Source organism: Geothrix limicola (assembly GCF_030268085.1).
Taxonomy (GTDB): domain Bacteria; phylum Acidobacteriota; class Holophagae; order Holophagales; family Holophagaceae; genus Geothrix; species Geothrix limicola.
Genome location: NZ_BSDE01000006.1, coordinates 224,349 through 265,152, shown reverse-complemented (window position 1 = coordinate 265,152; position 40,804 = coordinate 224,349). Strand labels below are relative to the sequence as shown.

Genomic DNA, 40,804 nt, shown 5'->3' with positions numbered 1-40,804 from the left:
GCGGAAATTTTCTCTTGCACTTTAGGATGAGGGTGATAGTCTGAATGTCTGCGCGGTTGAGGCTGCGAGGTGTCAGGAAGGGCTGAGAGGCCGTTCTGGGCCATGCTGAGGAGCATGGGGGCGTCTTTGAAAACCGGATAGAAGATAGGAAGCCTTTGAGGGTTCTGTTCTGCGTCTAAGGATGCGGGATGGGATTCAGAGAAATAACGACCAGAACATTTTTCCGAGGGGTTCGCCCCGAGGAGCAAGAGTTCAGAATGAAACTTGAGAGTTTGATCCTGGCTCAGAATGAACGCTGGCGGCGTGCCTAACACATGCAAGTCGGATGTGCCGCAAGGTGCATGGCAGACGGGTGAGTAACGCGTAGGGAATCTACCTTTTAGTGGGGAATAACGCTCCGAAAGGAGTGGTAATACCGCATGAGACCGCCTTCTGGGATGAGGGTGGTGAAACCTGGGGACCGCAAGGCCTGGGGCTAGAAGAGGATCCTGCGTCTGATTAGCTAGTTGGCGGGGTAATGGCCCACCAAGGCGACGATCAGTAGCCGGCCTGAGAGGGTGATCGGCCACACTGGAACTGAGACACGGTCCAGACTCCTACGGGAGGCAGCAGTGGGGAATTTTGCGCAATGGACGAAAGTCTGACGCAGCAACGCCGCGTGGGTGATGAAGGTCTTCGGACTGTAAAACCCTGTCGTCAGGGACGAAGGTTGAGGGGTTAATAACCCTTTAGCTTGACGGTACCTGGAGAGGAAGCCCCGGCTAACTCTGTGCCAGCAGCCGCGGTAATACAGAGGGGGCAAGCGTTATTCGGAATTATTGGGCGTAAAGGGCGCGTAGGCGGTTTTTTAAGTCAGATGTGTAATCCCCGAGCTTAACTTGGGAACTGCATCTGAGACTGGAAGGCTAGAGTACTGGAGAGGGTGGTGGAATTCCTCGTGTAGCGGTGAAATGCGTAGAGATGAGGAGGAACACCAGTGGCGAAGGCGGCCACCTGGACAGTAACTGACGCTGAGGCGCGAAAGTGTGGGTAGCAAACAGGATTAGATACCCTGGTAGTCCACGCTGTAAACGATGAACACTTGGTGTGGAGGGAGTTGACCCCTTCCGTGCCGGAGCTAACGCGTTAAGTGTTCCGCCTGGGGAGTACGGTCGCAAGGCTGAAACTCAAAGGAATTGACGGGGGCCCGCACAAGCGGTGGAGCATGTGGTTTAATTCGACGCAACGCGAAGAACCTTACCTGGGCTTGAACTGCAGTGGACCGGTATAGAGATATGCCTTTTCGCAAGAACTGCTGCAGAGGTGCTGCATGGCTGTCGTCAGCTCGTGTCGTGAGATGTTGGGTTAAGTCCCGCAACGAGCGCAACCCTTACCCGTAGTTGCCAGCGCGTCATGGCGGGAACTCTACGGGGACTGCCCGGGTTAACCGGGAGGAAGGTGGGGATGATGTCAAGTCCTCATGGCCCTTATGTCCAGGGCTACACACGTGCTACAATGGGCGATACAAACCGTTGCAAAGTCGCGAGATGGAGCTAATCGGAGAAAGTCGTCCTCAGTTCGGATTGTAGTCTGCAACTCGACTACATGAAGGTGGAATCGCTAGTAATCGTGTATCAGAATGATACGGTGAATACGTTCCCGGGCCTTGTACACACCGCCCGTCACATCACGAAAGCCGGGAGCACTTGAAGAGGCTGTGGTAACCCGCAAGGGGGCTAGGTCTCAATGGTGAACTTGGTGATTGGGGTGAAGTCGTAACAAGGTAGCTGTAGGAGAACCTGTGGCTGGATCACCTCCTTTCTAAGGAGAGTCACTTCTAGGAGTGACGAAAGGTCAACGCTTCCGATCGAATTTCTATCCGGTTTTTAAAGACGCTCGTGCAATCTTTGACGAGCGTGTTTGGGCGTCCGTAACTGGGCCCGTAGCTCAGCTGGGAGAGCGCCTGGTTTGCATCCAGGAGGTCGTCGGTTCGATCCCGGTCGGGTCCACCAGCGGTCGCTGGGGCACGAAATCGGGGCCTATAGCTCAGTCTGGTTAGAGCGCACGCCTGATAAGCGTGAGGTCGGTGGTTCGAATCCACCTAGGCCCACCATCATTCGCCGAGAGGCGATGGGATTGAGTTGAGTTGAGACCTTGCGAGGTTTGAATCCAGCTCAAGGCCGATTCAAGGATCGGCTGCCGAGAGGCAGAGTTGTTTGACATTTAAATAGAAGGAATAGAGAAGGGTGATCCACAGCGTTGAAGTGACGTTGTGGGCTTAAGGCGAGGCAAGTTTTAGCGAAAATACTCTCGTGGGTCTGAAGTCAATGTAATTCATTGATGGAAGGCCAAGTTACAAAGGGTTGACGGTGGATGCCTTGGCAGATGACAGCGATGAAGGACGTGGTAAGCTGCGAAAAGTCTCGGGGAGTTGCACGCGAACGGTGATCCGGGAATGTCCGAATGGGGAAACCCTCTTGGGTGAAAGCTCAAGAATCTCTTAGCTGAATTCATAGGCTTCGAGAAGCGAACGTGGGGAAGTGAACCATCTCAGTACCCACAGGAACAGAAAACAACAGTGATTCCGGTAGTAGCGGCGAGCGAAACCGGAAGAGCCCAAACCTCATACGTGTAAGCGGCAGGCGTTGCGTATGGGGGGTCGTGGGACCTACAGGTCAGGGCTGCCCCCTGGCACAGAGTTACAAAACCTCTAGTTAGCGGAACGGCATGGAAAGGCCGGCGATACAGGGTGATAGCCCCTTATGCGAAAGCTACGAGGACTCTGAGTGGTGTTCCCAAGTATGTCGGGGCACGAGAAACCTTGACAGAATTTGCCGCGACCATGCGGTAAGGCTAAATATGTTCATCTGACCGATAGTGAACCAGTACCGTGAGGGAAAGGCGAAAAGAACCCCGATGAGGGGAGTGAAATAGAACCTGAAACCGTCAATCTACAAGCAGTGGAACCCCTATGGTTTACCAGGGGAACCGCGTGCCTTTTGCATAATGAGCCGGCTAGTTATTTTCAGTGGCGAGGCGAAGCCGATGAGGCGGTGCCGTAGGGAAACCGAGTCTGAATAGGGCGACCAGTCGCTGGAAATAGACGCGAAACGGGATGATCTATCCTTGACCAGGATGAAGTCCGGGTGACACCGGATGGAGGTCCGAACCAGTGTGGGTTGAAAACCGCTTGGATGAGTTGAGGATAGGGGTGAAAGGCCAATCAAATTCCGTGATAGCTCGTTCTCCCCGAAATAGCTTTAGGGCTAGCGTCGGATGTTTCGTCGTGCAGGTAGAGACCTGAATGGACTAGGGGGCTTACCAGCTTACTGAATCCAACCAATCTTCGAATGGCACGCCGTGAAGTCCGGCAGTCAGACTGCGGGTGATAAGATCCGTAGTCGAGAGGGAAAGAACCCAGATCGCCAGCTAAGGTCCCAAAATACATGCTAAGTGGAAAAGGATGTGGATGTGCTTAGACAGCCAGGAGGTTAGCTTAGAAGCAGCTATCCTTTAAAGAAAGCGTAATAGCTCACTGGTCAAGCGGGTCTGTGCCGACAATTCAACGGGGCTAAAGCATGTTACCGAAGCTGCGAACGTAAGTGGTAGGGGAGCATTCCCTACGTCTGTGAAGGTTGACCGTAAGGACAGCTGGAGACATGGGAAGAGACTCTGTCGGCATAAGTAGCGTAAAGACGGGCGAGAACCCCGTCCGCCGTAAGACTAAGGTTTCCAACGCAAGGTCAATCCGCGTTGGGTTAGTCGGGCCCTAAGCTGAGGCCGAAAGGCGTAAGCGATGGAAAGCTGGTTAATATTCCAGCACCATGAATACCTCGTTTGTACGATGCAGGGACGCAGGAAGGTAGGGACGCAGAGCTATGGAATGTTCTGCGAAAGGATCCAAGGGTGGCGCTTAGGGAAGTCCGGGTGCCATGAGCTCAAGGTTTCTGACGAAAAGTCCTGATCCTACACTGCCGAGAAAAGCTGCTAAGGAGAGGTATTTGTGTCCGTACCGCAAACCGACACAGGTAGTCGAGGAGAGAATCCTCAGGCGTTTGAGAGAACTCTGCTGAAGGAACTCGGCAAATTAACCCCGTAACTTCGGGAGAAGGGGTACCACGGTAGGGTTCATAGCCCGATGTGGTGGCACATAAATGTTCCAGGCGACTGTTTAACAAAAACACAGGTCTCTGCAAACTCCAAAGAGGAGGTATAGGGGCTGACGCCTGCCCGGTGCCGGAAGGTCAAGAGGAGCGGTCAGCGCAAGCGAAGCTGCGAATTTAAGCCCCGGTGAACGGCGGCCGTAACTATAACGGTCCTAAGGTAGCGAAATTCCTTGTCGGGTAAGTTCCGACCTGCACGAATGGCGTAACGATCTGGAAACTGTCTCCAGCAGAGACTCAGCGAACTTGTAGCACCGGTGAAGATGCCGGTTACCCGCACTTAGACGGAAAGACCCCGTGCACCTTTACTACACCTTGACATTGAGGTTGGCGTTGGACTGTGCAGGATAGGTGGGAGGCTATGAAACTGGCTCGTTAGGGTCGGTGGAGCCATCGTTGAGATACCACCCTGTTTAACGCTGATCTCTAACTCGCACCCGTGATCCGGGTGGAAGACAATGTCAGGCGGGTAGTTTGACTGGGGCGGTCGCCTCCTAAAGCGTAACGGAGGCGTACGAAGGTTCCCTCAGGCTGTTTGGAAATCAGCCGCAGAGCGCAATAGTATAAGGGAGCTTGACTGCGAGTCAGACACGACGAGCAGGTGCGAAAGCAGGTTATAGTGATCCGGTGGTCCCGAATGGAAGGGCCATCGCTCAACGGATAAAAGGTACGCCGGGGATAACAGGCTGATCTTGCCCAAGAGTTCATATCGACGGCAAGGTTTGGCACCTCGATGTCGACTCATCACATCCTGGGGCTGAAGCAGGTCCCAAGGGTTCGGCTGTTCGCCGATCAATAGTGGTACGTGAGTTGGGTTCAGAACGTCGCGAGACAGTTCGGTCCCTATCTAGTGTGGGCGCAGGAGATTTGAGAGGACCTGTCCTTAGTACGAGAGGACCGGGATGGACTGACCTCTGGTGTTCCAGTTGTGCCTCCAGGTGCAATGCTGGGTAGCTATGTCGGGAAGTGAGAAGCGCTGAAAGCATCTAAGCGCGAAACACCCCTCAAGATGAGATCTCCCTATGAGACCCGTGGAAGACCACCACGTTGATAGGTCGCATGTGTAAGTCCGGTAACGGATTAAGCTGAGCGATACTAATCGGTCCACTGACTTGACCTTTCATCAATCAATTACATGAAGTGGACGTTTCGGTAGCGGCCTCCGATAGGAGGACGCGTCAAACACAGCGAATCAGATCGGCCAGAGGCCGAATCTGAGGCGCTAAGCGGCCGAAACTCCCGGACAATACCCACGAACGCGCCAAAAGGCGCCTCGCCTAAACCCTTCTCACTCTTTCTAAGCCTTCGTCGTGGCTTTTCCCCAAGTGTCACACCCGTTCCCATCCCGAACACGGCAGTTAAGACTTGGAGGGCCGATGATACTGCGCATCACATGCGTGGAAAAGTAGGTCGCTGCGACGTTAAATCCCCTCCGGGCCATCACAAATGATGGCCCGGAGTTGTTTTATTGATAAAATTCTTACTTTGTTCGAGGAATCCATGTCCATCGAGGTCCGACTTCCAGACGACTCCCTTCGGCAGCTGCCCGAGGGCGCCACTGGGGCCGACCTGGCCGGTGGCATCGGTGCCCGCCTGCTCGATGCGGCCTTGGCGATCAAGGTCGACGGTAAGCTGGCCGACCTCAAGGCCCCTCTGGCGGATGGCGCCAAGGTCGAGATCGTCACCAGCAAGAACCCGGAAAGCTTGGAACTGATCCGCCACTCCACCGCGCACCTGCTGGCGCATGCGGTCAAGCGGCTGTACCCGAACGCGCGGGTGGGCATCGGCCCGGTCATCGAAGACGGCTTCTACTACGACTTCTGGGTCGACAAGCCCTTCACGCCCGAAGATCTGCCCGTGATCGAAGCCGAAATGCGGAAGATCGTCGCGGAAGGCATCGAAGTCGTGCGCGAGGACTTGGACCGGGACGCGGCCGTGGCGCGCTTCCAGGCCATGGGGGAGCCCCTCAAGGTGGAGGTGGTTTCAGGAATCCCGGCGGGCGACATCATCAGCGGCTACGCCCAGGGCGATTTCTATGACCTTTGCCGCGGGCCCCACGTGCCGAGCACCGCGAAGCTCAAGGTGTTCAAGCTTCAGAGCATCGCCGGCGCCTACTGGAAGGGCGACGAAAAGAATCAGATGCTCAGCCGCATCTACGGCACGGCCTTCCATACCCAGAAGGAACTCGACGAGCACCTCAAGCGCATCGAAGAAGCGAAGGCCCGCGATCACCGCAAACTGGGCAAGGAACTGGGACTCTACTCGTTCCACCCCGAAGCGCCGGCCTCGCCTTTCTTCCATCCCAAGGGCACCCAGGTCTACAACGAGCTCGTCACCTACATCCGCGAGCTGTATTTCAAGTACGGCTACAGCGAAGTGATCACGCCCCAGATCATGGACGTGGAGCTCTGGAAGACCAGCGGCCACTACGACAATTACGCCGAGAACATGTACTTCACCACCGCCGAAGAGCGCGAGTACGCGGTGAAGCCTATGAACTGCCCCGGCCACTGCATCATGTTCGGCAGCCAGAAGCACAGCTACCGCGACCTGCCCATCCGCTACGCCGATTTCGGCCGCCTGCACCGTTTCGAGCGGAGCGGCGTGACGCACGGTCTGACGCGGGTCCGCACCTTCTGCCAGGATGACGCTCACATCTACTGCACGCCCGACCAGATCAAAACCGAGATGGCCGACTTCCTCGCCCTGCTGAAGGAGGTCTACGACACCTTCGGTTTTGAGGGGATGCGCGTGGCCCTGAGCACGCGGCCCGAGAAGCGTCTCGGTTCCGATGAGATCTGGGACGCGGCGGAGAACGCCCTGAGCGAGGCTTTAAACGAGGCTGGCATGCCCTTCACGCTGAACCCGGGCGAAGGGGCCTTCTACGGTCCGAAGATCGAATTCCAGATCCTGGATGCCCTCAAGCGCCCCTGGCAGCTGGGCACCCTTCAGGTGGATTATATGCTGCCCGAGCGCTTCGATCTGAACTACACCCGCCCCGATGGCGGCGAGGGGCGCCCCATCATGCTCCATCGCGCCATCCTGGGCAGCCTGGAGCGGTTCATGGGCATCCTCGTCGAGCACACCGCAGGCGCCTTCCCGGCCTGGCTGGCGCCCGTGCAGATGTCCGTGCTGCCCATCACCGATCGGGCCAATGCCTTCGCCACCGAGGTGGCCGCCCGCGCCAAGGCGCTCGGGCTGCGCGCCGAGCTGGATCAGCGGAACGAAAGCCTCAAGGCCAAGATTCGGGAGGCCCAGCTGGCGAAGGTGCCCTACATGCTGGTGATCGGAGATCGCGAGGCCGAAGCGGGCACCGTGTCCGTGCGTCACCGCCACCGGGGCGACCTGGGTGTCCAGCCCCTGGATGGATTCCTGGAGACCCTCGTTGCCGAAGTTCGTGGGCGCCAACGCTGATTTGGTTTTCCATGCTTGGCGAAGGTCATTTCAAGTGTTAGACTTTTTGTCCTTGTGTAACTAGGGGAGGAACCATTCGTCCGAACGAGACCCGCATCAACGACGGCATCCGGGCCCAAGAGGTCCGCGTCATCTCCGAAGATGGCGAACAGCTTGGCGTGATGCCTCCTCACCAGGCCATCCGGATCGCTGAAGAACGCGGACTCGACTTGGTGGAAGTGGCCGGAAACGCACAGCCGCCTGTCTGCCGAATCATGGACTACGGCAAGTACAAGTTCATGGAAGCGAAGCGGGAACACGCGGCCCGGGCGAAACAGAAAAACATCGTGGTCAAGGAAGTGAAGTTCCGCCCCAAGACCGATGACCACGACTTCGATTTCAAAGTGAAGCACATCCTGCGGTTCCTGGAGGAAGAAGACAAAGTCAAAGTGGTGGTCATGTTCCGCGGACGTGAAGTCGTCCATCGCGACATCGGCTACCGGATCATCGAGGAAGTCATCCAGCGCGTCGGCGACAAGGCTATCGTGGAAAAGGGTGCCGGCATTGATGGTCGCGACATGCACGCCATCCTCGCCCCGCGGATCATTGAAGTCCCCAAGGCACCGAAGAAGCCCAAGGCGCCCAAACCCGAAACTCCAGCCACAGAAGCTCAAATCTAGCGAGGAATCCATGAGCGGTTACAAGATCAAGACCCACAAGGGCGCCCAGAAGCGCTTCAAGAAGACCGCCGGCGGCAAGTTCAAGCGCGGCTGCTCGCACCAGCGCCACATCCTGACGAAGAAGACCGCCAAGCGGAAGCGTCAGCTGGACATGGGCGGCATGGTGGCGAAGGCCGATCAGAAGGCCGTCGCGGCGATGCTCCCCTACGCGTGAAGTTCCTCCGGGGGTCCCGCGCTTGCGCGCACACCCCCGGACCCCCACGCACCTCGCTGGCGTAGCCCGCTCGGTGCTTGGTTCTCCCCACTGGCGAATCTAGAATCGCCAGTTCAACCTGGTGGCCGACGCCACCCCCGATGAGGCCTTCAAACGCTCTTTCGAGCTGCCTCGAGGAAAGGAAGCAAGATGACTCGCGTAAAACGTGGTTTTAAGCGTGCCCAGCGCCGCAAGCGCATGATGAAGTTCGCCAAGGGCTTCTACGGCGCCAAGTCCCGTCTGTATCGTTCCGCCAAGGAAGCGGTCGAAAAGGCCCTCGGCTACGCCTACCGCGACCGCAAGGTCAAGAAGCGTGATTTCCGCCGCCTCTGGGTGGTGCGCATCAGCGCCGCCTGCTCGCAGAACGGCACCAGCTACTCCAAGTTCATGGGCGGCCTGAAGAAGGCCTCCGTGGATCTGGACCGCAAGATCCTCGCGGATCTCGCCGTGCGCAATCCCGAAGCGTTTACCAAGCTCGTGGCCGTGGCCAAGGGCTGATCGCGAACGCAGCACATCGCAGACACCCGAAAGGCCGCGTGAGCGGCCTTTCCTTGTTTAGAGACACTTGCCTGAGGGATTCATGGATCAACTGCTTCCCACGGAAATCATCGAGGCGGGCGGCGCCTTCCCGGAGGCCCTCGCGGCCTGCGGGGACCTGGATGCCCTGCTGCGTCTCAAGGGCGCCTACATCGGCCGCGAAGGCAGCCACGCCGCGCGGCTGATGGACCTGCTCAAGACGGCGCCGAAGGAGCAGAAGCGCGACCTGGGGGCCGCCATCAACGCTCTCAAGCAGCAGTGGGAGGAGGGCCTGAAGGCCCGCCAGGCCGAGCTGGAGACCGCGAAGAAGACCCGCGCCGCCCAGGCCTCGCAGTGGGATCCCACCCTGCCCCCGCCCGTTCCCGTGCGCGGTGCGCTCCATCCGCTGAACCGCCTCATGGACCGCCTGGTGGACGTCTTTCGCCCTCTGGGCTTCCACGTGGAGGAAGGCCCCGAAGTCGAAACCGAAGCCCACAATTTCGACGGCCTGAACATCCCCGAAGACCATCCGGCCAAGGCCAGCTCGGACACCTTCTACCTCGCCGCGCACCCGGAGCTGCTGCTCCGCACGCACACCAGTCCCGTGCAGGTGCGCACGCTGCTGCGCGTGGCGCCGGAGCTCGCGAAGCGTGGCGGCATCCGCTTCCTCGCCCCCGGCCGCGTCTACCGCAAGGATGAGATCGATCCCACCCACAGCCCCATGTTCCACCAGGTGGAGGGCATGCTCGTGGGCCACGGTATCGGCATGCAGCACCTCAAGGGCACGCTGGAATATGCGCTGCGCGCGCTCTTCGGCCCGCACACGGAGATCCGCCTGCGGCCTTCGTACTTCCCCTTCGTGGAACCCGGTTGCGAAGTCGACGTGAGCTGCCCCCTCTGCGCCGCCAAGGGCTGCCGCGTGTGCAAGGGATCCGGCTGGGTCGAGATCCTCGGCGCGGGCCTCATCCATCCGAACGTGCTGGCCTACGCCGGCATCGATCCGGCGGAATGGTCCGGCTGGGCCTTCGGCATGGGCGTCGAGCGCATGGCCATGATGCTGAGCCAGACCCCGGATCTGCGGCTGTTCTTCGAGAACGATCAGAGATTCCTGCAGGCCATGGGAGGGCTGGACTGATGCTCATCGAACGACAATCCCTCGCCCAGGAGATCCCGGCCGTCGCAGGTCAGGAGACGCGCCAGCTCTGCGAGATCCTCGCGGCCCTCGGCTTTCCCGTGGATGGCGTCTCCACCACCGAAGGCACGGACGTGCTGGACGTCGACATCACGGCCAACCGCGGCGACGCCATGTCCCACCGCGGCATGGCCCGGGAGGTGGCCGCCAAGCTGCAGCAGCCTCTGACGCCTCTTCCCGATGAAGGCGTGAACGAAGGCGCGGCACTGGTCGAGGTGCGCCTCGAATCGCCGGCCTGCCCGATCTACGCGACGGCCATCCTCGAGCTGGGAGGAGGCGAGACCCCCGAGGCGGCCCAGCACTTCCTGCGCTGCATGGAGGCCACGCCCAAGCGCCTCGCGGCCGTGGACGCGTCCAACGAGCTCCTGCTTCGGTACGGACACCCGACCCACGCCTTTGATGCGGACAAGATCCGGGGCGCGCTCCGCGTGCGCTGGGCCCAGGCCCAGGAGACGCTCGTGACCCTGGACGGCCTGACGCGCACGCTCACGTCGCAGGACCTGGTCATCGCGGATGAGTCGGGCCCCATCGCCCTGGCGGGCGTCATGGGCGGCGACTCGACCAAGGTGACGGCGGAGACGCGGCGTGTGCTGCTGGAAAGCGCCTGGTTCGACCCCAAGACCGTTCGCGCGATGGCGCGGCGGCACAGCCTGCACACGGATGCCTCGCACCGCTTCGGCCGCGGCGCCGACCCCGCCATGGCGCGGGTCGCCCGCGATCTCCTCGTGGCGCGTCTGCAGGCCTGGTGCGGCGCCAAGCTCCAAGGTGCCTGGACCGCCGGAGCTGTCCCCCAGGCTCAGTCGCCGATCCCCCTGAGCGAAGGATTACTGAATCGCATCGCCGGGGAAGCCCTCGGCCTGGACCTGGCGGAGGCCTCCCTGGTCCGCCTCGGTTGCCAGGTCGCGCGCGACGCGCAGGGCCTGCGGGCGGTCCCGCCCTCCTGGCGGCACGACCTGACCATTCCCGAGGATCTGGCCGAGGAAGTGCTCCGGCTTCGCGGTTATGAGCATATCCCCTCGACGCTGCCCCCGCTGGAAGGTCCGCCCGAACACCTGGCGCCGGCCTACCTGCAGAAGCAGCGTGTGGCCCGCCGCCTGGCCCAGCTGGGCTTCCACCAGACCGTGACCTATGGCTTTATCAGCCCCGAAGTGGATGCACCCTTCTCCGGCCCCGCCAACCCGGTTGAGGGCCGCACGCTGGCCAATCCGCTGGGCTACGAGTATTCCGTCCTGCGCGGTTCGCTGCTGCCCAGCCTTCAGGCGACGGCGGAGCAGAACCTCCGCCAGGGCGCCCGCCAGGTGCGGCTCTTCGAACTGGCCCCTGCCTACGTAAGTTCGCCTGCCGGCCCGGTGGAGCGGGCCACCCTGGCCGTGGTCTGGGGCGGCATCCTGGGTGGCGAGGACTACCTCAGCCCGGCCCGCGCCGTGCTCGAGGCCGATCTCACGGGCCTGGCCAAGGACCTGAACCTGCCCGCGCGACCCCCCGTGCACCGGCTGGGTGAAGGCCTCTTCGGCATCGAGGTGGCGGTGGCGGACTTGCCGCTGCCGCAGGACCGCATCATTCCCAGCTTCCGGGCCTTCAGCCGCTTCCCGTCCGTGGAGCGGGATCTGTCGTTGCTGGTGGATCTGGATCATTCGTATGAGGCCCTGCATGGGGCCATGGCGGCTGCCCTCCCCGGCGACTGCCTCCAGGACCTGCGCTGCGTGGACGTGTTCCGGCACAAGAACCTGCCCGAGGGACGCCAGGCCTGGCTGATGCGCATGCGCTTCCAGGCGGATCGCACCCTCGTGGGCGAGGAGGTCGACGGCTGGGTGGCCTCGGCCCTGGCTGCGGCGGAATCCCTCGGGGCCAAACTACGGGCCTAAGGCTACGAGCGCGGGGCTACGAGCCTGAACTCCGAGCACAGGGACTTCGGGCTTAAGATGGGCAGGTAGGGGAAATCATGGACCTTCTGAAACAACTCGAATCCAAGATGCAGGCCCTGGTCCAGCAGCGGAACCAGCTGAAGGAAGAGCTGGACGCTCTGAAGGCGGCTGGGGCCGTGGGCGATCAGGAGCTCCAGTCCCTGCGCGCCCGCCTCGAAGAGGCCGTGGCTGAAAAGACCGCCCTGGAAAAAGACCGCGAGGCGGTGAAGGAGCAGGTGGCTTCCATCCTGCGGGCCCTGGAGGCCCTGGGATGAGGCCTCCGGTTCCGCTGCCCGGCACCAAGCCGGTCACCGTGACGGTCCAGGGCCGGTCCCTGCAGATCCAGACCGACCGTCCCGAGACCCTGACGGCGGCGCTGCGGATTCTGGAGGAGACCTTTCAGGACATGGACTCCCAATGCCAGCTAAGATGGGGGAGCGTCCCGAAGGGCCTCGACACACCGTCCTGGTACCTGATGGGCGCCCTGAACCTGGCGCACCGTGTGGCGCGCCTGGAACAGGAAGCCAACCAGCACACCCATAACCTGGAACAGACCCTTTCGAAGCTTCTGAGCGATGTTCCGGACGAACCTTCCGCCCCCGTGCCGCTGCTTGACGAGGATGGAGACTAAATTTCCCTGCGAGGCCCGTGATTATGGCCAAGCGCTTGTTCCGTAAGTCGACTTGGGAGTCCTTCCCCCTGACCTGTGCGTTCCGCGCGACGGCGCGCCTTAGCCAGGGTTTCTGGATTCCCCCCTACCAGCTAGGGAACTCGGCACGCCTCCACGACTGAGCGGGGATTTTTTCAATCGGGTGCTGGTGGCTCTTTGGATCCTCTTCCCAGGAGTCGCCCGTGAATTTGATCAGTTGGATCTTCCTCATCCTCTTCTTCGCCGCCGCCGGCGTGGGTCTGCTCATGGCCCTGCGGGCCCAGAAGGCGACGGTGGAGGCCTCCCAGGCCCAGGCCAAGGCCGAGGCCGATATCAAGGCCGAGCGGGAGCGCCTGCTGGAGGAGGCCAAGCGCGAGGCCCAGCGGGTGGTGGAGCGCAGTGCCCATGACGCCGAATCCGTCCGCAAGGAGTCCGAACTCAAGGCCAAGGAACAGGCCCTCCAGGCCCGGCAGGAAGCCGAGAAGCTCCTGACCGAGCGCCAGAAGAACCTGGAGAAGCAGGAGCAGCGCCTCCAGACCAAGGAAGAGGGGCTCGACAAGAAGACTCAGCAAGTCGATCAGAAGGCCAAGGATCTGGAGACCCTGTCCGAAAAGCGCAAGGCGGAGCTGGAAAGGCTGGAGGCTCAGCAGGCCGAAGCGAAGCAGCTGGTCGAAGCCCAGGCCAAGCGCCTGGAGGAGATCGCTGGCCTCACCCGCGACGACGCCAAGAAGGAACTGATCTCCCAGCTGGAATACAGCGCCAAGATGGAAGCCGCCAAGACCGTGCGCCGCATCGAGGACGAGGCGCTCGAGGAGGCGAACAAGAAGGCCCGTTGGACCATCGGCGCCGCCATCCAGCGCGTGGCTTCGGACGTGGTGGCCGAACAGGCCGTCAGTTCGGTCCAGCTGCCCAGCGATGACCTCAAGGGCCGCATCATCGGCCGGGAGGGCCGCAACATCCGCGCCCTCGAAAAGGCCACGGGCTGCGACCTCATCGTAGACGACACGCCGGAGAGCATCGTCGTATCGAGCTTCGATCCGATCCGCCGCGAAGTGGCCCGCCAGGCCATTCTCAAGCTGCTGGCCGACGGTCGCATCCACCCCGCGCGCATCGAGGAGGTGGTGGAGAAGGTCAAGGTGGACATGGACCAGCACCTCAAGGAGATCGGCGAGGCCGCCTGCATCGAGCTGGGCTTCCCCGACGTGCACCCCAAGCTGCACAAGCTGGTGGGCCGCCTGAACTACCGCACCTCGTACGGCCAGAACGTGCTGGAGCACACGAAGGAAGTAGCCCGGATCGCCGAGTACATGGCCGGCGAGATGGGCGCGGATGCCCGCCTGGCGCGGCGCGCCGGCCTCTTCCACGACATCGGCAAGGCCATCGACCGCGAGGTGGAAGGCACCCACATCGAGATCGGCATGCAGCTCATGCAGCGCTACGGCGAGAAGGAAGAGGTCATCCACGCCATGAGCTGCCACCACGGCGACTTCGAGCCCCGCACCGTGGAGGCCATGCTCATCACCGCCGCCGACGCGCTCAGCGCCGCGCGCCCCGGTGCCCGCCGCGAAATGCTGGAGACCTACGTCAAGCGCCTCGAGCAGCTCGAGGGCATAGCCAACAGCTACAAGGGCGTGCAGAAGAGCTTCGCCATGCAGGCGGGCCGCGAGATCCGCATCCTCGTGGACGCCGGCTCGGTGAACGATGACCAGGCCTACTGGCTCGCCAAGGACGTCTCCCGCCGCATCGAGTCGGAAATGCAGTATCCCGGCCAGATCAAGGTCACGGTCATGCGTGAGCTCAGGGCCGTAGAAATTGCCCGCTGAGGTCGACCACGGCCCCCTGATACAGTCCTGAAGGCCCCTGCCGCTCGACCGGAATCCTTTGGACGCCTTTTCCTCTTCGCCCTCAGCGACCGGGCTTTTGAGCCAGGTCACGGTGGAGGCCATCATCGGCCTCCTGGAGCGGGCTTCGCTGGCCTTCTGCGTGATGGACGGGGAAGGCCGGCTGCTGCGGGCCGACGAGCGGTTCATGGATTGCCTCGGCCTGGGGCCGGAAGATCTGGAAGACTTCGCGATCGAGCGACTCCGCCACGACCTGCCGCCCTCCCAGGCCCGGGCCTGGTTTCGCGACGCCTTCGATCGGCCCGGTGAGGCCTCCGAGGCCGGGATCTGGCTGCACGAGGACGGCAGCGAACTCCCCATTCGCATGACCGTGGTGGGCCTGCGCACCGAGGTCGGCGATCGGCTGCTGATCTGGGGGCGCGATCACAGCGGCGAGAAGCTGGTGCTCGACCGCCTCATGGAAAGCGCGGGCCACCAGCGCCACCTGGCCGAAGGAATCTATGCTCTCAGCCTCACGCGGACGCGGGAGGAGGTCTTCCAGGTGTTGATGGGCCGGGCGGCGGCCATCCTGCCGGGTCCCCACTGGTTCCTGGGCCGCATCGAACCGGAGGAAGCGCAGCGCATGATGACGCTGTCGGACTGGAGCCCCTCCCTGCGGGAGCGGCTCGGGTCGAAGATCCAGGGGCTGGGCTTCCCCATCGCCGACACGGGCTTCGCACGCGAAGTCTGCGATCATCGCCGTCTCTGCTTCGTGGCCGATGCCGTCGCCTCGCCGGACATGGTGCAGCCCTCCGTCACGGCAACCTACGGGGTGCGCAGCCTGCTGGGCGCGCCCCTCGTCTTCGAGGGCCGCATCACGGGCGTGCTCTTCGGCGTGGGATTCCAGGACGAAACGCCCATCGCGCCCCGGGAATCCCAGTTCGCGAGCCTGCAGAACCTGACGCGCATCGCCGCCCTGGCGTTGGAGCGCATCCAGGCCGAGGCCCGCCTTGAGGCCTCGGCGGGGCTGGCCCGGAACCTGGCCGCCGCCGTGAAGGAGCTGGCCGGAGCCCCCGACGAGGATGCGCTGGTGGCCTGCCTCTTCCGCTGGGCCGCGAAACTCGCGCCCCTGCCCGAGTGGTGGTTCAACCGCTTCGATGTCGCCTCCCGCACGACGAGCACCACCCACTGGACGCCGGGACTGGAAGCCTACGGCACGGCCGAGGAGATCCGCCGCCCGATCTCGGTCCACGACAGCCCGATGGTCGAAGGCGTGCACCTGAAGCATCGCTGCATCCACATCCCCCGTTGCGAGGGGCATCCGGACCTGCCCGATCAGGAGCTCTGGCCCTTCCGCACCTTGGTCGGCCTGCCCCTGGTCCATGAAGGCCAGGTGGTCGGTAGCCTCAGCGGCGGTTCCTTCGGTGCCCAGGGGCACGTCCACGTCTCCGACGACCGCTTCGAAGCGCTGGAAAGCCTCGCCGAGGCCGCAGGGCTCGTGATGAACCGCGTCCATGCCCGCGCCGCGCTGGAAGCCGAGGAGGCCCGCTTCCGCCTGCTTTTCGAACAGTCGCCCGATCCCATCCTGCTGGTGTCGGAAGGCCGCATCGCGGATGTGAATGCCGCGGCGGTGGAGCTGTTCGGCCTGGAGCGCGGCGCGCTGCTCGCCGCGCCGATGTCGATCCTGACGCCGGAGCACCAGCCCGACGGCGAATTCAGCGTCAGCGGTTGCGCGCGACACATGGAGGCGGCCCTTTCGGGTGTGCACCAGCGCTTCGAGTGGACCTTCCTGTGTGCCGAGGCGAGGGAGGCCGTCTGCCAGGTGGACCTCACCCGGCTGGAGCACGGCGACCAGCCCATCATCCATGCCATCGTGCGGGATCTCACGGCCCAGAAGCGGGCCGAGGCCGAGCGTGTGGCGCTCGAAAGGCAGCTCTTCCAGGCGCAGAAAATGGAAAGCCTGGGCGTGCTGGCGGGAGGCATCGCCCACGATTTCAACAACCTGCTCATGGGCGTGTTGGGGCATGCCGGCCTGGCCCTGGAGCAGCTGAATCCGCTGCATCCGATCCGGAAGAATCTGGAGGCCATCCAGAAGGCCGGCCAGCGGGCCGCGGACCTCACCCGGCAGATGCTCGCCTATTCGGGCCGCGGGCAGTTCATCGTCAAGCACCTGGACCTCACCGCCCAGGTGGAGGAGATGCTGCACCTGCTAGAGGTCAGCCTCCCGAAGACGGTGCTGCTGCGCCTGGACCTGCAGCAGGGGCTTCCGGCCGTGTCCGCGGACGCCTCCCAGATCCAGCAGGTGATCATGAACCTGGTGATCAATGCCGCCGAGGCCATCGGCGAGGTTTCGGGCACCATCACGTTGGCCACGGGCGCCCAGTACCTCGACGCGACGGCCATGGGCCGGATGCTCGTGGGCCAGGACATGGCTCCGGGCCTCTTCGTGTCCCTGGAAGTGGCGGACTCGGGCTGTGGCATGGACGCCGACACGCTGTGCCGGATCTTCGAACCCTTCTTCACCACCAAGTTCACGGGACGTGGCCTCGGCCTCTCGGCCATCATGGGCATCGTCCGCGGCCATCGCGGCGCGCTACGCGTGGATTCAGAGCCGGGCCAGGGCACGACCTTCCGGGTGTTCCTCCCGGCCCGGGGCGCCTGCTCGGAGGCGCAGGTCGCGCCGGCGCCCGAGCCCGCCTGGGCCGGCAAGGGCACCGTGCTGGTGGTGGATGACGACGAGACCGTGCGCGCCGTGGCGCGGCAGGCCCTGGAGCTCAAGGGTTTCCACGTGCTGGATGCGCACGATGGGCGCGTGGCGGTGGACCTGGTGCAGGCGCAGGGCGGGGCCATCAGCCTCGTGCTGCTCGACATGACCATGCCCCACATGGGCGGCGAAGAGGCCTTCCGGGAAATGCGCGCACACCAGCCGGAACTCCGGGTGATCCTCAGCTCCGGATATAACGAAACCGAGGCCATGGGCCGCTTCCGGGGCAAGGGTCTGAGGGGTTTCCTGCAGAAACCCTATGGGCCCCGGGACCTGATCGCCAAGGTCCAGAAGGCGCTGGAGGCCTGAAGGTGCGAACGGTCGTCCTGCTCGTTCTCAGCAATATCTTCATGACCTTCGCCTGGTACGGGCACCTGAAGCACCACCGAGACAGCCCGCTCTGGCTGGCCATCCTGGCGAGCTGGGGCATCGCCTTCTTCGAGTACTGCCTGATGGTTCCCGCGAACCGCGTGGGATACGGCCGCTTCAGCCTGCCCCAGCTCAAGGTGATCCAGGAGGTGGTGACCCTGCTCGTCTTCGCCGTGTTCACCGTGGCCTGGATGCGTGAGCGCCTGCACCTCAACCACCTCTGGGCCGGGCTCTGCCTCGTGGGCGCCGTGTTCTTCACCTTCCGGCGCTGAGGCGAGCCAGGATTTTCGCGCGGCCCTTCAGGGCTCCGCCTTCGGCGCCTGATGGGGAAGCCGCTCGCATTGGAGGAGGCCCCAGGCGGTGACGGCCATGACCTGGGCCCCCTGGACGAGGTCCTCCTTCACCACATGGTCGAAGGCATCGACCTGGCTGTGCTGGGTGTGGGAGGCGTAGTCCAGCGGATCCTGAATGGGGGCGAAGGCGGGGATGCCGCGTTCGAAAAAGGCGGTCTGGTCACTGCCGCCGATGATGCCGTAGGGCACCTCCGTGGCGCCGAGGCTTTTGGCGGGCGCCAGGGCCGCGACGAGGGGGGCGTACCAGGCCTCCACCTTCATGTCGGGAAACCCGCTGATGCGGCCCGATCCGCTGTCCTCGATGAGCACGGCCTGGATCTTCGAAAGGTCCGCCGCGTGGCGCGCTACGTAGGCGCGACTGCCCAGCAGGTCCTGCTCCTCGCCGGAGAAGAGCACCACCCGCAGGGTGCGCCTGGGCCGCAGGTTCGCGGCGTGCAGGGCCCGCAGCACCTCCAGGGCCACCACGGTGCCCGTGCCGTTGTCGGTGGCGCCGGAACCGAGATCCCAGGAATCCTGATGGGCGCCCAGGATCACCACCTCCTCGGGATGATCGGTGCCCGGGAGGTCCGCCACGACGTTGCTGGCCTGGACGCGCGTGTGGCCGAAGCCGCCGCCCAGTTCCGCCTCCACGCGAGGCGTGAGACCCCGGGCCACCAGGCGCTGGAGCAGGTTCGCGTGCTCCCGCGTGATGAAGGCCGCGCGGGCCTGATAGAAGAAGCTGGGACCGCCGGCCATGTCCTGGAGGCCGTAATCCTTCCGGGAGGGCAGGAGGGCCAGGGCGATGCGGGCCTCGCGCCAGGCCTTGGCGAGTTCGGCCTCGTAGGCCTTCACGTCCTCCCGCCCCTCGTTCGCGGCCCGCGGGCGGGAGAGGACGAGCACCACCTTGCCGGCTAGTCGCGGGGCCTGGGCCCTGAACTCCGCGAGGGTCTTCACGTTCAGCAGCGCGACGTCGGCGCGGAGGACGCCCTTCGTGCCTTCGGTCCAGCCCACCTGAGCGACGTCGAGGGAGAGCCCATTGGCGTTGAGCAGCCGGGCCTGGGCCACCCCGCGGTGCCAGGGCCGGCCCAGGTCGTAGGTTTCTTCGTGGACGTTCGTGGCGCCGTAGGCCCGGAGCTTGGCCATGGCCCAGGCCTGGGCCTTCCGCAGGGATGGGGATCCCGTGAGTCGCGGGCCGATGTCATCGCAGAGTGCTTCGAGGTTCGCCATCAGTTCGGAACGGGTTCCGATCTCCTGGATCAGCCGCGCGGGCGCAGCACCCTCCGGCTGGGCGGGGGCCTGAGCCACCAGGAGGGTGGAGGCCAAACAGAAGGGCAGGGCGGCGTGAAGGGACATGGGAATCCTGGGTCGAAAGAGTGAACGGGAGCTTCGGTCGCGCCGCGAGGTGGCGCTCAGCGCCTGGCGGCGAAGAGCGACTTCACGAAGGCGGGCAACTCTCCCTTGGCGCGCAGGGCCAGCGCTTCTTCCATCTTCTCGGAGCGGTTCTCGGGCGCCTTGGATCGCAGGGTTTCATAGGCGCGAAGCACGCCTTCCAGCGCGGCTTGATGGATGGCGAGCTTGTGCTCGAGCGTCTTGGGTTCGAGGAGCTGGTGTTCGATCTGGTAGGCGATGCCACTGAGCTGGTACTGGAACCGGAGCACCTTGCGCAGGTCACCCTTGGCGGCGCCTTCGCACCACCGGGCCGGGGCCTCGCCTCCGAACATGATGTCGGGCACCTCGTCGACCCATTTGTCGAACCAGCGGCCTTCGGCGGCCATGGCGGCGAGGGGATCCTTGTCGGCGTCCGCGGCCAGCTTCAGTACGTGGGCGCGTTCTTCGGGCGTGGAGGGGCCGCGTCCGTGGGCCTGGGCGGCGGGGTGGAGGGCCGCGACGAGGGCGGCGGGAACGAGAAGGTGGCGGAGGGCCATGGGGACTCCAAAAAGGGTATGGAAGGTGGACCACCCGTGGAGGTGGCAGTGGGGGGGAAGGCCCGGCGCGCAGGGCGCGGGGATGCTAGGGTTTGAGCAGGTTCAGCGTGTCCGGGCAGTTGTCGGGCTGCAGGTCCAGCACGGAGAAGGTCCAGGTCCTGCCCTGGCCCTCGCCTCGGCGCTCGCCCTTCACATGCAGGTGGGCCGTGCCCTTGGGGCCGGAGAGTCGCAACGTGAGATCCGCCGCCGCGCCCGCGTGGAGCGTGTGATGCATCCACCCCTTCGGTTCGCCGACTCCCCAAGCCTGGAAGGATCCCTTCGCCTCTGGGGAGAGCACCACGGGGTCGCCCAGCAAGGCTCGCAGGCGGGCATCGCCCAGCGCCTGGCGGAAGGCGGTTTCACCGGCCTCCCCGGGCGCGAAGGCCCTGGGCGGCGGCGGTGCGGGAGGAGCGGGTGGTGCCGGGGGATCCGGAGGCGTTGGAGGAGCCGGGGGTGTCGGAGGCGGCGGGACCGCTTGGGATTCCCGGATCCGCGCCTGGGCCCACTGCTGCACCGCCTGGTCCACGGGTTTGGCCACGCCGTTCTCCCAGTAGCTTTCGTGGCTTCCGCCCGCGGTGTCCTTCCACAGGTGGTAGACGCGTTCGGGACCGCCGCCGCCGGATTCCATCAGGCGGGTGCCGTGGTCATCCGAGGTGATGTAGATGCCGGGGCGGCCGAGGGAATGCCACCATCGCCGCAGCGCCGAAGGCGGAGCCGGCGCGCTTTGCGCGCGGGTCGGCGTTGTTTGCGCATGGGCTTGCGCGGTAGTGGCGAGCAGCAGGCCCGCCTGGGCGAGGAAGAGCCACCCCGCCGGCCGGAGGGCGGCGAGGGATCGCAGGGACGTCATGGAACCTCCAGGGAATGCGGCGCCGCTGGTCCGCGCCTAGGGAGAAGAACGCGGGCCCGCCTTCATTGGTTCGCTGGAGCGGATGTTTTTTTGGAGGCCTCTGCGCGCAAGGGCGAATCAGTTGGGCAGGTGGATGAGCCCGCGCTTGAAGGCGATGACGGCGGCCTCGGTGCGGTCCTTGGCCTGGAGCTTCCGCAGCAGGTTGTTCACGTGGATCTTCACCGTGGGTTCGGCCAGGCCGAGGATGTCGGCGATCTCGCGGTTGCGCTGCCCTTCGGCGAGCAGCTTCAAGACGTCGAGTTCGCGGGGGGTCAGCCGCTCGGCCTCGATGCCCTCCAGCAAGCGGGCTGCGGTGGCGGGAGGCAGGTAGCGCTGGCCCGAGGCCACGGCGCGCACGGCCTCGATGAGGATGGCCCGGCGCACGCTCTTGAGCAGGTAGCCGCGGGCCCCGGCCTCCAGGGCCCGCTGGATGTCCGCGTCGCCGTCGAAGGTGGTCAGCACGAGGATGGCGGCCTCGGGATCCTCGCGGCGGATGGCCTGGATGGCCTCCACGCCGGTCTGGCCCGGCAGCTGAAGATCCATGATGACGACGGTGGGTCGCAGGTTCCGCCAGGCTTCCACGGCCTCCTTGCCGTCCCCGGCCTCGCCCACCACTTCGAGGTCGGGCTCGCCTTCGTGAAGGATGGATACGAGGCCGTCGCGCACCACCGGGTGGTCATCCACGATGAGGAGTCGGATGCGGTCGGATGGGTTTGTGGTCATGGTCGCCACCTCCGGGTGGGCAGGGTGATGGTAATGCGGGAACCGAGGCCTTGGCTGGTGTCGATATCCAGGCGGCCACGCAGCTGCTTGATGCCCTCGCGGATGCTGCGCATGCCGTAGCCTGCCACGTCGGCCGAGGGATCGAAGCCCTTGCCGTCGTCCTCGACGCTGAGGCTCACCTGGTGGGGCTCGAACTGCAGCACCGCGCGCACCCAGCGTGCCTTGCCGTGGCGCAGGGCATTGGTGAGCAGTTCCTGGGCCATGCGCAGAAGCTCTTCCTCGAGGCGTTCGCGGAGGCGCCGCGGCTGGCCCGTGACCGCCAACTCCACCTGGATGTCCGTGCCCGCCAGCAGCCGATCCGAGAGCAGGCGGATGGCGCCCAGGAGGTCGGTCCCTTCGGGTTTGCGGGGACGGAGGGCCATGACGGAGCGCCGGGCCTCCTGCAGGCTGCTGACGGCCAGGTTGCGTGCATGCTCGATGCGCGTGAGCACAGGCGTCGCGTCCCCCTGCAGGCGGGCCAGCTTGGCCTCGGCGGCCTCCAGCTGGAGCAGCACGCCGGTGAAGCCCTGGGCCAGGTGATCGTGGATCTCGCGGGCCATGCGATTCCGCTCCGACAGCACCGCCGACCGCGCCTCCAGCTGCTGCAGCCGGAGGTGGTGCAGCCAGCCTCCGAAGGCGAGGATGACCAGGCCGCAGAGGACCCAGAAGACGGGGCGCTGGTAGAGGAAGGGCTGGACGATGACATCGATGGCGCCTTCCTGGGCGGAGCCGGCCTCGTCGAGACGCCAGGCCTGCAGCACGAAGCGGTACGAGCCCGGGGGAAGGTTGGAGTAGGCGGAGAAGCGGCGATCCCCCACGTCGTTCCAGGTGCGTTCCCAGCCCTCGAGCCGGTAGCGGAAGCGGACCTTGTCGGCCCGCGTCAGGGAGGTGGCGGTGTAGTAGACCTCGAAGCGGTGGGTGCCCGCCGGAACGCGGATGGGGCGCAGGTCCGGGAGCACGGTCTCATCGCTTTCGGCCTTCAGGAAATGGAGGCGCAGCGGCGGTCCCTGGGGCGCGGCGGCTCGGCCATCCAGGCGCGCCAGGCCCCGGGTGGTGGGGAAGTACAGATCCCCCTCGCGGACGAGCCAGGCGGCGGGCTGGGCGCCCCCGGCGGTTTCCCGGGAGGGCATGCCGTCGTGGTGATCGAAGACGACGGCGGGCATGGCGCCCGGCTGATCGAGACCGTTCAGGAGGACGTCGCGGGGGATCTGGTACACGCCCTGGACCGTGCTCAGCCACAGGCGGTGGGCGGTGTCTTCGAGGATGGCGTGGATGGCCAGGCGCAGGGGGCCGAGACCCTCGCCGAAGGTCTGGAACTGGCCGTTCCCGTAGCGCCGCAGGCCATCGACGGTCCCGATCCAAAGGGAGCCGTTCCGATCCAGATGAAGCGAGAGGACGCCGCTGGACCCCAGGCCTTCGGCCCGCCCCAGCCAGCGGATCTGGCCCTCTTCGAGCAGGCCCAGGCCCTGGGTCCGGCTCGCCAGGTACAGGGGGTCCGGACCGCCTCCCGCCAGGGCCAGCACGCCGGAGACCGCGGGAAACAGGAGAGGCGCCGCGCCCGGGGCCAGTTTGAGGAGGCCGCGCCGCGAGGTGGCCACCCACAGGATCTGATCGGGAGCTTCGTAAAGCGAAAGGATCGCGTCGGTGCTGAGCCCATCCGCCGGTCGGAAGCGCCGGAAGCGCCCCTGCTCCAGCACGTGCAGCTCGCCGTTCTGGGTTCCCACCCACAGGCCGCCGGCGGCCCGGGGCCAGATGGACGTGATCGGAGCGCCGGGATTCGCGGGCCGCATCCGTTCGAGACGCCCGTCCCGCACCCGGCCCAGGCTCTGGTTTCCGGTGAGACACCACACGGTGCCTTCGGTGTCCTGGCAGACCATGCGCGCGGGTTCCTCGGGATCGGCGCCGAGGATGGGCATGGCCTGGAAGGGCACCGGGAACAGGACCTCCAGGCCGCGCTCCTCGCTGCCGGACCAGAGGGCGCCCGAACTGTCCTCCAGCAAGGCGAGCGGCGTTCGCGGCGCGGCGCGGCCTCTGGGCGAAGCTTCCCAACGTCCCTCAGGATTGCGGCGGAACAGCCCGCCCTGTTCGAGGCCGACCCAGAGACTGCCCTCCCGATCCAACAGCAGGGAACTGACGGCCTTTCGTGGGAGGCTCCGCGCCCAGGCGGGCGGTTCCAGCCGGCCATCGGATAACGTGAGCAGGCCCTGGGAGCGGGTTCCCACGAGGATGCCGCCCTCCTTGGGGGTTTCCACGGCCGTGATGTCCGCCGCCGTCAGGGCGGCGAGCACGAGCCGGCCCTCCCGGAGGCGCCAGAGGCCTGATCCGGCCGTGCCCGCCCAGAGGGTGCCATCGGCATCCGTGGCCAGGGCGCGGATGCGCAGGTGGACGGCATCCGAAGGCACGGACTGGAACCGGGTGCCGTCGAAGCGCAGCAGGGGGCCCTCGGTGGGCGCGGCCCACAGGGTGCCATTGCGGTCCCGGAGCAGGCGCAGGATAGGGTGCCCGGGCAGGCCTTCGGCCACGCCGAACACGCGGATCTCGCCGTGGACCAGGCGGTAGAGACCCGGTTCGGAGGTGCCGATCCAGAGGGCGCCGTCGGCCCCTTCGGCCAGGCCCTGGACGGCGTTGTGTTCGAAGCCCGGCAGGTTGAGGCGGGAATAATGATCGAAGGTCGCGCCATCGAAGCGGACCAGGCCCGCCCCGGTGCCGATCCACAGGAAGCCGTCCCGTGATTCGAGCAGGGCCGAGGCCGTGTCCTGGAGCAGGCCGTCCTCGCTGCGCCAGGTGTGCTGGGCCAGGGTGGCGAGGGGTCGCGCCGGATCCAGGGCGGAAGCCGTGACGGAACCTCCCAGCCATGACAGGACGATGACCAGGCCTCTCAGGAATCCCCAGGGGGAAGGGCGTTTGCTTGCCACTCGTGCGCGCATGGAAGCTGCAGATTAGGCCATCGCCGTTCCCGGAGCAATGGAAAGGGATTAGTCCGAAAGATCTAACAATAAGATTCCAATCAGGATATGGGCAAGGCGTGGCGAACGCGTGATACTTGGGTCACTCACTTGTTTGAGCCCGTTGGTTTCGCGAAGGCATCCTCGATGCCTCATCCTTCTTGGCTTTTTTGAAGATGAGACAAAAGGCCTTCCCAGACTTCAGTTTTTCCGTTGCAAACCGATGACAAAGGGTAAATCCGTCGTTTTCTTCCCGTTCTTACCTGGCAGCGAAGGTTTCGCTGCCGCATGTCTTACCGGGTGTCGCCATGAACAGGTCTTGGAATCGAAACGGGCTATCGGGACTCCTCGGTGCGATGGCCGTGGCCTTGTTCGCGGCCTTCGCTTTCACGGGCTGCGGAAGCGGGAAGGCGGCTTCCAGTCCCGCGCAGTATTACGGCGACTACCACCCTGCGGGCTGGATCAATGCCCACGCGGGCCAAGCGGTGGCGGGCATCGACGCGTGCCGCCGCTGCCATGAGATCTCCATCCTGAAGGTGGGCAGTGGCGTGCCCACCTGCATGACGACGGGCTGTCATCACCAGGCCACGCCGGGATTCGCCGATCCCGCCATTCACGGCGTGCGCGCCAAGATGGCCGCCGACGCCACCACGGGCGGCAGCCTCGTCTCCTGCCAGATCTGCCACGCCAAGGACTTCACGGGCGGCGCTTCCGCCAATGCCTGCAGCAGCTGCCACGGCGTGAGCGCGCCGCACCCGCCCAAGCCGTGGCGCAGTTCCGGCGGATCCGCCTACACGCACAGCACGACCGATCCCTCCAACGCCGCCGTCTGCGCGCAGTGCCACTATGCCGGTTCACCCAACAACCCCGCGGGACATCCCGCCACGCCGGCCCCGGCGGGTACCCAGCCGGGCTGCTACAACGCGACCCTCTGCCACGGGACCAACACCGCGCCGCACCCCGTGCCCTTCCTGGCCGGGCAGACCGATTCCAAGGCGAACGGCCACCTGACGGTCACCGCGGCGGCCTTCGCCTCGGACTGCGCCACCTGCCACGCCTATTCCGGTACGGCGCCCTTGGCCTCGGCTCCGCTCTGCAACGTCTGCCACCAGCTGGCCGATCCCACGGCCGCGGGCACCCAGGCCGGCACCTGCCTCTCCTGCCACACGGGCGCCTCAGGGCTGCCCAGCGGGCCCGGCGGTTCGGCCTTCCCCAGCCAGGCCGGGGCCCACGCGAAGCACATGGCCCTCGCCACGGCCCTCACCTGCGACACCTGCCACGCGGGCAGCGGCACGGGCACGACCACCCACTACACCAATGCCAACGCCCGCCTGGGGACTCCGGCGGGCCCGGCCTCCGTGTCGATCGATACGACCTTCACGGCGAAGACCGGCGGAAACCCGGCGTTCACGCCGGCCTCGCTCACCTGCTCCAACGTGAGCTGCCATGGGGGCCAGGCCACGCCGGCTTGGCAGGGCGGCACCCTCAACACCAGCACCCAATGCACCGCCTGCCACGCCGTGGCCGCCAGCGCAGGAACCACCACCCAGTACAACGACGCCTTCGGGCGCCACAGCATCGGCACCCACAACGCCACCGTCCCAGCCAACGCCATCGCCTGCACCACCTGCCACAACATGGCCAACGGCTCACCCGGCGCCCTGGCTCACTTCAAGTACCTCAACACCCAGGCGGTGGATGGCGTCGCCACCGGCACGCCCGCCGATCAGCTGCCCAGCGGCACCATCGTCTTCGATCCGGCCATCGTGTCCGCGCCGGGCACGTACACCGTGACGAGCGCCACCCAGGGCAACGGCAGCTGCGCCCTGACCTGCCATACGCACATCCACAACGGCGCGCCGCTCGACACGTGGACCTCCAGTGGCGCGCCCCATCCCGTGCCCTTCCTGGCGGGCAATACGGATACGCAGGGCAATGGCCACCTGACGGTGACCGCCACGGCCTTTGCCGCGGACTGCGCCACCTGCCACGCCTATTCGGGCGCCTCGCCCATCGCCGGCGCGCCGCTCTGTTCGGTCTGCCACACCCTGGCGGATCCCACCGTCGCCGCTACAGGCACCGGCACCTGCCTCTCCTGCCACGCGGGCCCCAGCGGCATTCCCGCCGGCCCCACGGGCACGGCCTTCCCCAGCATCGCGGGCGCCCACGCCAAGCACATGGGCCTACCGACGACCCTGAGCTGCGACACCTGCCACGCCAATGCGGGCACCGGCACCACCACCCACTACAACAACGCCAACGCCCGGGTGACGGTACCGACGGGACCCGCCACCGTGAGCATCGATGCGACCTACAACGCCCAGAGCGGCGGCACGGCGGGCTTCAACGCCTCCTCCATGACCTGCTCGGCCTCGAGCTGCCACGGGGGCCAGACGACGCCCAACTGGCGGACCGGCACCATCACCTCGACTTCCCAGTGCGCGCTTTGCCACGCGATCAACGGGGGCACCACCACCGCCCAGTTCAACGATGCCGTCGGCCGCCACGCCTGGGGCACCCACTCCAGCGCCGCCACGCTCGACTGCACCATCTGCCATGACATGAGCAGCGCGAACACCAGCAACGGCGCCGTGAACCACTTCGCGGAACTGAACACGCCGGCCGTCAGCAGCACCAACAAGCTGCCCAGCGGCACCATCAAGTTCAAGCTCACCAACAGCACCTACCCCATCACCGGGGCGGCGACCTACGACGTGACGACCTCGCCCTTCACCGAAGGGGATGGCGGCTGCGCGCTCACCTGCCACAACCAGAACCACGTGCCCGCCACCAACCACTGGGCCGCGCCCAAGGGTTCGGGTGTCGCGCATCCGGTACCCTTCCTGAGCACGGACACCAGCACCGGCGGGAACCATCACCAGACCCTCACCCTCGCCCAGTTCAACGGCGAATGCATCAACTGCCATGACCTGAGCGGCTCCGCTTCCACCAAGACCGGGCCCGTCTGCTCCATCTGCCACACCCTGGCCGATCCCACGGCCCCGGCCACGGGCGCCGGCACCTGCCTGTCCTGCCACGTGGGCGCCAGCTTTGGTACCCAGGGGCCCACGGGCGGCGCCTGGCCCAGCCTGCAGGGTGCCCATCCCAAGCACCTGGCGCTCTCGACCTTCACTCGCACCTCGCCCGCGCTTCCGTCCACGCTGACGGTCTCGGCGTATCCAGTTTGTGAAGCCTGCCACGTGGGCTCCGTGCCGGGGGATACCGCTCAGACCCACTACAGCAACGCCAACAAGCGGGTGACCACGCCCATCAGTTCGGGCCCTGCCTCCGTGGCCATCGTGCCCACCTTCAACGCCCAGTCTGGCACCGCGGGCACGACGGCCAGCGCCACGGCCTTCACCTGCTCCAACGTCAGCTGCCACGGCGGCCAGACGACGCCGGGATGGCAGACGGGAACCATCACCAAGAACGCCACGACCTACTGCAACGCCTGCCACGTGGTCGGTGCGGCGCAGTACAACGCGCCGACGGGGCGCCACAACAATCCGACCGAGCACAAGCAGACTTGCGACTACTGCCACGACATGACCCAGGCCAAGCCCGGGGCCCAGAACCACTTCAAGTACCTCGACACGACGGCTGTCAGCGGGGTCAGCGGCACGCCTTCGGATCAGTACCCGAGCGACACCATCCTGTTCGGACCCAATGTCACCGGCGCACGCACCTACACCGTGACCAGCAGCACCCAGGGCCGCGGCGGCTGCGCGCTGACCTGCCACTCGCAGACCCACACGACCTCGGGCAACACCTGGAACTAAGTCCTACCCAGCTCTCTCACCACCCCTATCGGAGGCCTCATGCGCCGCATTCTCCTTTCCTCTCTCGTTCTCGCCGGGGCCACCCTGATCGCCGGCGATCCCGCCAAGGACCTGCCCAAGTTCCAGGGCGGCGATCTGCAGAAATACTGGATGGATGCCTGTGCCCGCTGCCACGGCGTCAACGGCAACGGCCGCGACAACAGTGGCAAGCAGCTTCCGGACGCGGGCTTCGACTTCACGGACAGCCGCAAGGCCAACAAGAAGAAGGACGCCGACTGGGTGAAGGTCACCATGGAGGGCAAGGACAAGATGCCGGCCTTCAAGGACAAGATGGCCCAGGCGGATGCCGAGAAGATGATCGCCATCCTGCGCAAGTTCTCCGCCAAGTAGGCCGGGAGCCGCGATGACACGGAAACACGCTCCCCTGCTCGCCTGTGCCCTGCTGGCCGGGGGAGCGCTTCACGCCGAATCGTCCGAGTATCCGCTCGTGATCAACCTGCCTTCCGCCGAGCGGATGCAGTACTGGGACTTTGGCGTGGCCTTCACCCACCGCTTCATCCAGCCCGTGAAGGATCACGGCAAGGATGTCTACGGCCTGGATGGCTACACCTACGCGGGCCTGGGCCTCACCTTCGGAATCAAGCCCGTGCCCGGGCTGAACGCCTTCATCTACCGCACGGCGGACAACAAGACCTTCACCGTCGGCTTGCAGCAGCAGGTCCTGAACGGAGAGCGGGTGCGGATGGCCGTGCGAGGCGAGCGCTTCGACGAGGTGGTGAAGCAGACCCTGACGCCCCTCGGCAAGGTGGGCATCAGCGGCGCCGCGTTCCAGGTGCCCACCGAGATCTTCATCACCGACGACATCATCTTTTCGCTCGTGCCCACCTACATCACGCGGACGACGACCACTGACACCGTGCTCATCGCGGCCCCGGGCGAGCCGCCCAAGACGACGCCGAACAGGGGCGGCGTGTTCAATGTGGGCCTCGGCCTGCGCATCGGCTTCACCGAGAAGTTCTCCTTCGTCAGCGAGTACTACCCGCGGCCTTCGAAGCTCGCCAAGGCGGCCCCGGGCGGCATTACGGATGGCACCACGTACCAGAACGGTTTCGCGGCGGGCTTCTCGTACAAGACCTTCAAGCACCGCTTCACCGTGGTCGGCACCAACGCCAGCGGCACCACCGCCAACCAGGTGATGAGCGGCGACTACGGCGGCGGACCCCGGTCCTCGTCGAACTGGTCCATCGGTTTCAATGTGGCTCGCGTCTTCTGACATGAACGAGGGGGGACCGCCCGGGCTAGCGCCCTCTGCGTCCCCCCACGTGCACCCCCACCTGGTGTCCGGGCCAAGCCCGGCCATCAGGTCTGATCCAGGATTCCTATGATCGCCTCTCCCCTGATCGAGCTCATCGCACGGGAACATCCCGCCTTCGTCCACATCCCCCTGGGGCTCGTGGCCGTGCTGCCCCTGGCCATGCTGGCCTCCTTCAACGCCCGGCACGGCCGGGTGCTGACGGGCACCTCCTTCTTCCTCGCGGGGATCGGCTGGCTGGCCAGCAGCCTGGCCCTGTTCAGCGGGCTCGTGTGGGGGCGCCAGATCAACCTCATCGCTCCTTCGGGCTACCTGCCCGTGGTGGCCAGCGAGAAGCAGGTGCTGCAGCGCATCCTCCAGGTGCATATCCTGGCGGCGGTCTCGGGCTTCCTCGTGGGCGGCGTCTGCGTGTTCCTCCTGTGGCGAGTCTGGCGGCAGAACTTCAGTTCCGACGCGAGCTCTGATCACCGCCACGCCGGTCGCCGTTTCTGGGAGCGGGGCGTGGGCGCGCCCGCGCTGCTCATGGCCGTGATCTGGCTGGGCTGTTGGGGTTTCAGCGGCAAGCTCGGCGGCATCATGGTCTTCGGCAACGAGGCCACCAACAAGGCCGCCGCCGAGGCCGACGCGGCCAAGCGCAATGACGCCGAGGCCGACCTGCCCATCCGGGCTCTCGACTACGCCAGCCTCGAACCGGCCGACACCGCGCCCAGCCGCAGCAAGGCCCACGGCGATCGCTGGCGGCGCATCTGGGTGACGGCCTCGGGTATTGACGCCTACAAGGCCGGCAAGCCCCTGCCGCCGGGCGCCTATGCCGTCATGTCCACCTTCACGGACGATAAGGGCAAGCCCAGCACCGAGCCCGGGCCCCTCTACATGAAGGAGACCAAGGGCGACGGCACCACGGCCTTCGCCTTCTACTGGCCCCGGGTACCCGAGGCCCTGCAGAAGGATTTCGGCGGCGACAGCGTCTACTGGCGCAGCCCCGATCCCAAGCTGGCCACCTGCCTCGGCTGCCACGAAAAGGGCGGCGCGGCGACGAAGTAAGGTGGTCTCGGGATTGAGGCCACGTCGTCGGTTGATCCTTATTTGTAGTTCTACAGCGCGGCGCGAAGGGCCTGGAGCGCCTCGGGCAGGCCGGCGGGGTTGGAGCCGCCACCCTGGGCCAGATCCTTCTTGCCGCCGCCCCGGCCGTTGAGGGCGGGGAGCATGGTCTTGAAGAGGGTGCCGGCGTCGTAGGGCAGGTCCGGAGACACGGCCACGAGGGCGGCCACCTTGTCCTCGGCGGTCTTGGAGGCCAGCACGATGACGGCGCTGGCGTGCCGCGTGCGGACCTGGTCCATGAACTCGCGCAGGGCGTTGCCTTCGAGGCCCTCGACCAGGGCGGTGACCAGGGTGTGGCCCTTCACCTGCTCCACCTGCTCGGCGCTGCCGCCGCCGCTGGCGGCCTTCAGCTTGGCCTCCTTCAGGTCGCGTTCGAGTTGGGCGATGCGCTGGTCTTTGGCTGCCAGCAGCTCGGGCAGAGCCTCGCGGTTGGCATTGGCCTGGCGGGAGAGGCCGTGGATCATGGCCTCGTCGGCCTGCAGCAGCTCCAGGGCCATCTCGCCGGCCACGGCTTCGATGCGGCGCACACCGGCGCTGACGGCGCCTTCGGAGATGATCTTCACCACGCCGATCTCGCCGGTGTTGGGCACGTGGGTCCCGCCACAGAGCTCGGTGGAGAAGCCGGGCACCTGCACGACGCGCACGACGTCGCCGTACTTCTCGCCGAAGAGGGCCATGGCGCCCGAGGCGAGGGCCTCGTCGATGTCCATCTCGCGGACCTTGGTGTCCATGGCCTTCAGGGCCTGGTGGGAGGCCAGTCGCTCGATCTCGGCGATCTGGGCGGGCTCCAGGGGGGCGAAGTGGGTGAAGTCGAAGCGCAGGCGCTGGGCATCCACCACGCTGCCGGCCTGCTTGACGTGGGTGCCGAGCACCTCGCGCAGGGCCGCGTGCAGCAGGTGGGTGGCCGTGTGGTGCGCCCGCACGCGGCGCCGGCGGCCGGCGTGCACGAGGGCGTTGACTGCCGTGTTCTCGATGAGGCTGCCCGTCACCACGACCTTGTGGAGGTGGCGCTTCTGGGCCGGGGCCGTGCAGTCCAGCACCTCGGCATGGCCGCCTTCGAAGCGCAGTTGGCCCGTGTCACCCACCTGGCCGCCGGACATGGCGTAGAAGGGGGTGCGGTCCAGCAGCACGTAACCCTCGCCGCTGAGCTGCTTGACGCGCTTGTGCCCGGCGTCGAAGAGGGCCACGACGTGGGCCTGGCTTTCGAGGTGGTCGTAGCCCGTGAAGCGCGTGGGCGGAAGGTCCGCCAGCACGGCGAGGTCGCCCGCCAGGCGCAGGTCGTGGGCCTTCATGGCGGCCCGGGCGCGGCTGCGCTGGGCGTTCAGCTCCTGCTGGAAGCCGGCCAGGTCCGCGGCGATGCTGCGTTCCCGGCACCAGTCCTCCACCAGGTCCACGGGAAAGCCGTAGGTGTCGTAGAGGCGGAAGATGTCCGAGCCCGACAGGGTGCCGCTGGAGACGTCGCTGGCTTCGAGGATCTTCAGGCCCGCGGACAGGGTGTGGCTGAACTGCTGCTCCTCGCGGTGGAGGGATTTCTGGATGCGCCCCATTTCCGCCAGCAGCTCGGGGTACTGATCGCCCATGGCCTGGAAGACGGCCGGCGCCAGGTCGGCGAAGAAGAGGCCTTCGATGCCGAGCTTCCGCCCGAAGCGCAGGGCGCGGCGGACGATCTTGCGCAGCACGTAGCCGCGGCCCTCGTTGCTGGGCACCACGCCGTCGTAGCACATGAAGGTCGCGGCGCGGATGTGGTCGGCGATGACCTGGGAGGCCGTGCGGTTCGCGTGCTCGCGGCGGTCCTCGGGGCGCACCTTGGCGGCCTTCCAGATGGCCTCGAAGATGGGTTCGAAGAGGTCGATCTCATAGTTCGTATCGACGCCCTGCAGGATGCTGGCCGTGCGCTCCAGGCCCATGCCCGTGTCGATGCTGGGCTTGGGCAGGGGGGCGAGGACGCCCTTCGCATCGCGTTCGTATTGCATGAAGACGAGGTTCCAGATCTCCATGACCCGGTCGCCTTCGCCGTTAGGCGTGGCGTCGCCGGGGATGTGGGCGCCGCGGTCGAAGTGCAGCTCCGAGCAGGGGCCGCAGGGGCCCGTGTCGCCCATCTGCCAGAAGTTGTCCTTCTTGCCGAAGCGCATGATGCGGTCCGCGGGAACGCCGGCGGCCTTCCACATGTCCTCGGCTTCGATGTCGGCGGGCACCCCGTCGGCGCCTTCGAAGACCGTCACCCACAGCCGGGAGGGATCCAGGCCCAGGCAGCCCTGGTCCACGGGCCCCGTGAGGAACTCCCAGGCGAAGCGGATGGCGTCGGCCTTGAAATAGTCGCCGAAGCTGAAGTTGCCGAGCATCTCGAAGAACGTGTGGTGACGGGCCGTGAAGCCCACCTGGTCGAGGTCGTTGTGCTTGCCGCCGGCCCGGAGGCATTTCTGGCTGGTGGTGGCGCGGCTGTAGTCGCGGTTCTCCTTGCCCAGGAAGACATCCTTGAACTGGATCATCCCCGAGTTCGTCCACATCACCGTCGGATCGTCCGCGGGCCCGATGACCGCGCTGGAAGCCACCCGGCGGTGCCCCTGGCGCTCGAAGTACTGAAGGAATCGCTGGCGGAGTTCAGAGGTTTTCATGTTTTAACCGCGAATGGCGCGAATGGGCGCGAATGAAAAGGAGATGTCACGAGAGGACGATGCGCGTCCAATCTAGCTTGGGTGCACCGAAATTCAGCAGAATAGCCAGGGGATGGGTCGTGGCTTTGAGGTAGTGCGTCGCCTGGGCACGTTCGATGTCTCCGAGTTTCTTGATGGCTTTCAATTCAACAATGATGCTCTCGTAGGCAATGAAGTCCGCACGATAGTCATGGCTGAGGCGTTGTCCCTTGTAGCTGATCGCGATGGCGGCTTCCCGTTTGAAAGGAATGCCTCGAGCCGAGAATTCGATCGCCAACGCATCGGCGTAGACGGCCTCTAGAAATCCGGAGCCGAGCGCAGAATGGACCTCCATGGCCGCACCGACGATGGCATAGGCTTCTTCGCCAAAGACCAAACCGTCATTCGCGCCCATTCGCGTCATTCGCGGTTCCAATCAATGACGGAAGTGGCGCATGCCGGTGAAGAAGAGCCAGACGCCGAGCTTCTGGGCGGCTTCGATGACCTCCTTGTCGCGCAGGCTGCCGCCGGGTTCGACGAAGGCGGTGACGCCGTGGCGGGCGGCCACTTCGAGGCCATCGGCGAAGGGGAAGAAGGCGTCGCTGCCCAGCACGGCGCCCTTGGCGCGGTCCCCGGCCTTGCGGCAGGCGATCTCCACGGAATCCACGCGGCTCATCTGGCCCGCGCCGATGCCCACGGTGGCGCCGTCTTTCACGAGCACGATGGCGTTGGACTTCACGGCCTTGGCCACGCGCTGGGCCAGCATGAGGTCCTCGGCTCGGGGCTTGGCGCCGGGGCCGCTGGCCTTGACCTCCCAGGCCTCGAAGGGCACGAAGGCGTCATCGGCCCGCTGCACCAAGTAGCCGCCGCCGATGGAGCGGGTGTCCAGGCCCTCGGCGCTCTGGGGCCAGTGGTCGGGCGTCTGCAGGAGACGCAGCTGCTTCTTGGCGGCAAAGACTTCCAGCGCCTCGCCGGTGAAGGCGGGGGCGAGGATGACTTCCCAGAAGTTCTGGGCCATGACCTGGGCCACTTCGGCGCCGATGGGGCGATTGAAGGCGACGATGCCGCCGAAGGCGCTGACGGGATCGCCGGCCTGGGCGCGCATGAAGGCTTCCAGGGCGTGGGGGCCCTGGCCCACGCCGCAGGGGTTGTTGTGCTTGACGATGACGCAGGCCGGGGCCGGGAACTGCCAGACCAGGCGGGCGCAGGCGTCAGCGTCCAGCAGGTTGTTGAAGCTCAGCTCCTTGCCCTGGTGCTGGATGCAGGAGGCCATGCCCTGGGCCGGACGCCCGGGCTCGACGTAGAAGGCCGCGGGCTGGTGGGGGTTTTCGCCGTAGCGGAGGCCCTGCTTCTGCACCAGGTTCAGGCAGAGGTGGTGGGGCAGGTCGGCGCCCTTCTTCGAGATCAGTTCCCGCTCCATCCAGCCCGAGATGGCGGCGTCGTAGGCGGCTGTCCGGCGGAAGGCCTCCAGGGCGCAGCGGCGGCGATCCTCCAGGCTCCAGGTGCCCGACTGCAGCTTCTCCAGGAAGGGGGCGTACTGGTCCGGATCGGTCAGCACCGTGACCGAGGCGTGGTTCTTGGAGGCGCTACGGATCATGCTCGGGCCGCCGATGTCGATCTGCTCGATGGCCTCGGCGGCGGTGACGCCTTCGCGGGCGATGGTGGCTTCGAAGGGATAGAGGTTGATCACGACGAGATCGATGGGCTCGATACCCTGGGCCTTGGCGTCGGCCACGTGGTCCGCCAGGTCGCGGCGGAAGAGCAGGCCGCCGTGGATGCGGGGGTGCAGGGTCTTCACTCGGCCATCGAAGCATTCGGGGGCGCCGGTGTAGGCGGCGACCTCCAGGGCTTCGAGCTTGGCCTCCTGCAGGGTGCGCAATGTGCCGCCCGTGGCGAGCAGCCGCCACCCCTGGGCCAGCAGGCCTTCCGCCAGGGGGATGAGCCCCGTCTTGTCATACACCGAGATCAATGCCGTCGGCATGGTCCGCCCCCTGAACCCTTGATTTTCCCACGCTCTCCGCCCTTCCGGAAGGGCAGGATGTCCAGGTTTGGGTTCGGAACGAAGCCGGCCGAAGAGGGGATCGAGGGAGGCCCGCATGGATGTCCAGGTCGAAGTGCAGTTCACGGTCCAGCACACCCTGGAGCAGCTGAAGGCCGAGTTCGTGAAGCGGGGCCACATCCCCGACTGGCACACGCCCGAGGATGGCGGCGCCCCGGACCTGTTCTTCGAGACCAAGCTGGTGAGCCTCACCCTGTCCTCGGAAAAGGACCGGGCCGCCTGGTTCGTCTTCTCCCTGGAGGCCACGGGCGAGTTGCGCAAGCGGGTGGTCATTCCGAATGTGATTCCCGCCACAGTGAACGTGGATATCCCGGATCTGGAGGATTTCCTGGATTTCTGCCGGCGGTGCATGGTCGGGGCCGTCTGAAGCCCCCACCTTTACCTTCCAGGCGCCAAGCCTCATTCTGATAGGCCTGGAGTGGGCCCATGCCGACGATCAAGATCAACGACGTTGAAATGAGCGTGAACCCCGGCACCCTCGTGCTGGACGCCTGCCGCACCGTCGGCATCGACATCCCCCACTACTGCTACCACCCGGCCCTCAGTCCCGTGGCCACCTGCCGCATGTGCCTGGTGGAGATCAAGGGCCAGCCCAAGCTCGCCACCAGTTGCACCACCACGGTGCCGCCCGCGCCCAAGGACAATCCGGACGCGGTGGTGATGGAGGTCTTCACCAACACGCCCGCCGTGGCCGATGCCCGGGCCGGCGTGATGGAATTCCTGCTCATCAACCACCCCCTGGACTGCCCCATCTGCGACCAGGCCGGCGAATGCAAGCTGCAGGACTACTCGTACAGCTACGGCAGCGGCGACTCCCGCATGGCCGAGGTGAAGCGGCGCTACCGCTACGAGGACCTGGGCGCCAAGATCGTCATCGACAAGAACCGCTGCATCCACTGCACCCGCTGCGTGCGCTTCACGAAGGAGATCAGTGGCGGTTCCGAGCTGACCGTGGCCTCCCGCGGTTCGCACCTGGAAGTCACCACCTTCGCGGGCAAGAGCATGGATCAGAACCCCTATGCCGGCAACGTGGTGGACCTCTGCCCGGTGGGCGCCCTGACGAGCCGCGACTTCCGCTTCAAGAAGCGGGTCTGGTACCTCAAGAGCGTGCCCTCCATCAGCCGCCACTCGGCCCTGGGCAGCCCCATCTGGATCGATCACGAAGGCAACGAGATCCACCGCTTCCGTCCCCGGCCCCTCGAGGGCAAGGAGACGACCCACTTCATCAGCGACGAGGAGCGCTACGCCTACAAGCGCTACAACCGCGCGGGCCAGGCCCCCGTGCCCACGCTGAAGGGCGTGCCGGCATCGCTGGACGCCATCCGCGAGGCCCTGCAGGCCGCCGGTCCCATGTCCGGTACTACGGCGGTCATCGGCCAGGGCACCTTCGGCTGCGACGCGGCCCAGCGCCTGGGTGAACTCGCCACCTCGGCGGACCTGCGCTTCGGCAGCGGCGACAAGACCATCCCCGTGGTGCTGCCCAAGTACCAGACCAGCGCCGACGGCATCCTGAACCGCCGTGGCTTCACGGAGCGGGGCTTCCGCTTCGGCGCCCTCGAGGAGCTGCTCGCCAAGGTGCAGTCAGGTGCCGTGAAGGCCGTGGTGCTCCTGCACGATGTCGCCTTCACCAGCGACAAGGAAAGCGAGTTGCTGGGCCAGATCCTCAAGGCCGCCGCCTTCAGCCTGGCGCTGGAAACCGAGGCCTCGGCCCTGGGCCGCGCCGCCACGGCCTGGCTGCCCATCACCTCCTTCGCCGAGGAGAGCGACTTCATCATCAACCACGACGGGGAGCTGCGCCGCTACCAGAAGGCCCTGCAGGCGCCCAAGGGCGTCCGCACCGTGCCCGCCTGGGTGAAGGACCTGGCCGGCGTTCCCGCGACTGTCTAATTCGGGGAAGGAGGGACCATGTTCCTCCACGACGCGCTGAACCGGGGCCTGGTCCGCTACCTGACGACCGAGCTTCCGACCTACCAGCGGCGCGTGCCCAACGATCTGGACCGCATGCGCGCCGAGCTGCGCCCCGGCGACGTGGTGCTGGTGGAGGGCAAGTCCCGCATCAGCCGCATCATCATGACCCTCACCCAGAGCTCCTGGAGCCACGCGGGCATGTACATCGGCGACGCACTGCTGCGCTGGGGCGGGCCCCACGCCGAAGAATCCCTGAGCCAGTTCGGTTCCGAGGCCGCCCACCTGATCCTGGAAAGCGACATGGCCGAAGGCGTGCGGGTGAAGCCCGTGGCCTGGTATGGGGACTACAACCTGCGCATCTGCCGCCCCAAGAACCTCGGCGCGGCGGATCTGGAGCGGGTGGTGGCCGAGATGCTGCGCCACCTGGGCCTGCGCTACGACCGCCGCAACATCTTCGACCTGGGCCGCTACCTCACGCCCTTCAACCTGCTGCCCGTGCGCTGGCGACGGCGCCCGCTCTACCTGGGCAGCTCCAGCAGCCGCGAGGTGATCTGCTCGGCCCTCATCGCCAAGGCCTTCTACCAGGTGGGCTTTCCGGTGCAGCCTCTGGTGGCGGCCCAGGGCGCCGGGCGGCGCACGGTCATCGCCCGGCACCCCAGCTACATCATGCCGAGGGACTTCGACCTGAGCGCCAACTTCGAGGTGCTGAAGCTCCACCTGGCGCCGACGCTCGCCCAGACGCACGCGCGGGCGCCCGAAGACGCCCGCGCGCTCAAGAATTCGGTCTGATTACTTCTTCTGGACCTTGGCTTCCTCGACGATGGCGGCGTAGGTGTAGCCCGCGCCGAAATCCTTGTCGAGGCGCAGGACGCCCTTGACCGTGACGACGTCACCCTTGGTCACCGTGTCCTGGCTGGTGACGGTGATGTCGTGGGTGCCCTTGGCGGCGTCGCCGCTGCCATCCTGCAGGTGCATCCAGTTCTTGCCCATCACCCCGGGGTTGTACTTCACGACCTTGCCGCGGATGCTGACGGTCTTCTCCTTGAGACCGGCCTTCTGGGCCCACACCTCGGCCACGGTCTTGCCGTCGGCGCCTGCGGCCTTGTCGATCTTGCCGACCTCCACCGGAGCGGAGGCGGGAGTCCCCGCCGGAGCGGCACCCGGGGCGGGCATGGCCATCTGGGGGGCCGCACCGGGCGCGGGCATGGCGCCACCGGCCGGGGCCAGGGTGCCGAAGTAGACTTCCGCGAAGGTGCGGTTCAGGGTCTTGGATTCGAAGTCGCGCATGAGCATGGGATTGGCGATGGTGACCTCCGTGCCCTTCTCGACCTTGGCCTCGGGCACGGCGGCCCAGACCTCGCCCCGCACGGTCTGGATGCGCAGGTAGCAGTAGGGGGAGGCTTCGATGCGCTCGAGCACCTTGCCGCTGAGGCCCTGGCCCGCGGCGGCGGCGGGGGCCGTGGGCAGAGCGCCCGTCGTCGGGGCGGCCACGACGGCCTCGGACTTCTTGGACTGGCAGCCGAGGGCCGCCGCGAGGAGGAGGGAGAGGGGGAGGGCGCCGCGCATGGAAGGGACTCCTTGAAGGGTCGAAGGCAGACCGGAAAACCTTAGCCTACGGCAAATAATCTATGACGGGCGACAAGGTGCGCGGGGGTGGCTCAGGGGGCCTGCCGCGCCGGGTCATCCCAGAAGGGGTAGAAGCAGTACCACTGGCTGGGATGGCGGCGGATCAGGGCCTCCAGCTCCGCCACATAGGCCCGCATGCCCGCCTCGATGGCGGCTCCGCGTTCGCCTCGGCCCCCCTGGACGCGGATGGGTTTGCCGAAGTGGGCATGGAAGCGGCGGTCCTCGTCCGTGTAGAAGAAGCTCGTGATGATGGGCGCGCCGGTCATGGCCGCCAGCTCCCAGGGCCCGCGGGGGAAGGGGACCTCCCGCCCGAAGAAGGGTATGGGCACGCCGTTGAGGCTGAAGTCGCGGTCCCCCTGCATGCCCACGAGGGCGCCCTCCCGCAGCAGCTTCACGAGGGGCAGGGTCGAAAAACCCACGCCATCCACGGGAATGCCGACGACGCCGCCCTGGGCGCGCAGGCTTTCGCGGAGCCGCTCCACCGCCTCGAAGCGGTCGGGCTTGTAGACCGCGTGGACCTTGAGGTTCCGGGCCTTGAGCAGCACGCCGCCCAGTTCGTAGTTGCCCGCGTGGGCCGTGAGGAGGATGGCGCCCCGGCCCTCGGCGAGCACGGCGTCGAAACCCTCCATGCCCTCGAGGCTCGCGAACTGGGCCATGGCCTCTTCGGCGGGGCGCTGGCCGTAGAAGAAGAAATCCACCCAGGCCCGCGCGTGCTGGCGCACCATGTCGCGCGCCGTGCGCTCGACGGCCGGGTGGGTGGGCTTCAAACCCAGCACCTGGGCCGTGTTGCCCAGGATGGCCTCGAGGTACTTGGGGCGCAGATCCATGAAGGCGTTGGCGATCTGATCGGCGATGTCATGGCCCCGCTCGCGCCGCGCGAAGGAGCGCGCGGCGAAATGGAAGAGCGGGAACAGCGAGCCGAACACGGCCCCGTAGACGAGGCCGAGCAGGCGGGAATCGCTCTGCATCCGGTCCTGCATCAACGCCACACGTTCTGGTTGGGGTTCCGGTCTTCCATCTCCTGCCAGAGGCGCTGCAGGCTCTGCAGGCGCTCGGGGTAGGCCAGGTCGAGGCGGTCGAGGGTCGCCTCGTCGTCGGCGTCGAAGGCGAGGGGATCCTCCAGCACCTCGGCGGGGAACTCGGGGAAGACCTGGGCCAGAAGGGCCCGGTCGAAGCCGCGGACGCTGAGGCTGCGGATGCCCGGCGTATCCACCAGGGTTCCGCCGGTGCTGAGAGGCAGCCAGCGGGCGGCGGTGGTGGTCTGCTTGCCCGTGCCGAATTTCGTCAGGCCGCCGGTCTTCAGCGCGGCTTCGGGGTGCAGGGCGTTCACGAGCGTGCTCTTGCCCACACCGCTGTGGCCCAGCAGCACGACGACCTTGCCCTTCAGCAGCGCGTGCAGCGGCTCAACGCCTTCGCCCTTGAGCGCCGAGGTCTCGTGGATGGCCACGCCCTGCTCCCGCAGGGGGTCGAGCTCGGGCAGTGTGTCCTTCTTCGAGGCCCGGTCGCGCTTGGTGACGAGCACGCGGAAGCCGAGGCCTGCGTCGAGCGCGAGCACCTGGGCGCGCTCCAGCAGGCCCGGCCGCAGGGGGGGATCCACCACCGCCGCGCAGACCCAGAGTTCATCGGCATTGGCGCAGATGAGCTGCCAGGGTTCGCGATCATCCCCGCCGCCCCGTTTGAGCAGGCTCTTGCGCGGCATGACGGCCACCACCTGGGCCTCGGGGGACCCACCATCGCCCCGCACGGGCGGCGGCGGGGGCAGGGAAGGATCCTCGGCCTCCACGGGAACGGCCGAATAGCGGACGCGATCCCCGC

At 66.0% G+C, this 40,804-nt stretch carries 29 protein-coding genes, 2 tRNA genes and 3 rRNA genes (1 of these 34 running past the window's edge); 23 read left to right on the top strand and 11 right to left on the bottom strand.

What is annotated here, in order from left to right:
• Positions 1-260: 260 nt before the first annotated feature.
• The 16 genes from QSJ34_RS15425 (at position 261) to QSJ34_RS15350 (ending at position 17,954) form a co-directional block, all read left to right on the top strand.
• Positions 261-1,800 (top strand): 16S ribosomal RNA (locus QSJ34_RS15425).
• Positions 1,801-1,915: 115 nt separating this feature from the next.
• A tRNA-Ala gene (locus QSJ34_RS15420) sits at positions 1,916-1,991 on the top strand.
• Between the two features lie 23 nt (positions 1,992-2,014).
• Positions 2,015-2,092, top strand: a tRNA-Ile gene (locus QSJ34_RS15415).
• 233 nt (positions 2,093-2,325) lie between these two features.
• A 23S ribosomal RNA gene (locus QSJ34_RS15410) occupies positions 2,326-5,262 on the top strand.
• Positions 5,263-5,448: 186 nt separating this feature from the next.
• Positions 5,449-5,564, top strand: a 5S ribosomal RNA gene (rrf, locus tag QSJ34_RS15405).
• The 16S, 23S and 5S rRNA genes sit together here with 2 tRNA genes alongside, the layout of an rRNA operon.
• A gap of 78 nt (positions 5,565-5,642) precedes the next feature.
• Positions 5,643-7,556 (top strand): threonine--tRNA ligase, encoded by a 1,914-nt coding sequence (thrS, locus tag QSJ34_RS15400; RefSeq protein WP_285576898.1) that lies wholly within the window; start codon positions 5,643-5,645, stop codon positions 7,554-7,556.
• A gap of 74 nt (positions 7,557-7,630) precedes the next feature.
• Entirely contained in the window at positions 7,631-8,215 is a 585-nt protein-coding gene (gene infC / locus QSJ34_RS15395) for a translation initiation factor IF-3 (RefSeq protein ID WP_309568732.1), read from the top strand.
• A gap of 10 nt (positions 8,216-8,225) precedes the next feature.
• On the top strand, positions 8,226-8,429 hold the full coding sequence (gene rpmI / locus QSJ34_RS15390) for a 50S ribosomal protein L35 (protein ID WP_243303127.1): 204 nt from the start codon (positions 8,226-8,228) through the stop codon (positions 8,427-8,429).
• Positions 8,430-8,618: 189 nt separating this feature from the next.
• The gene (rplT, locus tag QSJ34_RS15385) at positions 8,619-8,966 is read left to right on the top strand and encodes a 50S ribosomal protein L20 (protein ID WP_285576896.1); all 348 of its coding nucleotides are present in this window, start codon (positions 8,619-8,621) and stop codon (positions 8,964-8,966) included.
• Positions 8,967-9,048: 82 nt separating this feature from the next.
• On the top strand, positions 9,049-10,119 hold the full coding sequence (pheS, locus tag QSJ34_RS15380) for a phenylalanine--tRNA ligase subunit alpha (RefSeq protein ID WP_285576894.1): 1,071 nt from the start codon (positions 9,049-9,051) through the stop codon (positions 10,117-10,119).
• Positions 10,119-12,041, top strand: a complete 1,923-nt coding sequence (locus QSJ34_RS15375; protein ID WP_285576891.1) for a phenylalanine--tRNA ligase subunit beta — start codon at positions 10,119-10,121, stop codon at positions 12,039-12,041. Before pheS ends, QSJ34_RS15375 begins: the two co-directional genes overlap by 1 nt.
• Before the next feature lie 77 nt (positions 12,042-12,118).
• On the top strand, positions 12,119-12,355 hold the full coding sequence (gene zapB / locus QSJ34_RS15370) for a cell division protein ZapB (RefSeq protein ID WP_285576889.1): 237 nt from the start codon (positions 12,119-12,121) through the stop codon (positions 12,353-12,355).
• On the top strand, positions 12,352-12,711 hold the full coding sequence (locus tag QSJ34_RS15365) for a cell division protein ZapA (protein ID WP_285576887.1): 360 nt from the start codon (positions 12,352-12,354) through the stop codon (positions 12,709-12,711). Before zapB ends, QSJ34_RS15365 begins: the two co-directional genes overlap by 4 nt.
• A gap of 284 nt (positions 12,712-12,995) precedes the next feature.
• On the top strand, positions 12,996-14,552 hold the full coding sequence (gene rny, locus QSJ34_RS15360; protein ID WP_420798866.1) for a ribonuclease Y: 1,557 nt from the start codon (positions 12,996-12,998) through the stop codon (positions 14,550-14,552).
• A gap of 97 nt (positions 14,553-14,649) precedes the next feature.
• On the top strand, positions 14,650-17,622 hold the full coding sequence (locus QSJ34_RS15355) for a hybrid sensor histidine kinase/response regulator (protein WP_285576882.1): 2,973 nt from the start codon (positions 14,650-14,652) through the stop codon (positions 17,620-17,622).
• A gap of 2 nt (positions 17,623-17,624) precedes the next feature.
• The gene (locus QSJ34_RS15350) at positions 17,625-17,954 is read left to right on the top strand and encodes a DMT family protein (protein ID WP_285576880.1); all 330 of its coding nucleotides are present in this window, start codon (positions 17,625-17,627) and stop codon (positions 17,952-17,954) included.
• Between the two features lie 27 nt (positions 17,955-17,981).
• Here QSJ34_RS15350 and QSJ34_RS15345 read toward each other — a convergent pair whose 3' ends face one another.
• The 5 genes from QSJ34_RS15345 to QSJ34_RS15325 all read right to left on the bottom strand — a co-directional run bounded on the left by QSJ34_RS15345 (position 17,982) and on the right by QSJ34_RS15325 (position 24,553).
• On the bottom strand, positions 17,982-19,367 hold the full coding sequence (locus QSJ34_RS15345) for a M20/M25/M40 family metallo-hydrolase (protein ID WP_285576877.1): 1,386 nt from the start codon (positions 19,365-19,367) through the stop codon (positions 17,982-17,984).
• A gap of 56 nt (positions 19,368-19,423) precedes the next feature.
• Positions 19,424-19,939 carry a hypothetical protein gene (locus tag QSJ34_RS15340; RefSeq protein ID WP_285576875.1) on the bottom strand — a complete coding sequence of 172 codons (516 nt, stop codon included), beginning with the start codon at positions 19,937-19,939 and terminating at the stop codon, positions 19,424-19,426.
• A gap of 85 nt (positions 19,940-20,024) precedes the next feature.
• Entirely contained in the window at positions 20,025-20,825 is an 801-nt protein-coding gene (locus QSJ34_RS15335) for a Coa1/Tim21 domain-containing protein (protein ID WP_285576873.1), read from the bottom strand.
• A gap of 117 nt (positions 20,826-20,942) precedes the next feature.
• On the bottom strand, positions 20,943-21,587 hold the full coding sequence (locus QSJ34_RS15330) for a response regulator (protein ID WP_285576870.1): 645 nt from the start codon (positions 21,585-21,587) through the stop codon (positions 20,943-20,945).
• Positions 21,584-24,553, bottom strand: a complete 2,970-nt coding sequence (locus QSJ34_RS15325; protein WP_285576867.1) for a ligand-binding sensor domain-containing protein — start codon at positions 24,551-24,553, stop codon at positions 21,584-21,586. The genes QSJ34_RS15330 and QSJ34_RS15325 overlap by 4 nt, the downstream gene beginning before the upstream one ends.
• Before the next feature lie 374 nt (positions 24,554-24,927).
• On the opposite strand from QSJ34_RS15325, the gene QSJ34_RS15320 reads away from it, so the two are divergent.
• The 4 genes from QSJ34_RS15320 (at position 24,928) to QSJ34_RS15305 (ending at position 30,706) form a co-directional block, all read left to right on the top strand.
• A complete protein-coding gene (locus QSJ34_RS15320; protein ID WP_285576865.1) occupies positions 24,928-28,350 on the top strand; it encodes a CxxxxCH/CxxCH domain c-type cytochrome in 3,423 nt (1,140 codons plus the stop codon).
• A gap of 39 nt (positions 28,351-28,389) precedes the next feature.
• Positions 28,390-28,740, top strand: coding sequence for a c-type cytochrome (locus tag QSJ34_RS15315; RefSeq protein ID WP_285576864.1), 351 nt, complete (start codon positions 28,390-28,392; stop codon positions 28,738-28,740).
• 13 nt (positions 28,741-28,753) lie between these two features.
• Entirely contained in the window at positions 28,754-29,623 is an 870-nt protein-coding gene (locus tag QSJ34_RS15310) for a DUF5777 family beta-barrel protein (RefSeq protein WP_285576862.1), read from the top strand.
• 108 nt (positions 29,624-29,731) lie between these two features.
• Complete coding sequence (locus QSJ34_RS15305; protein WP_285576860.1) at positions 29,732-30,706, top strand: hypothetical protein; 975 nt, start codon at positions 29,732-29,734, stop codon at positions 30,704-30,706.
• Positions 30,707-30,756: 50 nt separating this feature from the next.
• Here the strand turns inward: QSJ34_RS15305 and alaS are convergent, their stop codons facing one another.
• From alaS to purH, 3 genes are read right to left on the bottom strand one after another with little or no spacing between them, the layout of a single operon-like run.
• Positions 30,757-33,378, bottom strand: coding sequence for an alanine--tRNA ligase (gene alaS, locus QSJ34_RS15300; RefSeq protein ID WP_285576859.1), 2,622 nt, complete (start codon positions 33,376-33,378; stop codon positions 30,757-30,759).
• Positions 33,379-33,424: 46 nt separating this feature from the next.
• Positions 33,425-33,820: a GxxExxY protein gene (locus tag QSJ34_RS15295; protein WP_285576858.1), complete on the bottom strand. Its 396-nt coding sequence runs from the start codon at positions 33,818-33,820 to the stop codon at positions 33,425-33,427.
• Between the two features lie 12 nt (positions 33,821-33,832).
• Positions 33,833-35,377, bottom strand: a complete 1,545-nt coding sequence (gene purH, locus QSJ34_RS15290; RefSeq protein WP_285576856.1) for a bifunctional phosphoribosylaminoimidazolecarboxamide formyltransferase/IMP cyclohydrolase — start codon at positions 35,375-35,377, stop codon at positions 33,833-33,835.
• 115 nt (positions 35,378-35,492) lie between these two features.
• Here purH and QSJ34_RS15285 point away from each other — a divergent pair, with 115 nt between their 5' ends.
• Genes QSJ34_RS15285 through QSJ34_RS15275 form a run of 3 tightly spaced genes read left to right on the top strand, consistent with a single transcriptional unit; the run spans position 35,493 to position 38,152 of the window.
• Positions 35,493-35,822 (top strand): hypothetical protein, encoded by a 330-nt coding sequence (locus tag QSJ34_RS15285; RefSeq protein ID WP_285576854.1) that lies wholly within the window; start codon positions 35,493-35,495, stop codon positions 35,820-35,822.
• Positions 35,823-35,881: 59 nt separating this feature from the next.
• Positions 35,882-37,342 carry an NADH-quinone oxidoreductase subunit G gene (locus QSJ34_RS15280; protein ID WP_285576853.1) on the top strand — a complete coding sequence of 487 codons (1,461 nt, stop codon included), beginning with the start codon at positions 35,882-35,884 and terminating at the stop codon, positions 37,340-37,342.
• 18 nt (positions 37,343-37,360) lie between these two features.
• A complete protein-coding gene (locus QSJ34_RS15275; protein ID WP_285576851.1) occupies positions 37,361-38,152 on the top strand; it encodes a YiiX/YebB-like N1pC/P60 family cysteine hydrolase in 792 nt (263 codons plus the stop codon).
• On the opposite strand, the gene QSJ34_RS15270 is transcribed toward QSJ34_RS15275, so the two are convergent.
• The 3 genes from QSJ34_RS15270 to rsgA all read right to left on the bottom strand — a co-directional run.
• On the bottom strand, positions 38,153-38,929 hold the full coding sequence (locus QSJ34_RS15270; RefSeq protein WP_285576849.1) for a hypothetical protein: 777 nt from the start codon (positions 38,927-38,929) through the stop codon (positions 38,153-38,155).
• 92 nt (positions 38,930-39,021) lie between these two features.
• Complete coding sequence (locus QSJ34_RS15265; RefSeq protein ID WP_285576845.1) at positions 39,022-39,957, bottom strand: lysophospholipid acyltransferase family protein; 936 nt, start codon at positions 39,955-39,957, stop codon at positions 39,022-39,024.
• An 11-nt stretch (positions 39,958-39,968) separates the two neighbouring features.
• On the bottom strand, positions 39,969-40,804 hold the 3' portion of the coding sequence (gene rsgA / locus QSJ34_RS15260; RefSeq protein ID WP_285576843.1) for a ribosome small subunit-dependent GTPase A. It continues 301 nt past the right edge of the window; only the last 836 of its 1,137 coding nucleotides appear in the window; the start codon falls outside the window, past its right edge — the gene reads right to left on this strand; its stop codon occupies positions 39,969-39,971.

Excerpts from the sequence above, each read along its gene's own strand:
- zapB (WP_285576889.1), top strand. The coding sequence starts at position 12,119 with ATGGACCTTCTGAAACAACTCGAATCCAAGATGCAGGCCCTGGTCCAG.
- QSJ34_RS15325 (WP_285576867.1), bottom strand. The coding sequence starts at position 24,553 with ATGCGCGCACGAGTGGCAAGCAAACGCCCTTCCCCCTGGGGATTCCTG.
- QSJ34_RS15315 (WP_285576864.1), top strand. The coding sequence starts at position 28,390 with ATGCGCCGCATTCTCCTTTCCTCTCTCGTTCTCGCCGGGGCCACCCTG.
- pheS (WP_285576894.1), top strand. The coding sequence starts at position 9,049 with ATGGATCAACTGCTTCCCACGGAAATCATCGAGGCGGGCGGCGCCTTC.
- thrS (WP_285576898.1), top strand. The coding sequence starts at position 5,643 with ATGTCCATCGAGGTCCGACTTCCAGACGACTCCCTTCGGCAGCTGCCC.
- alaS (WP_285576859.1), bottom strand. The coding sequence starts at position 33,378 with ATGAAAACCTCTGAACTCCGCCAGCGATTCCTTCAGTACTTCGAGCGC.
- QSJ34_RS15320 (WP_285576865.1), top strand. The coding sequence starts at position 24,928 with ATGGCCGTGGCCTTGTTCGCGGCCTTCGCTTTCACGGGCTGCGGAAGC.
- rny (WP_420798866.1), top strand. The coding sequence starts at position 12,996 with ATGGCCCTGCGGGCCCAGAAGGCGACGGTGGAGGCCTCCCAGGCCCAG.
- QSJ34_RS15295 (WP_285576858.1), bottom strand. The coding sequence starts at position 33,820 with ATGACGCGAATGGGCGCGAATGACGGTTTGGTCTTTGGCGAAGAAGCC.
- rpmI (WP_243303127.1), top strand. The coding sequence starts at position 8,226 with ATGAGCGGTTACAAGATCAAGACCCACAAGGGCGCCCAGAAGCGCTTC.
- QSJ34_RS15365 (WP_285576887.1), top strand. The coding sequence starts at position 12,352 with ATGAGGCCTCCGGTTCCGCTGCCCGGCACCAAGCCGGTCACCGTGACG.
- QSJ34_RS15265 (WP_285576845.1), bottom strand. The coding sequence starts at position 39,957 with ATGCAGAGCGATTCCCGCCTGCTCGGCCTCGTCTACGGGGCCGTGTTC.
- QSJ34_RS15305 (WP_285576860.1), top strand. The coding sequence starts at position 29,732 with ATGATCGCCTCTCCCCTGATCGAGCTCATCGCACGGGAACATCCCGCC.
- QSJ34_RS15340 (WP_285576875.1), bottom strand. The coding sequence starts at position 19,939 with ATGGCCCTCCGCCACCTTCTCGTTCCCGCCGCCCTCGTCGCGGCCCTC.
- QSJ34_RS15345 (WP_285576877.1), bottom strand. The coding sequence starts at position 19,367 with ATGTCCCTTCACGCCGCCCTGCCCTTCTGTTTGGCCTCCACCCTCCTG.
- QSJ34_RS15335 (WP_285576873.1), bottom strand. The coding sequence starts at position 20,825 with ATGACGTCCCTGCGATCCCTCGCCGCCCTCCGGCCGGCGGGGTGGCTC.
- QSJ34_RS15285 (WP_285576854.1), top strand. The coding sequence starts at position 35,493 with ATGGATGTCCAGGTCGAAGTGCAGTTCACGGTCCAGCACACCCTGGAG.
- QSJ34_RS15310 (WP_285576862.1), top strand. The coding sequence starts at position 28,754 with ATGACACGGAAACACGCTCCCCTGCTCGCCTGTGCCCTGCTGGCCGGG.
- QSJ34_RS15375 (WP_285576891.1), top strand. The coding sequence starts at position 10,119 with ATGCTCATCGAACGACAATCCCTCGCCCAGGAGATCCCGGCCGTCGCA.
- QSJ34_RS15280 (WP_285576853.1), top strand. The coding sequence starts at position 35,882 with ATGCCGACGATCAAGATCAACGACGTTGAAATGAGCGTGAACCCCGGC.
- QSJ34_RS15270 (WP_285576849.1), bottom strand. The coding sequence starts at position 38,929 with ATGCGCGGCGCCCTCCCCCTCTCCCTCCTCCTCGCGGCGGCCCTCGGC.
- rplT (WP_285576896.1), top strand. The coding sequence starts at position 8,619 with ATGACTCGCGTAAAACGTGGTTTTAAGCGTGCCCAGCGCCGCAAGCGC.
- purH (WP_285576856.1), bottom strand. The coding sequence starts at position 35,377 with ATGCCGACGGCATTGATCTCGGTGTATGACAAGACGGGGCTCATCCCC.
- QSJ34_RS15275 (WP_285576851.1), top strand. The coding sequence starts at position 37,361 with ATGTTCCTCCACGACGCGCTGAACCGGGGCCTGGTCCGCTACCTGACG.
- QSJ34_RS15330 (WP_285576870.1), bottom strand. The coding sequence starts at position 21,587 with ATGACCACAAACCCATCCGACCGCATCCGACTCCTCATCGTGGATGAC.